The organism is Blastocatellia bacterium (assembly GCA_025054955.1).
Taxonomy (GTDB): Bacteria; Acidobacteriota; Blastocatellia; order HR10; family J050; genus JANWZE01.
In genome coordinates this window covers 1-57,671 of record JANWZE010000035.1, presented here as the reverse complement: position 1 = coordinate 57,671, position 57,671 = coordinate 1, and the positions used below count along the sequence as shown (strand labels likewise).

The following is a 57,671-nucleotide window of genomic DNA, read 5'->3' as shown; positions in this document are numbered from 1 at the left end:
TTTGTTAATTAACACAACACATCCTTGCGTGTCGGTGGTGATGACGCCGTCGCCAATCGAACGCAAGGTGATAGAAAGACGTTGTTTTTCAGCTTCGAGCGCTTCTTCGGTTCGCTTGCGCTCGATCGCTTCAGCTAGTATATGGGCTATGTTCTGTAAGAAGTTGGTGTCATCTTTGGTGAATGTTCGCCGGTTCGTTGTATGCGCGAAGAGCACGCCAAATGGTTGATGATGGCCGGGGATGACCACGCTCATGCCACTGACGACACCAAGCTCATGAAGTCGAGTCTGCTGAGTAAAGCGCGGGTCTGTGGCGAGGTTTTCGACAATGACGGGCCGATTCGTCCGTAGCGCATAGCCGGCCTGCGAGCGGTCCACAGGGATCATCGTTTGGGTAATCATCTGAGCGAGTGGGCCTGCGCTGGCGCGAATCCGCAGCGTCTCTTTGTTCTCCATGAGTTCGAGCACGCCGCTATATTCGACATCCAGTGTTTTGGCGATGAGCGTTGTCGCCTCGTTCATTAACGTCGAGAGGTCAACGCCGGCTAACGCTTGTTGTCCCAGTTCGGCAATCGCTCGTGATTGGCGCTCCGATTCTTGCAGCCGATTGGCCTGCCGTTGTGTTTCCTCGAGCAAGTTAGCAACGTCGTGATAAAGGCTCGCGTTTTCAATCGCCACACCGATGACATCGCCCATAGAAAGCAGAAATTGGCTGCTTTCTGGGTCAACGTGTCGAGGACCATGGCTGACCAGCACCATCACCCCCAACGTGCTTCCTTTGGATCGTAGCGGGATCGTCACAAAGAACCAGAAGCCTCTCTCGCGCAGGTGAGTTGCCAGCAGGTCATGACTCTGGCGAGGAATTTCACCAATGAGCGTTTCGCCGGTGATGACAGATGGGCCAATGAATTGCTCCTTGGGATTCAACGATTGGATAAACGAACCTGCTTCGTCTGAAAAACCAAATCGCGCTTTGAGCGTGAGCGCATCCGATGTTTTATCGGTGAGCAAAATCAGGCCTGCTTCAAAGCCCATCAGACGTGGAACCAGCTCAACAGCTCGATTCAACGTCTGCTGAAAATCCAGTGATTGACTCACCGACGAGGCAATCGCATACAACACCGATACTTGTTTACTGCGTTCCACGATTCGGCCGGTTCGCTGAAGAATGCGTTCGTGTGTGACTGCAGGGACGGTTTTAATGGCATCAGGAACCGCAGGATTGGCTCCACCAGCACTAGGCGAGGAGCTGACGGTTGTCTGTTGCGTTGAGCCATTCATAGTAATCCTATCAAATCCCTGATTCCCGCTGATTGGATCGCGCCTCGTTGAGGATGGCTCTTTCCGGTGCAAGCACTATTCTCGCATAGTGCGCCGTTGGCTACAATCAGTGAAATTACGTAAGCTGCTCGGCGGTTTTACCTAGAGCTCGTGTGAAGATGGACTACAACAAAAGTAAGAGTATCCGCTGTGTCGTTCGGCATGGCCGCAAGCAAGAACGGATGAGAGATTGATCAAAGCTGCCATCAGCGATGTGATACCAATTGTGGAAAGACCCATGTTCTTTGTAGGGGTGTGGCTGTGTGGATGCCCGCTGAAGTTTGGCGTTTTTAACGATCGAGCTCCGAGCAGCGGCAGCCGCCTACTAGAGGGTAGCCAGACGTTGCACGTCGGCTACCCTTTCATGCGCCGCTTGCGCGGCTCAGCAGGAACGAGCGTAGCATGAGTAATCCCAAATACCCACACAAGACCGTAGACTGCCGCTTGGAACGTTCTGCTGCTGCTCTCCATATCGCTTCATCACATAGGGCCTTTCGCCGGACTATTGGTGTGAAGGGGGACATGATTGCATTGGTAACTACTCAGCATTGATTCTCAACGAAGTTGGCCGGCACGACCGCGCAACCTATCGGCACGAAACATCCGACTGCTCGTTTATCACGACCGGACAACCTATCCTCATGAAGCCTCCGAGCACGTACCCGGCGCGACCGGACAACCTATCATTATGAAGCCTCCGAGCGCTCATCCATCCCGCTGACGAGCGCTCGGAGGCCGCGCCCCCTACCGTTGTTATAAGCAGATCGTGATTGGGTATTTCGCAGGTTCTATCGGCGAGTTTGACGCTCACCTTAATGTTGTACAGTTGACGAACAGTATCCAGCCATTATTGAAGAGCGCGCAGGCAGTTAATTCGCCCTGCTCGCAGCTCCGTGTCAACAACGGGATCGGCCGTGCGACTCATCACGTCTATTGAGCGCCCTTCTGCCAGAATCAGAGCGGCCTGGCCACTGACCAACGCTGTGGCCAACGAGGTTCCACTCCACCGGGCCCAGCGATTGCCGGGATACGCGCCATGAATGTTGACGCCCGGTGCCGCTACGTCAACGCCGGCTCCGTAATTTGAAAATGGGGCTCGTCGGTCTGTTGAGTCGGTTGCTGCTACACCGATGACGCCGGCGTAGATCGCCGGATAGCGCGCTGCTCGCTCGGCTGCGTTGCCGGCTGAAGCGATCAGTACAACACCGCGTTGGCGAGCATACTCAATGGCCTCGCTGAGCGTAGAGGAATCCACCGGGATGCTGAAGCCGGCGTTGATCACATCAACCCAGTAATAGTCCACAGCGTCGTAGATCGCGCTGGCAATGTCGGCTGCCGTTCCTAAGCCGTCCGCGTTGAACGCTCGGTAGGCGACGAGCGTCGCATCGGGAGCGATCAGATGGATGACGCTGGCGATAGCCGTTCCATGGCCATAGCTGCTGCCGTGACCACTTTCCGAAGGATCATCATCGTCACTCACAAAGTCCCATCCCGGTTGGATCACTTGCCTGATGGCCGGATGTGATTCATCAGCTCCTGTGTCAATCACGGCGACCCAGGTACCCGCTCCTGTTGAGTAATGGTGCGCCTGCTCACCCTTGACTTGGGTGATGGCATACTGCCTCAGATGCTCCGACGGCAGTCGGTCACTCACACGTGGCACGTGACGTTGATCAACCGAAGGGTCGGGCAATTGATCTGTGTTTTGATCCAGCTTGGCCAGATAATTCGGTTCGGCCCAGATGACATCGCGGTCTCGTTTGACATGAGCAACAAGGTCTTCGACCGATGTGACATCAGCGGCGGCGATCTCGAACAGATGCAGATTCGCCTTGATGTGTCGCTTGAGCGTCAGGCCATATCGTTGGGCGAACGGTTTGGCCTGCGCTTCTGCTGACAACTTGACGAGGAGTTGGTTGTTGACATAGAGCATCACTCGCTCGCGTTGCGCATGCGCGGTTGTATTCAAGTTGTCAGCTTCAGGCAATGGGGCTGAAGTCAAGGTCAAAGTGACAAGCATTACCACCGTCAGCATCGTGAGGGCTTGCATCTTGATGATGGCTTGTTTGACCATCGGGAAGGCCTGTGCTTTTCTGGTTGTTGTTTTCATGCCAAACCTCCTTGATTGACTTCTGTCGGGTGTTCATTGAACTGACGCAAGGCAATCAATGCGTCCGCTCCCCATGCCGCTGTCTGGCAGCGGGACGGCGGTGGTGAAAATGTAGTTTGTCGAACGACCCCGCGAGATGAGTAAGGCTGCTTGCCCACTAACCATCGGCGCGGCAAACGACGTTCCGCTCCACCACGCCCACTGATTGCCAGGATACGCGCCGTAAATGCCGACGCCCGGCGCCGAGGCTCGAACATGCACTCCATAACTGGAAAAGCTCGCTCGCCGATCGTACTCGTCGGTCGCTGCCACACCGATGACACCCAGATAAAAGGCCGGATAGCGCACTGCCGATGTGCCAGTGTTGCCCGCCGTCGAAACCAGCACTACGCCATGATTGGCAGCGTAGGCAACAGCCTCTCGAATATTCGATGAGTTGGTGGTCATGCTGAAGCTCATGTTGATCACTTGAGCGCCGTAATCAACGGCGTTGTAGATCGCGTTGGCAATGTCCGCTGTTTTCCCTTTTCCGTCAGCCTTGAATGCACGTTGTGGCATGATGACCGCTCCCGGCGCAATCAATTTGATGATGCTGGCCACGTGCGTGCCATGACCATAAGCTGGACCTGTGCCTGCCTCTGACGGGTCTGCGTCGTTATTGACGAAATCCCATCCTGGATAGATAGCGCCAATGGCCGGATGGGAAGCGTCCACGCCCGTGTCAATCACGGCCACAATAACGCCTGCGCCGCTGGCATATTGACGAGCGTGCTGGGCGCGGATGAGCGAAAGCGCGTTTTGCCCAAAATAGCTTGGCGGCGATTGACCATCCACAAATGGTGTATTGCGCTGATCAACGCTCGCTCCACTGCGCTGGTCAGAATCCGTATCGCCCTCATCCTGGTCAATGCTGGCCAGAAAATGAGGCTCGGCCCAGATAGTATTCCGGTCTCGAGTTACCTGATCAACCACATCTTGCACGGATCGTGAGTCGTTGGCGGGCATCTCGAATAAGTAGATGTTGGCTTTGATTCGTTGTTTCGCGATGAGCCGATGCTGTTGAGCGAACAGTTTGGCGTTGGCCTGAGGCGTTAGTTTCACTACAACCTCGTTATTGGTGTGCGGCGCTCTCAGGCCACGTTGCGCATGGATGGTAGGCGGCCAGGAACTGCCGCCACCGATGAACGCCAATGTGACTACAATCGCAATCAAAAGTGTTGACAGTGTTTTTATGATTGATTGGTGTTTCATGGCTATGACCCCTCTAAATCTTCCTGTCCGACCTGCGGGCATTGGTGTAGTATCGGCAAGCAGCCGACGAGGCGCAACGAGACAAAAATGTGGGAGGTTCCCGTTACGCCTCGTCGGTGTGCGCGCGGATGTGTTGTGAGATAGCTATGCCGAATGCTGTTCAATGCCATGGCGCTATTTTCTCCTTGGCCTGCTTATTTTGCGACGGCACGCAAGCCGTTGCTCCGACCAAGATGAACGGAGCCCAATAATACGGGTGCTCAAACGCTTCTTTGACTGTTAACTGAGCCTGACGGAGAGCAGCGCGCTTGGAGATACCCTGCCGCAGGCCGGTGTAGAGCTGACACATTAATTCAGTGGTTGAGCGATCATGCACAACCCACAGGCTGACGATCAACGATGGCGCGCCGGCATATAAGAATCCGCGTATCAAACCAAACAGTTCGTCGCCGGGGAAAACCTCATTCATCCCGGTTTCGCAAGCGCTGAGCGTGACCAAGTCGGCATTCAAGTTCAAATTGAAAATATCATACAGATTGAGCCATCGGTTGCTCAGTTTGAGCGTCGAGAACATCGGATTATCCCGACGGAACGTCCCGTGAGACGCCAAATGCAGCCAACGGGCCGTTGGCGCGTGCTGTTGCAGGCGTTCAAATGTCGCGTCACGATCCATGAACAGCCGCGCTTTCGGCCAGAGCGATTTGACTGCTTGTACTTCATCACGAATCAGCGGCGCGGCTTCGTCAGAAATGCCAAGGATTAACATGTCATCGCCAGCCGACTGGGTTCGCGCTTTCTCCGTGCACAACGTGAATACATTGGCGCTGGGACAATAGGAGATTTCGTAACGATCAATGAGGAACTGTTGACCATCATGTAGAGCGTGAAAAGGGATATAGTGCAAGAAGCCGTGCGGCGCAATGATCAGCTTCTTGCCGTCAATCAGCGGCTCAATCGGCGCGATAAGGTGGGCATAGAGTTTTTCCAGGCATTGACGTTGCATGGTCGCCGCTTGCGCCAATTGTGCTGGCGACAGGCGATCCGCCATCGTGCATTGTTCATTGTAGAACCTGACCCACTGCAGAAGAGGCGCCGTTGTTGTTAGATTCGTCACGTCATTGACCAAGCGAGCATCATTGCGGTCAAGCACAAAAGCCATGAGCCGGTCGTTCAGCATGAAGTATTCGATCAATACCTCATCGTCGGCCAAGTGGTGACGCACCCGGTCCATATCTATGTGCGTCGTGGTATGTAACGAAGCGTACTCAGCGTCTTGCAGACGCAACTGGCGGGCGAGTCTGGCGAGTTGTTGCTCACGTTCTTGCACTTCCTTTTGCAGCTCTGTTCCCATCCATGCTGGGCGCTGACCATGATTTTGATATTGATTGATGCGACTGTAATAAAAATCGAGCTCTTCGCGGATGCGATTCCACTCGCGGTAGAGGGCTTCAACCGATGCGTCATGTACCTTGCCGCGGATGTCTCGCTCGACGGCGAGCAGTTCGACCAGCGAGCGTGATTTGGCTGCTTGGATGTTCGTGAATGCTTCCTCTAGCTTATTGTGCTGATCTGTTGCCAAGCAGAGTTCGATCAGGTCTTCGTAGACGCGGAGCTTATCCTTGAGGAATGAACATTTGTATTCGTCCACGCGAATGCTGCTGCGCATGGCTTCCAGATAATCAATCGCCTGCCGGTAATAGTCGTATGCTTTTTGATGTTGACCGCGCCGGTGCAGCACGTTACCCAGCAGATGAAAGCATTGATATTTGACCCATGGCGCTTCCATCTGGCCGAGCGCGTTCAGCGCCGCGCCGCAGAGCGCTTCCGCTGCTTGAAGGTCTGCTTGCAGGAATTTCAGCCGCGCCATTTGCAGGTCTGCATAGGCGACCTTCGTGGTGAGGTTATGTGCAACGAATAACGCTTTGGCCTCCGCGCATAATTGCTGCGCCTGTGTCCAATCGTGTTTGTGCGCGACAACATCGCTCAGGTAGATATTGGTCAGCGCGACATAAATGTCGTTGTGCTCGACGACAAACGCATCCCGCGCCTGCCGCAGCGCCGTTTGGGCAGCGTCGAAGTTATTCAGATGCAGGTAGGCCATGCCCACGTACATGCGAGCTTTGGCAAATTCGTAATTCATTCCGAGCTGGTGAAATTGCTCAGCCGCACGTTGCGCAAATTCGATAGCGTCTTCATAGGCGTTCAGTTGCAGATAGACTTCCGCCTGATCCAGGTCGCACAGAATCGGCAACGTGACATCACCAAGCTCCAAGGCTTTGGCCTTGCTCTTGGCAAACAGTGTTAGGCTTTGTTTGAAATTCCCGCGCAGAAAATGGAGCCAGGCAATGCTGTACTCAACCTGATTCACCATCAATGGCATCCGGAGCTTCTCGTATTGCCGATGAGCCCGCTCATAGAGGTCGAGCGCTTTATTAAAGTCGTTTAACTGAGTGTACTGATTGGCTTGGTTCATCCAAACTTGCGCCAAGTCAAACGCATTGTCCAGTCGGGCGAATGTTTTCTCGGCACGCTCATAATGTTCCAATGCCTGGTGATACTGATCGAGGCGATGATAGATGTTCCCAACATTCATCTCGAGTTGAGCCAGCAGGTTGTTTTCGCTGTGCCGCGCAAATATAGACCGCGCCTGCGCCGCCAATTGCAATGCTTCATCGTAGCGGCTCAGATAGATCAAAGCATCAACTTTGGCGCGACCGACGCGCGCTGCTGCCACTTCATCACCGAGCTGGGCGTAGATCGCCTCAGCCTGTTCGTAAGATGCAACGGCCTCGGCGTAGCGCCCGGAAAAGTGTTTGGACATACCCATCGAGTGATGAGCGAGGGCGTGACAAATTGGATCATCCGTCATCATGGCTGCCTGACAGGTCAGTTGAGCCAGTTGAGTCGCGCGGTTGATGTCGGCGCGGATAGCATGCGCCACTTTGTCCTTGAATCGTCGGATCAGATCAGCAGTAATCTGCTCACGATGCCGCTCAAGCACATCGGCGACCGGGTGGCTGCCGGCCAATGCGATCAACTGCTCTGTCAATGACTCGCTACCGAACCCGTGCTCCATGGGAATCTTCCTGGTCAATCCGAACAGCCTCAGTGAGGCTTCACCGTTGCATGTAGGCCGATGATCTCTAGTACTTCTTCTGCTAATCTCATTCGCAGATTGTAGATGCCTTCGGCGATGCCGTTGAGGATGAAGGCACCGAACTCATTTGATTTGGCTGTGCACACAACATCCGACTCAGCCAGTAATGCGACATCCACATCGCGGATCGGTTGACTCTCAACGTCATGAGGCATTGGCTGACCCATGATGTCCACCAATTGCGGGCCTGCTGCCGTCAGTAACAGGGTCACGTTGTAATTGCCCGCCTGATAGAGCAACTGGCGCGACATTGTGCCAATGCTGCGGAACCCAGCCACTTGGCCGTGCGTGGCGCTGTCGAGGCGGAGTAGAGCGGGCAGGCGCTTTATGTCCGCCGGTGTTGACGGCATCTGCTTCCAGCGGAACAAACCCATTGCTTGCTCCGCTAACCATGTTGGCATAGGTAACAAAAGGCAGCGGTCGCGCTGGCTGAGAACCTCCTTGATGCGCTGCAACCGTTGCCGGCATGCCACGCACCCGTGAGCAATGTGTGAATCAATTTGTCGTTGAATGTCTGCTACCAACAAGGGATCGCTTGTGTGGAATAATGAGTCGAGTTGTTTACAGTTCATGGAGCTGCTCCTTAATGATATTTTCTTTTTTAGCCATTAGCATGGCAGGGTCTTCGTTTCCGAGCGATGATGCTTGAGTAACGCTGATGTCATCCAACCAATTGAGTAATTCGAACAATGCCCGTCGCGCTGGTTCCTGCATCGAAGCCAATGCTTGCTGCATCGAGCGTTGCTCTTCCAACTGCTCAATTTCTTGGTAGAGAGCCGACGTCTCATCCATTGCTAGTATCTCGTCCGCCTGGTCCGGTTCGGCATATTGTCGGCAGTACCATAGGGTGATTGTTGTGAACCACGTGCTCAAATTTGGCTCATGAACCAGTTCTTGCAAGTTGTCCAGTGCAGAAAGGAACACGGCCTGAAACACGTAAGCCATCTCATCCGCCATGAGGTTGAAGCGTGTGATGATGGAGTAAACGAAGCTGCCATATCGGTTGAGCAATGATTGCCAGGCTTGTTCATCGCGTTGCAGACAGCGTTCGATCAGCTCGGCATCCGTGTGGTGTTGATAGCTGTCTCCAGGAAAAAAGACCGGCACAGCGAATTCGGCAACGGTACCGCTCAGGTGAGTGGGCATAGTGATCGGCTCCTTAGAGTGTCTACTGAGAACGCGCGCATTGAAGGGCGTTAATCCGGTGCAGCTTGATTCTCTCATAAGAGCCTGTCGGTGAGAATCAGTAAGATTACGTAAACCAGTCGCGGATTTTACCCATGAAGCAAACTCAGTTCGGAAGTAAGCATCCACCGTGTCAGTAGTGACATTACACTGATGCGGCCAACTCTGTTTTGCCTGCGCTCTTGGATGGATGATGTGAAATGCTTGATTTGATCGGCGAGTGCCTTGTCCGAAACGAGCGATACGCACGGCTGAGTTCATGGTCCGCGCCATGTCGAGAACCACCTTCTTAGTTTTCGGACCTGCCGTGCGGTTTCCCGCAATGTTTTCTTGAGCAAGCGATGTGCCGGTCGGTCATCAAGCGCGTTGCTGCAGCCACGGAGGCCGGCTAACCACTGAGCAGATAAACTGTTAGATTGGTGATCAACCTCATCATCTGTTCATCGGTCGTGCAGCCTCACGTTGTTTCAATTTGAGAAGAATTTTCCTGATGTTGGCACAGGTGTTTCAAATCTGATACGCACATGGCGCATTGAGCACAAGGGTCGTTCAAAGTACCACGCAGCGCGCGGGCACAAATGCCACATGCCGATACGAGCGGTCTTGAGCAAGTGATCAGATGTGACATTCGTGGCGTGGTGCAGTCGTTGGAGTCAACTTCAACCGCCGGCCACCGCCGGTACAATCATGATTTCAGCTTTCTCCGGGACGATGGAGTTGAGTCCGTCCAGAAAGCGAATGTCTTCACCATCAATGTAGATATTGATGAATTGTTTCAGTTGGCCTGAACCGTCTAACAGTCTGTCTCGAAAACCCGGATACTGCTGATCGAGATTTTCGAGAACGGCTGCGACGGTTGGACCGGCAACATCAATGGACTCCAAATCAGCAGTGAACTTCCTGAGCGGTTGAAGGATGCGCACTCTTGGCATAAACGGTAGACCTCCTTTCGGGACGAAATGTTTCTTCAAATTGAATGAGCTTCGCGTCAATTGAGCGTGGCTCGTTGATCTGGCAAACCTCGGCCGTTTTTAGGCCATTGCCGGTGACGGCAATGACGGTCAAATCATCTGGGCCAATGAGGCCCTGCGCGACCAGCTTCCTGGTGACAGCGACGGTCACACCGCCGGCCGTTTCGGCGAACACGCCTTCTGTCTCGGACAACAACGCGATGCCCTGGCGAATTTCTTCATCGGTGGCCTCTTCAGACCAGCCGCCAGATTCGCGGATCGCTTGCGCCGCCAGAAGCCCATCCGCCGGATTGCCGATGGCTAGCGATTTGGCAATGGTGTGAGGTTTCACCGGTTGAATCCGAGATTGGTGATTTTTCACCGCCGCTGTAATCGGATTGCAGCCGCTTGCCTGTGCGCCATACAGGCGAGTCGCACAGGGGGGAATCAGGCCAATGCGTTCCAGTTCTTTCAAGCCCTTGTGAATTTTCGTTAGCAAGGCGCCACCTGCCATTGGCACAACAATAGCATCAGGCGCGCGCCATCCGAGTTGCTCGGCGATTTCGAATCCGAACGTTTTCGAGCCTTCCGCATAATAAGGACGCAGGTTAACGTTGACCAGCGCCCAGTGGTAACGGTCAGCGATTTCGCTGCACAGGCGATTGACATCATCATAATTGCCGCGAATACCAACCACCTGAGCGCCGTAAATCGTCGTGCCGATGATCTTGGCTCGTTCAAGATCAGCGGGAATGAAGATGTAGGCCCTGAGACCAGCTCGCGCTGCATGAGCTGCGACCGAATTAGCTAAATTACCTGTGGAGGCGCAGCCGACCGTGTCAAAACCAAATTCCAATGCTTTGGAAAGCGACACGGCCACCACGCGGTCTTTGAACGACAACGATGGACGAGACACGCTGTCGTCTTTAATGAATAATCGCCGAAGGCCGAGCGCTGCGCCTAATCGGTGCGCCCGCAGAAGTGGCGTGAAACCCGCTTCAAGGCCGACACGCGGTGGGCCGTCAAGTGGCAATAATTCACGATAGCGCCACATGCTCGGACCTCGCGCGGCAATCACCTCGCGTGACAGCACTCGCTTGATCGCGTCATAATCGTACACAACTTCCAATGGTCCAAAGCAATCATCGCAAATGGAGAGCGGCTCAGCCGGATAGCTCCGACCGCAACTCCGGCATGTCAATCCTGTGACTGTACTCATAGCATTCCTCCTTGGCCCGATGCTCTGCCCGAAGCACCTTCCGTGTGACGCCGCTGAGTGTGACTGCTCGTCATTTCATCCTCCATCTTGCGCCTCGGAAGCTCGCTCCGTGAAAAGCAAAAGCCCCGTGCTGCCTAAACAACACGGGGCTTGGAATGCAAAGACGGCTACAGCGCCGGGCTATTTAGACAGTTTTTAACGTGGAGCAAGTCGCCTTAAATCGCCACGTGTCAAGTTTTCAAAGAGCCTTGCATGATAGGCTGATTCGATGCGTTCGTCAACCTCACAATCAGATAAAGACAGAAATTAGCCCATCATCAGCCACACCATCGAACCGGATGACTTTTTCCGAGCATGCTCCGTCTCTAATGCCTGAGGCCATGGTGCAGAGGCCAGCTCAACGCTTATCCGGCTATTGCTGGTGCGGGCCTCTCGGCAAGCGGCGAATGGGAAACCTGAGGAACTTGCTTCAATTCCGTCGTCGGCATGAGCGCGGTCACTTTACGGAAGTGCGCGAGCGATTGCTCCCATGTTGCCAGGATCATCGTGGCGCGTTGACTATGGGTCAACGCCACGTGACGCTCGATCAACCAGCGCAGGTGACGCTCATCCTCCACCGTGAGTCGTTGGATGTGGCCGAGCTCACGATTCAACGAGAACAAGAGCCGATCAGCTTCGTCAAATACGTAAGCGACGCCGCCGGTCATGCCAGCAGCGAAATTTTTGCCGACAGGTCCCAGAATCACCACCGTGCCGCCAGTCATATATTCACAGCCATGATCGCCAACGCCTTCAACGACGGCTACAGCGCCGCTATTGCGGACGGCGAATCGTTCTCCCGCTGCACCGGCGACAAACAATTCGCCACCGGTGGCGCCATACAGAACAGTGTTGCCGATGATTGTGTGCGCCACTTGAGTAAATGGAGCATTGGCCGGCGGTCGGATGATAATCTGTCCGCCGGCCATTGATTTGCCCACGTAATCATTGGCCTCGCCGGTCAGCATCAACCGCATGCCACGAATACAAAAGGCGCCAAAGCTCTGACCTGCTGTGCCAGTGAAGCGAACTTCAATCGCGCCGTCGGGCAATCCCCGGTCGCCCCATTGGCGGGCAATCTGGCCAGCCAGCCGCGCACCAACCGTGCGGTCGGTATTCTGGATAGCATATTCAAGTCGCACGGGCTGATTCGCGCTCATAGCCAGTTGCGCGTCCTCGGCTAACCGGTCGTCCAGTGACGGTGTCTGAGGCCGTGGATGTGAGCCGTTATCGCCACGCCTGTGTTCAACAGGAAAGAGCAGGCGACTCAAATCGAGTCGTCCTCCAATGGTTTCAGGGCTCATAGGAATTTGCTCAAGCAAATCGGTTCGTCCCACAATCTCTTGAAGTCGCCGGATGCCAAGCTGCGCCAGCAGTCGCCGAACTTCCTCTGCCACCGCCAGCATAAACCGGACGGCCATTTCCGGTGTGCCAGGAAACTTCGCTCGCAGGTCTTCGCGCTGTGTGGCGACGCCAACGGGACAGGTGTTCAAATGGCACTGACGAGCCATGACGCATCCGAGCGCCACGAGCATAGCTGTGCCAAATGCATATTCATCGGCCCCCAGCATCGCTGCGATGACGACATCACGCCCTGATTGCATGCCGCCATCAACGCGCAGCCGCACACGGTCGCGTAAGCCGTTCAAGCTGAGGACTTGATGCGCTTCAGCCAGTCCGAGCTCCCAAGGCACGCCGGCGTTTTTAATTGATCCGAGCGGTGAGGCGCCTGTCCCGCCATCGTGTCCGCTGATGTGAATCGTGTCGGCGTGAGCTTTAGCTACACCGGCGGCAATCGTACCAACGCCGGCTTCCGCTACCAACTTCACAGCGATTCGCGCGTGCGGGTTGATCCGTCGTAAGTCGAAGATCAATTGCGCCAGGTCCTCGATGCTGTAAATGTCGTGATGCGGCGGCGGCGAAATTAACGTGATGCCGGGCACGCAATGACGGACGTCGGCAATTTCTGGTGACACCTTATGGCCAGGCAATTGCCCGCCTTCACCCGGTTTGGAGCCTTGCGCCATTTTGATCTCCAGTTCACTGGCCGAGACCAAATAGGCCGGCGTAACGCCAAATCGGGCTGACGCCACTTGTTTAATGGCGCTGTTGGCCGAGTCGCCATTGGGCAGCGGATGAAAGCGGCTGGAGGCTTCGCCGCCTTCACCGCTGTTGCTGCGCGCTCCGAGGCGGTTCATGGCAATGGCAATCGTTTCGTGCGCTTCCCGACTGAGCGCGCCTAGTGACATGCCGGGCGCGCAAAAATGAGTCACGATCTGCTCAACCGGCTCCACCTCATCGAGCGGAATCGGCTCAGTCGGCTTGAATCTCAAAAGGTCGCGCAACGCCATAGGAGGCCGGCCGTACACGAGATCGAAATAGGCGCGAAAATCTTCTGCGCGCCCACTGCGCGCTGCCTTGTGCAACGCACGGACGACGTCGGGATTGAAGCCGTGATATTCGCCGCTACGCCGATAGCGGTAGTAACCGTGATCCTCCAATTTGGTCGCGTCCTCATAGGCAAGGCGATGCCGTTGCTGTATCTCTTCGGCAATCTCCGAGAGCCGCGCGCCGCCAACCGGCGAGGGCGTGTGAGTGAAGTACGCATTGATGACGCTTTGGTCTAGTCCCACTGCTTCGAAGATTTGAGCGCCGCAATAACTATTGAGTGTAGAGATGCCCATTTTGGACATCACCTTGAGCAAGTCGCTTTCGATGGCGCGAACGTATTTTTCAATGGCGGCGCTGGCCGGCCACTGATTATGGCGTGCCATGTATCGCACGACCTCATAAGTCAGATAAGGAAACACAGCAGTGGCTCCATATCCGATCAGGCAGGCAAAATCGTGTGTTTGACGTGGCTCGCCTGATTCAGCGATGAGGCACGTTTTCAGTCGTAGGCAACGACGAATCAAGTGATGATGCACGGCGCTGACGGCCAGCAACATCGGGATGGGCGCCCGCTCAGGTCCGATGTTCCGGTCGCTGATGATGAGCAAGGCCCAGCCGTCGCGCACACTCTCTTCTGCTTGCTGGCATAGCCGATCAACAGCTTGCTCTAGCCCGGCTGCGCCCTCGCTGACGGCGAATGTGGCATCAAGCGTTTTGTGGGAGAATCCCGAATGTTGTTTGATCCAGGTAAACTGGTTCTCCAGCAAAATAGGACTTTGCAATCGAATCAAGTGAGCATGACGCGGTCCCTCGGTTAACACGTTGCCCCACGGACCGACGAGCATCTCCAGCGCCATGACAAGCCGCTCGCGGATAGGATCAATCGGCGGGTTTGTCACCTGAGCGAAGCGTTGCTTGAAATAGGAATAGAGCAGGCGTGGCTTGGTGGCTAACGGCGTCAACGGCGTATCATCGCCCATGGACCCCGTCGGTGATTGTCCCTCGCGGGCCATCGGCGCCAGGATATATTTGTGGTCTTCGGTCGAGTAGCCGAAAATGCGCTGGTGTCGAAGCAATGCCGCATCGTCTAATGGCTGGCCGCTAGCAGATGTGTGCGATGGGGGAGGACAGTGAACAAGGCTTTGCTCCAACCACCACTGATAATTGTGATGCGTCGCCACTATGTGCTTGATTTGATCATTGTTCAGCACGCCATGACCACCAATCAGATCAACGGCGATCATCTGACCGGGGCCGAGGCGTCCTTTTTCAATGATGTGCTCTGGGTCTATCCGAACAACGCCGGCTTCAGAAGCAACCACCACCAGTCCATCGTCTGTGATCAGGTAACGCAATGGACGCAAGCCATTCCGATCAAGTGCTGCGCCGACCACCACGCCATCGCTGAACACCAACGCGGCCGGTCCATCCCACGGCTCCATCATCCCTTCGTGAAATTGATAGAACGCGCGCAGCGCCTGATCCATCTGCGGAATATGCTCATGCGCTTCGGGAATCATCATCATGATTGTGTGCATGAGGCTGCGCCCCGAACGAACCAATAACTCGACAGCGTTATCCAGGCTGGCTGAGTCGCTGCCATCCGGCCAGATGATCGGTTTCAAATAGCGCGCATCATGACGCCACAGACTGGTGTCGAGGTCGGCTTCGCGCGTTTGCATCCAGTAGCGATTTCCTTGAATCGTGTTGATCTCGCCATTATGGGCTAACATGCGAAACGGATGAGCCAGAAACCAATTGGGAAATGTGTTGGTGCTATAGCGTTGATGAAAGATGGCGAACGCCGATTGAAACAGTGGGTCGTTCAGATCAGGATAGAATTTTGCCAAATCGCTCGCGCTCAGCAGACCTTTGTAGACAATGGTTCGGTGTGAGAGTGAGCAGATATAACAGCCCTGGAGCGCCGCTTCTTGCCATTCCTTCTCGATCTGTTTGCGGGTTACAAATAAGCGTCGTTCCAACTCCGTGCCGGACAGCGGGGTTGGCGAGAAGGCAATCACCTGAACAATATCGGGCTGGGTTTGCCGTGCTTTTGTTCCCAGCAGTCCATCGTTGATGGGCACACTTCTCCAACGCAACAAACGAAATCCGCGATGCGCCAGCACCGTTTCAATGATTCGCTTCGCTTGCGCTGAGGCGGTCGGTTCCATCGGCAGGAAGATCATGCCGACAATCAGCGGAGTTGAGTCGGGAACAGAGTGAGGCACATCAGCTATTGCGTGCCGGAAGAATCGTTGAGGCACCTGCGTCATTAGACCGGCGCCGTCACCGGTGGCTGCGTCCGCATCGGCCGCGCCTCGGTGTTCAAGATTGACCAACGCTTGCACGGCCGTTTGAATGATGAGCTGGCTGGGTTGCCCGCTTCGATGCGCTATGAAACCGACACCGCAGGCGTCGTGTTCAAACCGTGGATCGTAGAGCGAGCGTTGGTATGAATCATCTGCTTGTTGTCGCTGAACCATCGTTTGTGATCTCCGGAGAACGGATTTGGTCAAAATAAAACGGCCATCACCTCTGCAACTAGGGTGATGGCCGCTCGTGCCTATTGATCTGAACGGCTCAGGCCATCACCCATCGCGTACAGCGGTGGTGATAGCCTTTACCTTGGTAATCGCTGTGGTCGGGTTGCTCCCCAGAAGGGAAGCGCCGCATGCCGCCGGGCCGACCGCTGGCAACAATTCGCCTAGCAAACTATGGTCTCGTTGCGTTGTTGCCTTCAATCTCATAGAGAAGCCCACGCTAATCCATCATGCCGGCAATGCCACGAGCGCTCGTTCGTTGACGACTGATGGATTCGGGTTGGAGCGTTATAAATACACTAAAGTCGCGGAGGTCGTCAACCAGCATCTTTATTTGCGTTCGCAGAAATTGTCGGAAATCTTCATCGGTTTGAAAACGACCACGAAAATCAAGAAGAAAATTCATGATCTCGCCATACTGTCGCTCCATCAACAACCTCCTGGTTTCAGGCATCAGTCATCAGACGTCAGACCTCAGTCAGCAAACCGGCTGCTGCGGGAGCTTAGGGCTGCTGTCTGACGTCTGATGTCGAATCTCTAAATGTCGTAGTAGAGCGTGAACTCGATTGGACTCGGCCGCATGCGCACGACGTTGATTTCACGCTCCTTCTTATAGGCAATCCAGCGATCGAGCAGTTCTTCGGTGAATACATCGCCAGCCAGCAAGAATTCATGATCGCGTTCCAGCTCGGCAATCGCCTCTTCGAGTGAGCCGGGCAAGCTCGGCACATCTTTGAGCTCTTCAGGACTCAAGTCATAAATATCTTTGTCCAATGGCGGGCCAGGATCAATCTGGTTGCGAATGCCATCAAGGCCAGCCATGAGCATTGCAGCAAATGCCAGATAGGGATTGCAGCTTGGGTCTGGCGGCCGGAACTCGAGCCGCTTGGCTTTGGGACTGGATGAATACATAGGAATTCGCACAGCAGCCGAGCGGTTGCGTCGCGAATAGGCCAAGTTGACAGGCGCCTCAAAGCCCGGCACGAGGCGACGATAACTATTGGTCGTCGGCGCGGCAAACGCAACAATGGCCGGCGCATGCTTAAGTAGGCCGCCGATGTAGTGCAACGCCAGCTTGGAAAGACCTGCATATTGATCGCCAGCAAACAGCGCTTCGCCGTTCTTCCATAAGCTTTGGTGACAGTGCATCCCGTTGCCATTATCCCCATACATCGGCTTCGGCATGAATGTAGCTGTTCGACCAAATTGACGAGCCAAATTCTTCACCGTGTATTTGAACAGCAACACATTGTCAGCCGTCTTGACCAGAGTGGCATATCGAAAATCAACTTCGCACTGCCCAGCCGTGGCCACTTCGTGATGATGGCACTCTACCTGAATGCCAACCCGTTTGAGATATTCAGCCACTTCGCTGCGAAAATCCTGTAACGTGTCCAGCGGTGGCACAGGCACATACCCTTCCTTGTGACGGATTTGGTGGCCGCCGTTGCCTTTTTCGCGATTGCTCCAGATGGCTTCTGCGCTCTCAATCTTATAGCAAGCCGCGTCCACATCGGCGTAATAGGAAATTTTGTCGAAGACGAAAAATTCGGCTTCGGGACCAAAATAGACAGTGTCGGCAATGCCCGTTTGTCGCAAGTAGGCCTCGGCGCGACGAGCGACTCCTCGCGGATCAAGCGGGTAGTCTTGTTTGGTCAGCGGGTCAATGACATCCGCAATCAGGCAAACCGTCTTGCGCTGAATGAACGGATCAATCCAGTAGCGGCTCGGATCAAGCCGCAGCAACATGTCACTTTCGTGAATCGAAGCCCAACCACGCAAACTGGACCCGTCAAACCCAACGCCGTTTTCAAAGGCCTCTTCACCGATTTCCTCTCTGGGAATCGTCATGTGATGCCACTGACCGGGCAAATCAGTAAATCGGACGTCAACGTATTCAACCTGTTCATCCTCCATGAACTTCAGTACATCTGCCACACTCATGAAAATTCGCCTCCAAAATTGTTATCGTTGTTTGTACACCGATTCTCGGTGTCATGAGCTGGTTTACAGCAAGTCTTATGCCTCAACGTCAATGTTGACTCAAAGCTGTCAACGAACATAAAACGAGGCAATTACGAGATTTTTGATTGAAAAGGTGGATGACAAAATTGTATGAAGACTCACTAAATCCTCCACGATTGTAGGAATTTTCTTCTGCGCTCCGACATAGATGCACGTGTTTTCGCCAGCAGTGTACAACCCAGACACGGTCGAGTTCTTGCATTAGGTTTTGAATCGCGAACAGTCAATTTTGTAATTCTTGATCTTGTAGTTGATGATGCGCTCGGTCGTATCAAGCAATCGGGCGGCTTTAGCGCGATTTCCGCGAGTCGTTTTGAGCGCGTCTATGATAAGGTCCTTTTCATAACTGGCCACGGCAGCGGACAACGAGAGACGAGGAACAGTTCCTGAGACTTCGGCTGTTTGCAGCGTAGGGGGCAGATGATGCGCATGGATGACGCCGCCTTCACACAACAGCACAGCTCGCTCAATGCAATTCTCCAGCTCGCGCACATTCCCAGGCCAATGATAGCTCATCAGCATATCAATGGCCGGCGTCGAGATGCGCTTGACGCTTTTGCCATGTTCGGTCGCATATTTTTCCACAAAATGATCGGCTAGCAACAAAATATCTGGGCGTCGCTCGCGCAACGGTGGCACGTAGATGGTGAATACATTGAGGCGGTAGTATAAATCCTCGCGAAATCGGCCCTGCTGCATAGCCGCTTCGAGGTCTTGGTTGGTGGCCGCAATCAAACGGACATTGACTTTGATTGGTTGGATGCCACCGAGTCGCTCAAATTCTCGCTCTTGCAATACGCGCAGCAATTTGATCTGCGTTGGCAGCGTTAGCTCACCTACCTCGTCCAGAAACAACGTGCCGCCATGAGCCAGCTCAAACCGTCCTTTCTTTTGTGTGCGTGCATCAGTGAAAGCGCCCGGCTCATACCCGAATAATTCCGATTCAATGAGGCTTTCAGGGAGCGCCCCACAACTGACCTTGATAAACGGTTTGTTAGCTCGTGGAGAGTTGTAATGAATCGCGTGAGCGATCAATTCTTTGCCTGTTCCCGACTCGCCGCGGATGAGCACGGTGGTGTTGGTCGGCGCCACCTGAGCGACCTGTTCATAAACCTGTCGCATCTGGTGGCTATTGCCGATGATGTTGCGGAAATCGTAACGTTCGCGCAATTCCTGACGCAGATGCAAGTTTTCCGCTAACAACCGCTGGCGTTCGGCCTCGATCAGTCTGTTGACCTTCAATGCTTGAGCAATCATGGAAGCAACGACGCTGAAGAACTTGCTGACTTGACCAAGATTGCGGTCCGGGTCATAAGGCAAACTGACGCCCAGCGCGCCAACGGTTTGCTGGCTCACGTTGATTGGCACACAGATGAACGAAAGTTCTGTCTTGCCCGATTTTTTCCATGTGCCAGTGCGATTGAGAAACAGCGGCTCCTTGCTCACACGAGGCACGATGATCGGTTTGCCGCTCTGGACAACACGTCCCGTAATCCCCTCGCCGAGCCGATACTTGGTTTGCTGCGACACTTTCCAACTGATCCCCGCCGCTGCCTCAATAGCCATCTCCCCCGTGTTCTCGTCAAGTAACGTGATGGCACTGCTCACAGTGTCGTGATGCTCCTCCAGAATTTCCAGCACTCGCACCAACGAAGATTTCAGGTTCAGCGTCGAGCCTAATGTCTGACTGAGCTCTAACAGCGTTGACAATTGTTGTACGTCACTTGTAGCCATCTGACAATCTCGAATCAACGTGACGGAGAATCGTACAAAAATGATTCTTTCTTGTCAATTTACTACAAAATTGTCACTCTGAGCTTAAAGACGCCATATTTTTGTAGCCTATCACGCTGAGAGTGCCCGCCTGGTGGTGGGGTTATCCCTGCCCTCTGCTTCTGGGATAAAGCTCATTCGCGAGCTGTTCTAGGTAATGCCGCGCATGGTCTCTTCGATTAAGAAGTCCACCACGGCCTTCAAATCACCTGTCTCGCGGTAGACCCGGAGTTGTTGGTCGGCGCTAGTGCCGCGTTCCAGAATTTCATAAATATGATTGATCTCCTCGCGGCAGTTTAACTCATCAACCACATCATCAACGAATTCGATCAGCTCACAGATGAGTTGGCGGACGGGGACTTCTTCCTGTTTGCCGAAGTCAATCAAACGGCCATCGAGTCCATAGCGGATAGCCCGCCACTTATTTTCCTGGATCAGGGCGCGGCGATAGAGTCGCCAACCCATGTTGAGTTTAATGAGCTTATAGAGCTTGACGGTGATGGCCTGGAACAAGGCTGCGATCGAGAGGCTATCTTCGGGGTTTGTTGGCAAGTCACAGATGCGATACTCCAGCGTTGGGTAGACTGGATGAATGCGCAGGTCCCACCAGATTCGCTTGGCATTGTCAATGCAATTGGTCTTGATCAGCAGATTGACGAAATTTTCGTACTCTGAATAGGACGGGAAATAGTCAGGAATGTCAGTGCGGGGAAATTTTTTGAACAACTCGCAACGGTAGGATTTCAACCCGGTATTGCGCCCCGTCCAAAACGGCGAGCTCGTTGACAATGCCAGGACGTGAGGCAGAAAGTAGCGTGCTGCGTTGAGGATGTGAATAGCCATCTCGCGGTTTTCAATGCACACATGCACATGCATGCCGAAGATGAGCAGCGATTGCGCCAGCACCTGCATATCCTCGACGATCTTGTAATAGCGTTCGTGGTCATAAATTTTCTGCTCGGTCCACAAGGCAAAGGGATGGGTTGAGGCGGCGACGATTTTCAGTCCCTGACGCGCGGCCAATTCGGCCATCGTTTTCCTCAAGCGAAACAGGTCGGCGCGCGCTTCTTTGATATTAGCGCAGATGCCCGTGCCGATTTCCACCATGGACTGATGCATCTCCGGTTTGACTTGCTCGCCTAGGATGCGCTTGCCTTCCTCCAGGATGGAGTAGACATGCGAGCGCAAGTCCCGTGTGACCGGGTCAACAATCTGATATTCTTCTTCAATGCCAATGGTGAAATCCTGATCGAATTTTCCCAGTGATGGCAAGCTATACGGACTTTGTGAACTCATAAGCCTTCCTCCATGCTACCAGAGGAGAATCAAGCCGTTTAGTCATAGGTGAGTGAATCATTGCTCAGTAAAATGGCCAACCAATCAATTCTCCAAAATAAATGTCGGCACCATGCCGCCACCGGCGGTTACGTTGCACAACTCACTACTGGATAAACGGGTGAACGCACTGCCGACATGACCGTCGAACAATAACGGGTCCAGATCAACCAACTGCTCAACAAAATCAACCGTAGTCCCATCTATGATCCACGGGAAGACCTCTCGAGCCGTAGTCACGCGCTCTTGCAGCAAGTAGGGATGCGTGAGCGCAGACTCGATAGCCGCATCCCAGGCTGCTTCATCGCATTCCCAGCCGATGAAAATTCCTTTGCCGCCATATTCATCATTCGGTTTGAGCACCAGTTGGTCGCGTCGTTGCCGGGCAAAGGCGATAAGATCAATTTCCTGCCCATAATAGGTTGTTTTGCGAGGCTCAAACCGTCGCGTCCAGGGGACATGCTGGCGTATCAGCGTTCGCTCAGCTTCCGTGAAGAGGTGAGCGAACTGCTCGTCAGTCAGCACGCCGAATAGCAGTTTCTTGTGAATCAGTTTGCCGCGGAACGAATTCACCATGCACACCGCGCCGGCTTGGCACGCTTCGAGCAAGCCCTGCGCCTGCTCCATGACTTCAATCAGTTCATTGACCAGCAACCGTTTGTAGATCAAATCAACGCGAAAATCTCCAGCATAGAGTTTCCCCTGGCGAAACTCCAACTCTTGCGGATGAGCAATGATGGCGTTCAGTCCGCGCGACTCGAAGAATTCCTGAAACAGCTCGAACTCGCGTCTCGTTGGCAGTCCAGGCAGATCAACGATGGCGATATTAGGCCGGTGATCGCTACCGCTGAATTCCTGATAAGCTGCCAACAACACATTCAATAGTTTCTCTCGTCCGCTGAGCGGCGTGACGCGATAGTGTTTGGCAAATTCCTTCATCACATCCAGCTTTAAGAAAATCTCGGTGGCCACATCCGAATAGGCGATACCGGCAGGCGTTTCGGCGTTCAGCTCGACAAACGAGTAGCGTTCCTGCGTCAAGAACGAATCCAGCCGCGCCGTGCGCGAGACGCCTTGATAGCCCGGCTCAAAGCTGATCAATCGGCGCTCTGTTTCAGTCACGCCCAAGTAATCGAGCAACTCTGGTTCACGCAATGCGTGGTCGGCTACTTTCAGAATCGCCGGCCACAATCCTTCGCACACACTGCGAATAAATTCAAACTGCTGGCGCGTGACAAAATGAGGACGCAAAAACGGGCTGAGCATGCGTCCACCAAAGACAAATTCCACTTCGTTGAGCCGTTGCCAGAGCTGCTCTCTGGTGCGCTCGATGCCGTTGTTCTGCTCCAGCAGCGTGTGATAGGTTGTGACGGCTTCCTTGAGCATGTTCCTTTATGCAGAAAGTTTGATGGGCGCTGATGTTTCTGTCTAGCGCCTCTACATTGAACCGCCCACGGCCACCGATGCGTTCAAAAACTCGTGCCACCGATGATCCCGAATGGTGGGCTGCCCGTGATACGCATACTCGATCACTAGCTCGGTGACCGCGTCCAGGAACCAGTAGAAGTGTTTCTCACCGACAGAAAAAATATCCGCGTCGGGGGCCGGGTTGGTAAAATCAATGGCATAGGGGATGCCGTCGCGAATGGCAAATTCCTGCGTGTTGATGTCGTAGCCAAGCGCCTGATTGATCTTGAGGCAATCACGCACAATGCGCTCATGAAGCTCGTCGTCCAGATACCCGTCAAGCGGCTGGTATTGGCCTTGCAGATATGGCTTGGTTGGATCGTACTTCATTACCAGCACTTTTTTGCGCCCGATGGTATAACATCGGACGAATTTCTCAAATTGAATGAACTCTTGCAGCATCATGCACAGCTCGCCCGTCTGATTGTAATGCCATAACAACTCTTCCAATGAGTCAATGCGATAGACGTTTTTCCATCCGCCGCCGTCATAGGGCTTCATGATGGCCGGCAATCCGACATACTGCAGAATTCCTTGCCAGTCTAATGGAAATTGAAGATTGCGCAACGATTCGCTGACGACACCTTGTTTATACGCCTTTTGCGGCAACAAAACCGTTTTGGGCACCGCCACGCCCAATCGTTGAATCAGTGCCGTGCCGAAGTACTTGTCATCAGCCGACCACCAAAACGGATTATTGATGACGATGACGCCATTGAGCACGGCCTGCTTCAAGAAAGCGCGATAGTATGGAATCTCATGCGAGATGCGATCAATAATGATGCGATACTCGCAGGGATCAATCGTCTTGACGCCACCTAGTTTGATGTATTCAGCCGTGAGCCCAACATTCATCGAAGCAATCTTTTCAATGAAGGCTTGAGGAAACGACTGCTCGCGGCCTACCAAAAGTCCTATTTTCATAGACGCCTCACTCCTCGCGTACCCACATTCTTATAGACCCTACCAGTAGTAGCTAACCAGCTTGGCGCAACATGATATAACAGGGCTGGCCATAAGGCAAACTAAAAAATTGAGTGGGGACCAGAGACGAAGCACTCCGCAAGTGATACCAATTGCGGAAACGCAGCCCGTGGCCACTTATTCATCGTGAATGAGAGTTTTTCAGAATGCGATGACATAAGAATGAAGCCAAGGCCCGGTGGACAAGCATGAACGAAGGCTCGTCGCCCATCGAAGCTTTTTCTATAGAAAACAAACCCTAGCCGCCCCGCGCGGTGGCGGCTAGGGTGCTATGTAGTTGCCCCATTGAAATCGGGAGTCAGTCTCCCGTCACCAAACAAGCTACTTAGGAGGTGAGACCTTAATTGAATTCTTGATGAATTGCATCCGGTCGCGTATGGCCTGCAGGTTAACAACCTCACTGATGTGCATGCCAACGACCTCGTCAGCGTGATTCAAGACGGTCACAATGTAGTGGTGCTTCTTTGAAAACGGTCTGATGCCGTTTCCGCTATAAGCCAACATGTAACGTCCAGCTTGCAATTGAACATTGGCGATGCTCTCGAAGCCTTGTTGTACCACCGACGAGCGGGCAACCGGAATCCATTGCCGGGAGTTGGCACCTTGCCGCAGCAGGAACAGATGCCCCCCCTTGTCTTGTGCGCGGCCAACGACGGCGTTAAACGAATAACGACCTGATTCGAGCACATCAATCAGTTGGTATTCTGCCGCAGCGCCAGAAATGGGAGTCACGGGTCTAAAGCCGGCTAGGAACTTGATCGTACTTTTGATTGGTTCAATTGCCTCAGGAGGCTGTCCGACCGTACCCAAGGTGCCAACGCGAAGCGTGTAAGATTCATCTGTGGCACTATCCCACGCCTGAACAAGCTCATTGGTGAGGATGTTTTGGTCAGGTGTCACCGTCAGCAGGAAGACGCTGTTGGTGTAAAACTGATCCACATTGATGATGTAGCGTCCGCGTGGCAATGAGACGTTTGTGACACTTTCTGTCGAATTGACAAGATTCAAATCGCAAAACGGCGGGGGCGCGCCAAATGCCCATGGCAGCAAGCAAAGGCCGTTACCCTCCGCATCGAACGATCCGTCAATAAACTGCCCTCTCGCATTAAGCAGCAAGAGGTCAAGGTCACTTGGAAAGACAATACTAAAGGGAAACAAGTGGTACGGCAGCCCGAGGGCTAATGCAGCGGCATCGGCTGAGAGATGGTGATAGCCGTCACCTGAAAATCCTAAGTTGAGCGACACATTCTGGTCCCGCGTGAGCCGGAGCGAGTAAAGGTCTTGGCTGTCAGTAAACGCACTCACAGTGGCAATGATCTGGGTTTGTCGCGGCGTTCCCACTACATCACCCGTGATGGGGCTAATGATAGGGGGAATATCCTCTAAAAAGGCCACGATTCCAAAGAGTAGTTCACCTTGGGCGCGTCCTCTGATGACGCCAGGCGGCCCAGGGACAATTTGAAACGCCGTCCTGTCGTTATCCGCGCCGGTCAGACTGACTTCCATTTCCGTGATCACATTACCGATTAAGCCTTGAGCTTGATTTGGTTGGGGCAAACTCATGGTTGCCAAGACAAGGGCAATCACCATGATGCAAAGGATTCTACCGGTTTTCGCAAAACTCTCTCTCCTCATATTGATCCTCCTTGCTTTGATACTGATACAATTGATCTACGCTCTCAATGGGGTACACGTGGGGGACCGAATGAAACTCGGTTAACCTACGCCTTGCCGTCCGGCTTGAATTAAGCGATGGTCCCACCTGAGGAACCCCCTCCTGAAGTTGTTAAAACTCATCAGACTTAACGAAGGTAATCGGAGTAACCTGCCTACCGTCACTCGCATTCAATACCTTCGCCTGACCCACTTAAAAACTCCTTCAAGACAACCACCACCACACCAACAAAACAACTTTTCTCGCCCTACTTCTAGCGATTAATCCACAACTGCAACTTGCTGGGGTTGGTATACAACAACTAGATGGTAAAGTCAAGGTTTTTTTCCGGTTGGCCGGAGCGGCTTAGGATGCGGGGCTGGCTTATTGCTTCAAGTCGCCCCACAGATATTGAATCAGACTGAGCGCCACAATGGCGGCCGTCTCCGCGCGCAAAATGCGCGGGCCGAGCCAGACAGGGAAAGCGCCGGCATGCAGAGCCACTTCAAGCTCCTGACTATCCCATCCGCCTTCGGGGCCGACCATGAGGCAATTGGGAGGCTTTGAGGCAGTCCATCGCTCCCGCAGCGCTTGCAGCGACTCCCCACTGCGTTCACAAAGTAGCAGCGTCTGTGGAGGAAGCTCAGCGATAAATTCGCGCCATTGCATCGGTGCGGTGACTTCCATTAGCCGCGTGCGACCGCATTGCTTGGTTGCTTCAAGGACGATCCGCTGCCATCGGGCCAGTCGCGCGGCAGAAACCCGTTGCGCGCCACTGCTCACCGTGTGAGCAGTCACCAGGGGAATGAGACGCCGGAGACCGAGTTCCGTCGCTTTTTGAACGATCAGATCGAATTTCTCGCCTTTGATAAGGCCTTGCGCCAGGGTCAGGTTCAATTCAGATTCGGTGTTCGGGCGGGTTTCTTGCAGGATCAGCAGCTCGGTTTGATCGTGGTCGAGACGTTGGATACTGCAAGTGTATTCCTTTCCTGAACCATCGAACACGGCTACTATTGCGCCGGGTCGGAGTCGAAGCACACGTTGAAGGTGATATGACTCTTCAGCCATAAGAACAATGCGGTTCTCCGTGATGGCAGACGGTGGCGCGAAAAAACGGTGTCGGCTCATACTCCATCATCCATGAATGCCGAGTTGATCCAGCATGGCGCTGTCCTCGCGCCAGTGCCGCCGCACTTTCACATACAATTGCAGGAACACTTTCCTGCCCAGCAGAAACTCAAGCTCCTGCCGCGCCAATGTGCCAATGCGTTTTAGCTGCTGTCCGCCGCGCCCGATGATGATTGCTTTCTGTGAATCTCGTTCCACCAAAATAGTGCAGTGAATGCGTGTCAGCGTTGGTTCTTCGCTGAACTGCTCAGTGTAGACAGCCGTTTCGTAAGGAATTTCGTCATGGACCACCTGCAACAGTTTCTCACGCACGATTTCTGCGGCCAGCGTGCGTTCGGGTTGATCGGTAATATCCGTCTCGGCATAGTAGAGCGGACCTGGCGGCAACAGCTCGAACAGCCGGCTGATCAGTAACTCAACATTTTCCGACGTGAGGGCTGAACCGGGAATGAAGTCTGCAAACGAAACCTCGTTTCGGTAGCGCTCAATCAGTGGCAGGAGGCTGGCTCGATCCTTCAGCTTGTCTATTTTATTGAGCCACAACACAGCCGGTTTTTGAATGGTCTTGATCCAATCCAAGACGAACTGATCTCCCTTGCCGAAGGGCACTGTAGCGTCAACCAGCAATAAGAGCACATCGGCATCACTGCTGACCGTCTGCACGGCGCGCATCATGCGTTGGTTCATTTGGTGAACGGGCTTATGGATGCCGGGGGTGTCCACGAAAATGATCTGCCCTTCAGGCCGGGTGAGAATGCCGCGGATTGCCATGCGCGTCGTTTGCGGCTTATCTGATACGGCAGCGACTTTCAGGCCGATCAGTTGATTGAGCAAAGTTGATTTACCGGCGTTGGGCCGACCAAGTAACGCGACGAATCCGGATTTGGTTTGCTGCTGGCTCACAGCTCTTCGACGTCTGTTCGCTCAAGCCGAGGGGGTCGGCTTGATGCGAACCTTTTGCACGCGGCGCCCGTCGGCAGCCACCACCTCGAACAGGAGGTTTTTGAAATGGAGTTGCTCGCCAACGTCTGGCAACCGGTCCAATTCGCGGATAATCAGGCCAGCGACAGTGGTGAAATCATCGGCTTCAATTTCCGTTCCCACCAATTGTTCAACTCGTCGAATCTCGACGCTGCCGCTGACCAGAAAGCTCCCATCCGGCAGGGCGTGAACTTCATCGGCGACCTCGTCCAGTTCTTCCTCTTGAATCTCGCCGACGATTTCTTCCAACAGGTCTTCAATGGTGATCAACCCGGCCAGTCCTCCGAATTCATCAATCACCAGCGCGATGTGGGTATGAGAATGGCGCATCTCTTCCAATAAATCGCCGGCCAGTTTTGTCTCTGGCACGAAATAAGCTGGGCGAGCAATGTGCGCAACAGGCTCCTCGGCCTGTCCAGCTCGCCAACACTTGAGCAGGTCGCGCAAGTAGACAATGCCTTCGATGTTATCCAGGTGATCACGGTAGATGGGAATGCGCGAGAAGCGGGTCTCAATAATCGTGTTGAGTGCGGCCATAATCGAGGTGTCGTGACGCACGGCCACGATCTCCGAGCGGGGCGTCATCAGCTCGGTGACTCGGCGGTCGCCCAGTTCCACAATAGACTGGATCAGCTCGGCTTCGCCTTCTTCCAAAATGCCTTCTTCTTCGCCCACATCAATGAATGCTTGAATTTCCTCTTCATCTGTATCCTCCTCCTCGGCCTGTGCCAGTTGATCGAATGCGCTCTGCAATTTTTGCCGCTGCCGTTGAATGACCCAGTGCAGTGGAGCAGCCAATAGGTGGAGTCCTCGATAAACAATGGACAAAGGCGGCAGCAGCAGTAACAACACGCGCGACGGATTGATCTGCGCCACCAGTTGCGGCACCAGTTGACGGAAGAGACCAATAACCAAGCACATGGTCACAAATGCCCACAGCAGCGGGTGCTTGTTTGTTGCCGGCAACTGACCAAAGAGTGTGCTGACCAGAATCGTTATTGACACAATCAGCACTTGCCCGCCCAGCCCGAGCGTCAGTAGGAAGAGCTGGTAGTCTTCGACGACAATTTTGAGCAACCGATGGCGGAGGCTTTGTTCATGTTCAGCCAGCAAGACGCGCAGTTGGACTTCACTGAGTTCATTGACGGCGCTCTGAATGGTCGAGAGAAAGACCAACAGAAGCGTCAGGATCAAGATCAAGCTGATATGAAAGGTTACGGACATCATTGACGGTCAGGCCTTGCCAAGCAGCTTTCGACGTAGCCGCCGCTCCAGTTGTCTCATTTGACCTTGATCGGTTTCATGGTCGTAGCCGCACAAATGCAACACGCCGTGAATGACAAGCTGTTGTATCTCTCGCTCGAACGAGATGCCGTAGCGGGCAGCATACCGCGCTGCCGTTTCAGTGGAAATGATGACGTCGCCCAGGTCCCGTCGCGGGTGATTCTCGTGGGGGAAGTCAGGTTCGTTAGGGAAGGCAAGCACGTCAGTAGGCTGATCCAGCGACCGATATGTCCGGTTCAACCGTCGCATGCAACGGTCGCTCACCAGCGTGATCGTGAGCCGACTGGTAGCTTGACCGACAGCCGCTAAGACCTGCCGCGCCAGTTGTGCCAGCGCATGGCATTGCACGGGACGAAATCGTTGACGGTTCAACACCAGGATTGAAGGGTCGTCATCTGATTCCGTTTTCGATTCGGCAGGAGAGTGATTCTTCATCGGGGTTCCGTTAATGCAATATGCTATGACGTCATCGGCTGATTTCGGTCATATTCTTCGTAGGCTTTGATAATGAGTCGCACCAGCCGGTGGCGAACGACATCTCGCTCGGTGAAGTAAATGAAGGCCAATCCCTCAACATGCTGAATGACTTGTTGGGCTTCGACCAAACCGGATCGTTTCCCTGGTGGCAGATCAATCTGGGTGATGTCTCCCGTGATGACGGCTTTGGAATCAACGCCCAATCGCGTCAAAAACATTTTCATCTGTTCGCTGGTCGTGTTTTGCGCTTCGTCCAGAATGATAAATGAATTGGAGAGTGTGCGCCCCCGCATAAAGGCCAGCGGGGCAATCTCGATGATCCGCCGCTCCATCAACTGCGTGACCCGCTCAAACTCCATGATGTCGTAGAGGGCGTCATATAGGGGCCGCAAGTACGGGTCAATCTTCTCTTGCATGTCGCCGGGAAGGAAGCCGAGCCGCTCGCCGGCCTCCACTGCCGGTCGCGTCAGGATGATGCGGCTGACCCGCTTGGTCGTCAATGCTTCCACGGCCATCGCAACGGCCAGGTAAGTTTTCCCTGTGCCTCCCGGCCCAATCCCGAACACGATGTCGTTTTCACGGATCGCTTGAATGTACTTCAACTGTGTGGGTGTGCGCGCGACAATCCGCTTTTTACCTGCCGGCGTGAAGCTGCCTTCGAGGAAATGGTCGCGTAGGCTGTATGTGCGATCCTCGGCGATTTGCTGAAAGACATGCTTCACTTCTTTTTCCGTGGGTTGATGGCCATCGCGCAACAGCGCGGCGTAGTCGTCGAAGATGCGCTCGACAACATGTACATCTTGCTCTTCACCTTCAACGGTCAGCACGTTGCCGCGAGCGTCCACCCGGACATTGAGCATGGATTCAAGATATTTCAGATTTTGGTCGTGAGGGCCAAACAGCGTTTCTAATCCTTTATGGGGCACAACAATCTTCTTCAAAACTGTCGCACTACCTCCGCGATGTAAATCGGTCATGGTCACCAGTGCCACTGATGTCGGTCAATATGTGGATGTTCATCGAAAAACACCTTACAAAAGAAGAAATGAGGCTGTCAAGCAACAGTGTACTTTTCCGGTTTGCTTGCCCGTTGGCTGGCTCAGTGAGCCGGCGGTTGAAAATCGGCAATTGACAAGCAGTGGACTGTTGCGCGTTGAAAATAGCGTCGCGTTCGCTCAATGTCTTTCATGATTTGTTGCTTCAATGCTGTCACATCGGGGAATCGAATCTCATCGCGCAGCCGATGCAAGAATCGCAGGCGCAGGCGCTGCCCAAGGAGGTCTTGCTGCGTATCCAGCAGGTGACATTCAACACTGATGTGTGGGTCGCCGCCAAACGTTGGGCGTGTGCCGATGTTGGTTACGCTGGGGCGCCACTGCTGGCCTGCGTATGCCCATGTCACATACACGCCTTGAGCGGGAATGACGCCGTTTTCCAACTGTAGATTAGCGGTGGAAACCAGCAACTCTCCGCCGATGCCTCGTCCTCGGATTACCGTGCCGATGACTTCATAAGGACGCCCCAACATGCGACGGGGGAGATTCAGGTATCCCGCTTTGAGCAATCGCCGAATTGTCGTTGAGCGAACGCGATGGCCGCGATACATCACTTCAGGGACGATGGCTGCTCGCCGTCCCAGCTCCGCGCTGACACGCTCGACTAATTCAAAACGTCCCTCGCGATTGTGTCCAAACGCGACGCCTTGCCCCACGTATACTTCCAGAGCGCCGAGGCGTCCAAAAATGAGGTTGCGCAGAAACTGTTCGGCAGGCGTCGCGGCAAACTCCGGTGAAAACCGGATCACCACCGTTTGTTCGATGCCCAGTTGCTCGAATCCTTCCAGGCGTTGGCCGAAGGTTTGCAGCAGCGGCGGCGCGTGCTCAGGCCTCAACACGGCGCGCGGATGAGGATCGAACGTGACGACTGTCGGCACAGCCGATACCAGCCGAGCCCGTTGCACGACCGTCCGGATGATTTGTTGATGGCCGATGTGAAGTCCATCAAAGACGCCCCATGTTAAGACAGTGGGTTGCGCAATATCGGGGCTAGTCAGCTCGTAAGCAATCTTCATGGTGCGTCAACATTGAATTGCCACTCACGCGCTCTGTTTGGCCGACGACGCGCGAACGTAGGCAAGTTGCAACTGGGCTAAGGCGTTGTCCAAGAACTCCCGTTCGGAAGCTGTCAAGTTGCCTCTGGTTTTTTGCTGCAACGCTTTGAGCACATCAATCATGTGCCTGGCTCCATCTAGGTCAGAAGTCATCTGGCCGGTGATCGGGTGTGGTGCAAGCCCCAGATAACCAGCCGCGCCGCTGATGAGATTGGCCAGAAAATCCAAGAACACCGGATTCTCCTGCTCGCTTGGCGCGGGCTGCGCGGCTGCGTTGGAATCGGATGCGACTGTCTGGGTTGTCGAGGCCGGTATCTGGTCGGATTCCTCCTGACTGGCTTCTTGCCGCCGTGTGCCATCCGCGTAGAAGTGTCGCCGGTCCGTAACTTTTATGGTCTCGGTTCGTTCTTCGCTCATTCTGAGAATCGTCCTCGCTCAATAGGCTTGGGAGCAAGATGCTAACATCATGACCACGTAGGAGCAAGAGCCTTGTATATCAGCCTTCCCATAGCAAGCGAGGCAGCGCGAGCGACGGCCCTCGAAATATGCGGGCAAGAGCCTTGTACATCAGTCTTCCGATGACAAAAGCTTGCCGATGGCAACGGCTTTGTGTACGCACCATCAGCTTCGCAAGAGCCGTGGCAAGAATCGAGGTGTTCGCCGGGCGTACTCCAGCCACGCCTCTCCAAATGTCTGTTCCATCAGTTTCTCCTCATGTCCAATCAACAGGTGACCGGCCACGAACATCAGCACAATAGCCGCAAGCGCCAACCATGTCCCCGTTAACAGAAAGACCAACAGATGAGGACCCCAAAACATGACGCTGTAGAGCGGGTGTCGGACGTACCGATAAGGCCCTCTGGTAACCAGTTCACGGCCTCGCTGCCGCAGGCTCAGTGTGCCAAATGACCAAAGAATGATGCTTATCCCGATCACCGTCACAAAGCCAGCCAGCGCCGAGCGGAGGGTAACGGCTCCTTGCCAGTGCGCTCCACCGATGACCTTCTGCGCCTGCAGAGTTCCCAGCATGAGCGCGAGCGTCAGCACCAACAGTAACGGCCCTGATCCAAAAATGCGTTGATAGGAAGTCATGCACATAAGATAGCTTTTTGCCTTGGCTGGGTAAATTCCTCCTGCTAAAGCAGCAAAAATCTGCCGAGCACTTGGAACATGACGTGGTCTTTGGTAAACTGCCCGATTTAATCGTATGGCGTATTTGCGGAAACTGGATGTGGCCGCCGAGTCAGCGCGGAAGCTGGCTCGCATGCGGGCCGGGACGCACTTAGGCAACTTGTTGCAAAAGTTACGTCCGGCTGATATTGCGTCTATTTTTGGTGGCCTGACAGAGCAAGAGCGATCATTCGCCTTTAACGTCCTACTCGGTCAGAATGAGGAACTGGTGACAGAAACGCTGGGCGAGATGGCGCCCGAAGTTGCCGCTCGTTTGCTGGCTCAACTGGACCCGCCAACGATCGCCAAGTTATTGCAGCGACTGCCGACCGACGATGCCACGCTGTTGGCTTCCCAACTGCCGCCAGACCTGTTCGAGTCAGTCATGAACTTGATGCACGTGGATCAGTCGGCAGACGTCTTAGATCAACTCCAGTTTGCCGAAGACACAGCCGGTCGTATCATGACGCCCGATGTGTTCGCGTTGCATGAGGACGTGACCATCAGCGAAGCCATCGCTACACTCCAACGAAAAAGTGATGAATTGGAGATGGTCTTCTATGTCTATGTGGTGGATGACCGACACCATCTGGTCGGCGTGGTCAGTCTGCGAGAGCTGTTGCTGAACCCGCCCAGCATGCCGTTGAAAAAGATCATGTCCACCGATGTCATCAGTCTGCCGACCAGCGCCGATCAGGAGGAAGTCGCGCGCATTGTCAGTCAGTATAACTTCGTGGCGGTCCCAATTACCGACGAGGAGAATCGGTTGGTTGGGATGGTCACCGTTGATGATGTCGTGGATGTCATTCGTGAAGAAGCCACAGAGGATTTGTATAGTCTGGCCGGTGTAGACACGGAGGAGCGAGTTGGGACGCCGGCGCTGCGCTCGATTCGACTCCGGCTCCCATGGCTGTATGTGAATTTGATTACCGCGGTCGTTGCCTCGACGGTGGTCTATGCGTTCCAGGGGACCATCAGTCAAGTGGTGGCGCTCGCAGTGCTCATGCCGATTGTTGCAGGCATGGGGGGTAATGCGGCGATTCAGACGTTGACGGTGACCGTGCGTGGTTTAGCCTTAGGTGAGCTCTCATGGGGCAATACCAAGCGCGTGATCCTCAAAGAAGTCCTCGTTGGCATTGGCAACGGTATTGGCAACGGGCTGGTGGTGGGTCTGTTGGCATGGCTTTGGTTTGGGCGGCCGATGCTGGGCGTGGTGATTGCTCTTGCCATGATCAGTAACATGTTTGTGGCCGGATTGATGGGCACTCTGATCCCGCTGGTGCTGAAACGGCTTCGCGCTGATCCAGCCGTGGCGTCCGGCATCTTTGTCACGACATTTACCGATGTGTGTGGTTTTTTTTCCTTTTTAGGATTGGCGACTTTGTTCCTAAGATGGATACAATGAACATCCGAATATCAAACGGCAGAGTCAACACTCAAACAGGCGGCTGGCCAGCCGTGGCGCTCGGCTGTAGGGCTCAGTTCAAGCGAGCCTGTTAGCTGTGAAGATCGAGCTGTTGACACTGACGTGAGGAGAGTCATGTATGGTTCTGAATTATACCGTTCCTGGTCACGCGCTGACGCGGACACCGACCATTCAACAACGCGCTGAGGAAGTCGCTCGACGACCGACGCATACAACTGATATTGATTTGGGCCTTCCGATCCCTGACCGTTATGATGTTGATATGCTCAGTGTCATGGTGCAGAACCCCTATAGGCTGCATGCCTTCTGGTCTATCAGTCAGCGGGCCTGGAGGTCGCTGGAGAAAATTTTTCCTCCTGCCGAGGTGAAACGATTTCGCACGGTAATCAAGTTGCGCAATCCGCGTGTGGGTTGGGAAGGTCTTTATGAAACGAATCTGGCCACGCGTTGGTGGTTTGATGTCTATCCGGATGCTCCATACCAAGTTGAAGTCGGTTTTTATGCGCCGCGATATGGATATATTCGCTGGTTGCGTTCACCACAGGTGCGCACGCCACGGATTGGCCCTGGCTTGGATTCGAGCGTGACGGAAGCTGACGTCGCTGCGCCGCCGACCTCAGTCTCTGCTTCCACCCTGATTGAGACGGATCAATCAACGGTGCCGTGGTGGGTCAATCAGTTGCCCGCCTGGATTCGGGATATGGTCATGAAGCTGTTACAAGGTCAGGTGCTGAGCGAAGACGAAATCTCCCAATTGCCCGATTGGTTGCAGCATCAGTTACGAGCTATTGGCGTCGGCGTCGGCCTCGAAGCGATGCGTCAGGCGTTTCTGGAGTACGTGCCGGAACTGGTGTACGAGACCGCGCCGGATGCCTACTGGCAGATTCTCGATTTGCAACGCGAAGACATGCGTCTGGTACAAGTGGGTTCGGAAATAATGGCTCAACCGCCAGCCGGTCACCGTTGGTTCCCCTCGATGATGCGTCCGCCTGTGCGGCCGGTGGGCGTACCAGCAAGCCCACTGTGATGACCGATGACGCGTGCCAACGTGTCCCAGTTCGATAGTGGATCGTAGCACGTTGCCTTGCACAGAGTGCTTCCAGATTATGGAACAAGGACTGCTCGCGCTGATCTTCCATGCTCACCTACCGTTTGTGCGTCATCCGGAGTATCCGGAGTTCTTGGAAGAAGACTGGCTCTTTGAGGCCATCAGCGAGACCTATATCCCCCTTCTGTTTCTCTTTCGCACGCTCGCCGAGGAAGGGATCGGATTCCGTGTGACAATGGGATTGACGCCGCCGCTGTGTGAAATGCTCGTTGATCCACTGCTGCAGCAGCGATATGTTAAGCATCTGCATCGGCTCATCGAATTATCAGAGAAAGAAGTTGAACGCACCAAGAATCATCCAGCGCAGCACGAAACAGCCCGCATGTATCTGGATCATTTCCGCGCGGCGCAGACCATTTATGAAGATCAGTGCCAACGCAACTTAGTCAACGGCTTTCGCGAGCTTCAGGATGCCGGCTACTTAGAAATTATCACCTGCGCTGCGACGCACGGCTTCTTGCCGTTGATGAGCACGACCGAAGCGCGACGAGCGCAAATTCAAGTGGCGCGGCGCAACTACATAAAACACTTCGGGCGCGACCCGCAAGGTATCTGGCTGCCCGAATGCGCGTACGAGCCAGGCCTCGAACAATTGCTTGCTGAGGCGGGCATCCGTTATTTCATCGTGGACTCACACGGCATCATGTACGGTCAGCCTCGTCCGCTTCGCGGCATTTACGCGCCTGTGAAAACACCTGCCGACGTCTATGCATTTGCCCGCGATGTCGAAACAAGCGAGCAGGTCTGGAGCTCGGAAATCGGCTATCCGGGCGACCCGGTCTATCGCGAGTTTTACCGTGACCTCGGATACGATGCTGAGTATGAATATATCAAGCCTTATCTGCACAGCGACGGTGTACGCCGAAATATCGGTCTGAAGTATCATCGTGTCACCGGTAAAGTCGGGCTAGACCAAAAGGATTTCTATGTTCCTTCAATAGCGACTGAGCGAGCAGCCGAGCATGCTCGCCACTTCCTCACGAGCCGACAGCGACAAGCGGAGTACCTCTATCCGCTGCTCGGACGTAAACCACTGATCGTCTCGCCATACGATGCTGAGCTGTTTGGTCATTGGTGGTTCGAGGGACCGCAGTTCCTCAATTTCCTGATTCGAATGACATACTACGACACAGACCGCATCCGACTGGCTACGCCACTAGACTATCTCAGTGAATACAATGATATTCAACAGCAGACGCCCGCTTCCTCGTCCTGGGGCGCCGAAGGGTACTACCGGATGTGGCTCAATGGCAGCACTGAGTGGATATACCCGCATCTGCACTACGCCGAACGACGCATGATCGAGCTGGCCAATCAAAATCCGACTGCCCAGGGGCTCCGGCTCAGGGCGCTCAATCAGGCAGCGCGTGAGCTATTGCTGGCTCAGTCCAGTGACTGGCCATTTATCATTTCCACCGGAACGGCTGTCTCGTATGCTATCAAGCGGGTCAAAGATCATATCCACCGGTTTCACCGATTGGACGAAGCGATTCAATCAGGACAGATTGATGAACAGTGGTTGGAAGATGTAGAAAGCAAGGACACAATCTTTCAAGAGATTGATTACCGCGTCTACCGGAGCATATAAAAAGCCTGCCCCTGTTCAGGCTAAAAACAGTTTATACGCCGGATTGTGCGTCTCCTCGCAATAGGCGTATCCAAGCGTGTTGAGGAATTGTTGGAATGCCGGCTGATCTTGCGGCGGCACCTGTATGCCAACGAGCACGCGACCATAATCGGCGCCGTGATTGCGATAGTGGAACAAGCTGATGTTCCAGTTGTGTGTCATGCTGTTGAGGAAATTCATCAACGCGCCGGGACGTTCGGGAAACTCGAAGCGATAAAGCACCTCATTGTCAACCTGCGGCGCATGCCCACCGACAAGGTGGCGAATGTGCAACTTCGCCAGTTCGTTGTTCGTGAAATCGAGCGCCTCTAGGCCATGAGCGCGCAGCATGCTGATGATGGCTTGCACTTCTTCCCGACGCTGGATCTCCAGTCCAACAAACACATGAGCCCAGGTGGGGTCAGCATAACGGTAGTTAAACTCGGTTATATTGCGCGGGCCGAGCAATGAACAAAACGCTTTGAAACTGCCCGGTCGTTCAGGAATGGTAACGGCGAGGATGGCTTCTCGTTCTTCCCCAAGCTCAGCTCGCTCTGAGACGTGCCTCAGGCGATCAAAATTCATATTCGCTCCCGAGGCAATGGCGACAGTTGATTGCCCCTCCAGGTTCTGCCGTGCGGCATAAGCTTTGACGCCAGCCACGCTCAACGCACCGGATGGCTCCAGGATTGAGCGCGTGTCCTCAAAGACATCTTTAATCGCAGCACAGATGGCATCCGTATCAACCAGCACAATCTCGTCAACAAACTGCTGGCATAGCCGGAACGTTTCTTGCCCGACAGCTTTGACGGCCACGCCATCGGCGAACAATCCGACATGTGATAAGCGGACGCGTTGCTTCTGACGCAATGATTGGTACATGGCATCAGCATCGAGCGGTTCCACGCCGATGATCTTAATGTCAGGGCGCAGCCGTTTGACATAGGCTGCGATCCCAGCAATCAATCCACCGCCACCGACCGGCACGAAGATCGCGTGCAACGGTTTGTTGTATTGCCGCAGAATCTCCATCGCCACGGTTCCCTGACCGGCGATGACGTCCGGATCATCATAGGGGTGAACAAAGGTCCGTCCTTCCTCGGTTGTCAACTGCCTTGCGTATGCGTAGGCCTCGTCGTATGAGTCGCCATGCAAGATCACGTGAGCGCCAAGCTTCCTGACGGCATTGACCTTGATCTGCGGCGTCGTCACAGGCATCACGATCACTGCCTGGCAATTGAGCGCTTGCGCCGCCAAAGCAACCCCTTGAGCATGATTGCCGGCAGAGGCTGCTACCACGCCACGCTGTCGCACCTGTGGATCAAGCCGCACCATCTTATTGTAGGCTCCCCGTAGCTTGAAGGAGAAAACTGGCTGCATGTCTTCGCGTTTCAGAAAAACGTGATGACCGAGTCGCTGCGACAACAAGGGAAGTCGCTCCAGCGGCGTCTCAATAGCAACATCATAAACCTGCGCGGTCAGAATACGTTCCAGGTAGTCATTGACGGTATTGTGCATAGTTTGCTCTTTCCTAGAACATCGGTATCAGTCATAGAGGAATATTGCCATGCTTTTTCGGAGGATTTGTGTCCCGTTTCGTGCTCAGCAGCTCGAGCGCGCGAATGAGTTTTGGTCGCGTCAGTTTTGGTTCGATGACTTCATCAATGTAGCCACGCTCAGCCGCTACATAAGGTGAAGCAAATTTCTCCTCATATTCTTGAATGAGGCGCTTGCGCACTGCCTCAGGGTCTGCCGCTGTCTGGAGCTCTCGGCGGTACAAAATATTGACTGCGCCTTCAGGGCCCATCACTGCGATCTCCGCCGTCGGCCACGCGTAATTGATGTCCGTGCGGATGTGCTTCGATCCCATAACACAATAAGCGCCTCCGTAGGCTTTGCGGGTAATGACCGTGATTTTTGGAACGGTGGCCTCAGAGAAAGCATACAGTAGTTTAGCCCCGTGTCGAATGATGCCGCCGTGCTCTTGTTGGACTCCGGGTAAGAAGCCCGGAACATCCTCAAATGTAATAATCGGGATATTGAAGCAGTCACAGAACCGGACGAAACGCGCGCCTTTAATAGAGGCATCAATATCTAAGACGCCTGCCAGATAGGCCGGCTGGTTGGCCACAATACCCACCGGCCGACCGTCAAGCCGAGCAAATCCAACGACAATGTTCGGCGCAAAATACTGGTGCACCTCGAAGAAATATCCTTCATCAACAACCGCATGAATGACCTCCCGAATGTCATAGGGAAGATTGGAAGCGGACGGGATAATGGTGTTGAGCTTTTCTTCAACGCGATCAGGAGGGTCTGAGCAGGCTTGTCGTGGCGGGTCCTCCATATTGTTAGAAGGCATGAATGATAAGAGCTCGCGGATGATGTGGAATGTCTCTGCTTCATCCTCGGCTAGGAAGTGAGCCACACCACTTTTGGCATTGTGCGTAGCCGCTCCACCCAAATCCTCTTTGGTCACTTCTTCGTGCGTCACGGCCTTGATCACATCGGGGCCGGTGATAAACATGTAACTGGTCTGTTTCGTCATCACGATGAAATCGGTGATAGCTGGGCTGTAGACAGCCCCGCCGGCGCATGGGCCCATAATGGCTGAAATCTGTGGGACCACGCCGGAGGCCAAGACGTTGCGCAAAAAGATGTCGGCGTAGCCGGCCAACGAGGCAACACCTTCCTGAATGCGCGCGCCGCCACTATCGTTCAGCCCGATAATGGGGACACCGATTTTCATCGCCAGGTCCATAATCTTACAAACCTTCTGCGCGTTCGTCTCAGATAAAGACCCACCAAACACTGTGAAGTCCTGAGCAAAGACGACGACCGGGCGACCATCAATTTTGCCGTACCCGGCAACAAACCCGTCGCCTAGAATCCGCTGCTCTTGCATCCCGAAATCAAGGCAGCGGTGGGTTTTGAATTTGTCAAATTCCTCGAATGTCCCTTCATCCAGTAACTGGTGAATGCGCTCGCGGGCTGTCATCTTCTGAGCCGCATGTTGCTTGGCAATGCGCTCGGCTCCACCGCCACTTTCGGCCAGCGCATTTTGCCGTTGAAGCAGCTTCAATTTCTCATGAATGTCCATAGCTTGTTTATTGCCCTCAGGTAGAAGTTTGTTTTTGCCCGCTAACTCTAACAAAGTTGATTAGGCCGATCAAGCATTGGGACAATATCATTAGCTGTCAGTCGGCCACGAACCAGAGAAGTCGGCCTGCCACCGCTCGTCAGCAAAAGCCGAGTCATGAAGGCTTGATGCAAGCATGCCTGAAGCGCAGGTATAGGTTCTTCCATAGGTTGAAAACCGCTGCGTGAGGCATCATGACCTCGGGGTACCGCGAAGCCATCCTGGTTGTGATACATGAAATTGCTATCGTGGTGTAAGACTGCTTGGGGTAGGGGAGAAATTCACCCAAGTCTTTTCCCATCATTCTTCAAGGGCGCATAGGCGGAACTTAAAATCTCTTGACAAGGTAGTAGCCTGTATGTATACTACGGCTCGGCTTTATCAAATTAGACTAAGGAGGGTGTTATGAACAAGGTTCTAGCGTTAGCCAGTATCCTTTGCACGCCAGTGGCAGTTGGTGTTGCCGTACCCAAGGTTCTTGGTATTTTGCTCGCTCTGCTCCAATTGGGCAGCAATATTGGGTTCGGAGCTCTGGTGGCGCTATTTAGCAGCCTGATTTTCTTTCCGGGCGGGTTCTTCCTGCCGTCAGATTTTGTGTTCATCCTGTAGTTGACTAGTCGCTTTCAGCAATCTGAGAGCGGCCTGGAAGCGACTCGTTTTACCTATGTGTTACTCCTTGGCAACTAGGAGCACAGAGGAATGCGTTGTCGGTTTTGCTTCGACACATGGAAGCAATTTATCTGACCATCTTGCCAACTTTAGTAAGTCGGTCTTGGCGTTTGAATCCAATTCTCTAGACTAAGGAGGGTTTTTATGAAAAAACTACTAGCTTTGGCTGGTGTTGTTGGCTCACCTCTATTACTGGCACTCCCAAGCGTTCTCCCCAAGGTAGCGGTATTGTTGCTGCTCTTTTTCCCGGCAGGATTCAACACAATTTTGTTGTTGACGCTTCCGCTATTGGTCATTGGGATTTTGGGCTTTGCTGGGCAGACGGTCTCCGAGAGTCTGCTTTTTATCCTGTAAACGATCAGCAAAATTCAAAGTCGCTTTCGGATGGGGGCCTGTTCTGAGTCCTGCGGTCTGAAAGCGACTTTACATTTTGAGACGGCTAGCGGATGACCTTTCATCGGCAACCGCTCATATAAGCTGTTTTCTGCATATTTACAGGGCTGGCTTGTATTTCCCACTTCAATACGTGCGACGAGATAGAGGAAGCCTCTTTTCGGGGCTATCAGCTTGCTTTGCCACAGAGCGACAAGGAACAGTAAGATAGTAGTGTGAGTTTTAACTGGAAACAGTTTGGAGTTTGCCTTGCGCTCTGCTTGCTGATTTTCCTTGCGGGTTTCATGCTCGCGGCTTCGATTAAGCTGCCTGATTTTCTGCTGGCCCAGATTGATGCCCGGTCGTTTGATCTCTCCATCCTTGAACGCGTGCGGTCAGCCGCCACCTTCAAATTGATTCTCACGACGAATTCAAAAGTCTTCCTGTTTTTGTTTATGGGTATCCTAACCTGCGGCATCGTTTCTATGATCCACTCGTTTCTGATTGGCAGCAGCCTAGGACTTGTCTTCGGTCAATTGACCGCAGCACCAGGCATAACATTAGCCTTTTTGTTGGCTACTGTTTTGCCACATGGGATTTTTGAAATTTCATCGTTTATGGTTATAGCAGCGTTGGGATTTTATTTCCCCTTCCGGGTGTATCGCCAGCTTCAAGGTGACACAGTGGATTGGACTACAGAAGTGAAAAACTACGCACGTATCGCGTTGGCGGCTTATGTGGTCTTAGTGATTGCTGCTGCTATTGAAACATTTTTGACGCCCGTGATTGCGGCTCGATATTTTCATCCGTGAAGTTCTATGAGTGCACCACAACCCTCTGCACAACCGGTCACAGAAGAAGGCAAGTCCTCTTTGTTGAAATACCACCTGACGCTCGTGGCCTTCTTTATCTTGAGTTGGACAGCACAATATGCCGGCTTGAATAAGTATCTCTCCTTCGTGCCGGAACAAATACGCGGTCTGTTGCAGGCGCTCTTTAGCGTGCTTTTTTTGGTCAATAGTGGGTTTTATCTGAGCCTGGTGCCGCTGGCCATGGTCTTCATCTTTTGCTGGTTATATTTGATGGACACACGCGTTGATCTACGCAAGCTCTATCAAATCGTTGTTCTTTCGATCCTCCCCCTTGCTGTGCTTATGTTGGGATTGTTGGTCTACACAGTCGTGTTTATGAAAGTAGATCCCAGCGTTTCGCAGAAGCTGACGGAGGTCTTCAATACCATGCTCAGCAATATAAACCAGCCCACGATTGATCCTGCAACGCAAGCAAAGATGGATGAATTGTTAAGAGCAAAACAGCAAGAGACGGCCAGCTTGACGCCGTTTTGGATCGCAGCGGCAATCTGCTCCTGCCTGATTTGTGGCCGGTTGTTATATCGGCGGCTTCAATTGGCTGCCTGGAAGGCATTCGTGATCCCTGTGACGTTTGCTGTGTCCATTATGCTTGTGCGCATGGTTATGAATACAGGTGGGGGGAGTGTCATGGACCGGGTCAAACAGATTGTAGAACCCTAGAGTTTCCGCTTGAGTCAATCCGTTTGAAAATGCGTGTTTGAGCATCGGGGACGGCGCGGCCGGGTGCATGCGTTTAGCCATGCGCTGCCCCAGAGCGAATGGTCACGGCTGGGCAAAAGCTCGGCTCATGGCAGGCTCATTCAGATGGGTTCTGTTCAGACGATGTTTGGATGATCAAGCTCTCGTTGTCAAGCTTGCTCAATTTGAGCCCATTCAGATGGGGTCTGTTCGGACCACATTTGCATAAACGGATGCCACTCTTCATGCAAGAGTGCTTCTACTTGCTCAGTGGATGATAGGTTCAGCGCCCGCTTGACCGTCTGTTGTAGAGTTGCGGCATCAACGCATCGAATGATGTCTTTAATGAACGGTATGAATTTGGGCGCCATACTCAAGGAGCGTACCCCCAGTCCTATCAAGACAAGGGCATGAAGTGGGTCCGAAGCCATTTCACCACACACTTCAACAGGAATGTTCGCATGGGTGGCTGCATCAACTGTCTGCTTAATGGCGCGTAGTAAGGCGGGGTGTAGTGCCTTATAAAGATAGGCCACCTGCGTATTGTCGCGATCAACGGCTAACAGGTATTGGATCAGGTCGTTCGTGCCAAGGCTGAAGAAGTCGGATTCGGCCGCCAACACATCGGCAATCATCACCGCTGCTGGCACCTCGATCATCACCCCGATAGGGACATTGTCCTGATGAGCGACGCCCTCAGCGGTCAATTCCTGAGCAGCCTGCTGGAGGATTTGTCGGGCTTGCCTCAGTTCGGTGATCGTGGATACCAACGGAAGAACAACGCGCACAGACCCGTAACACGCGGCTCGCAGAATAGCCCTTAACTGCGTGCGGAACACGTCACGCGCTTGCAAGGAAAATCGAATCGCGCGTAGACCGAGTGCTGGATTGATCTCCAATTCACGCCCAGACTGAGCCACACCAGTTTCAGCCCAGTCGAATGTGCGAATGCCTACTCCGTCAGTTCCGCAGGCTTGAGCTAATTGCCGATAGACGTTGAACTGCTCCTCTTCTGAAGGCAGCTCGTCAGCGGCCCGCGAAAGGAATAGGTATTGTGTCCGAAAGAGTCCGATGCCTTGGGCGCTATAGTGAGCGAGCATGTTGCATTCAGAGGGTAATTCGATGTTGGCTCGCAGGGTGATTCTGATGCCATCACACGTTTGCGCGGGCAACTGTGCGCGGGCTTGCATGAAGCTCCAGAGTCGCTCTCGTTCGGTTTGTCGGTGCTGATACTGGCGCACAGTCTCGTCTGTGGGGTGTAGAATCAACAGACCGCTCTGCCCATCAATGATGGCTGCCGCTCCGGCTTCAATCTCCTCGTACTGGTCAATCCCGACGACCGCAGGGATGCCCAGGCTTCGAGCAATGATGGCTGCGTGCGAAGTGCGTCCACCGGCTTGGGCCACCAGTCCGACAACCGATTCGACATCGAGTTCGGCCATGATGCTGGGCAAGATGTGTTGCGCCACCAGAATGGTTTGTTGGGGCAGCCCTTGCGGGGGATGATCGCCTCGCAGCATCGCTGTCAGCCGATCCATCACATCTCGAACATCACTGCCTCGCTCACAGAGGTACTCGTCTTTGATTTCAGCGTAGGAAGCCAGGATGCGATCGGTGACCGTCTTAACAGCCCATTCGGCGTTGACAAGCTCATAGCGGATGAGTGTTCTGATCTCTTCGACCAGTTGGCGATCCTCCAGCATGAGCAAGTGAGCATCCAGAATGTAGGCATGCGCTGATCCCAGTGTTTGTTCCAGCTTCGATTTGATCTGAAGCAGTTGCTGTCGCGTTTTATCAATGGCCTCGGTGAGTCGTTTGACTTCGTGTTCCACTTGTGATGGGTTCAAACGGAAGCGGAACACGCGCTCTCCGCGCGCGCTCATGCGAACGATCCAGCCGATGCCAATGCCGGGCGATACGCCCAATCCGCGCCATTGCTTCATCATCTGGTTGCTTGTTCTGTCATGCGTCGGTGTCATCGAATTGACGTTCAATGAAGTTTGCCAGTTCCTTCAAAGCTTCCGCTTCATCCTCGCCCGATGTTGTCAGGATGAGCTGCGTGCCTTGCGTCGCCGCCAACAAGAGAATGCCGAAGATGCTCTTGGCGTCTCCGGCGCGTCCGTTATCCAGTCGCTGCAATCGCACGTCACTCTTGAACTGATTGCTCACGCGGACGATCTTGGCAGCCACGCGCGCGTGCAGTCCGAGACGATTCCGAACGGTGATCGTTTGTTGTCGCATCGGGATATGCCGTTGCCAGGAGGCAGTTCATCGGCCTGAGCAAGCGATGGATCATGCTTTCGGAGTGAGAATTTCGCTGGCCAGGTAAATGTCCTGTTTTCCCTGATCCCGCACCTGCTGAGCTAAGGTCATCAGGTCTTCGTCCCCGCGTTGGCTAGCCAATCGAATGACCATCGGCAGGTTGACGCCGGTCACGATCTCGATTGGTTCAATCCCCATAAAGCTAGCCGCGATATTGGTCGGCGTTCCGCCCAGCACGTCGGTTAGCACCAGGACGCCACTGCCTGAATTAACCTGATCAATCGCCGCTTTGATCGCTTGGCGAGCCGTTTCCACATCATCATGCCAGCCGATGGAAACGGCAGTGATCTGTTGCACTTCGCCAACGATTGTCTCGGCTGCGTGAACCAATTCTCTGGCTAATTGTCCATGTGTTACTAAAACTCCACCGATCAATGTCTGTCACCTCCACACCGATTTGACCGCGGCGCGCCGGTTGCCAGCGCCCCTGTCAACTCGTGATGGCTCTGGGAATCAATACATGTCGAATTTTTTCCAGTCGCGATGTTGAACTTTCACCTTGTATCCTTTTCGTCGCAAAAATCGGCGCAGCGCTTCGGCCACCATCACCGAGCGGTGCCGCCCGCCGGTACATCCGATGCCAATGGTGAGATAACTGCGTCCTTCACGTCGGTAATGAGGCAGCAAGAACTCCAGCAGCTCTTGCAATCGGCGCAGCGTCTCCTGAGTCTCAGGCGACTGATTCATGTATGCCGCCACCTGCGGATGCTTGCCGGTCAGAGGGCGCAGTTCGGGCACGAAATGAGGATTGGGTAAGAATCGCACATCGAATAACAAATCCATGTTTGGTGGCAGCCCGTGCTTATAGCCAAAACTCACGATCAGAATATGCATCTCTAGGCGGCGTCCGTTGCCACTGAATTGTTCAATCAGGTATTGACGCAAGGCATGCACATTCCGATCGGAGGTATCCACGACCATATCGGCGAGCGCGCGTAAAGGCGCCAGCAGAGCGCGCTCAGCGGCAATGGATTGTGCCAGATGCTTCTTCTGTTGGCTTAACGGATGAGGCCGGCGTGTTTCTGAAAAGCGACGACGAATCGTTTCATCATTGGCCTCAAAGAACAGGACGGTCAGATGAATGTTGCGTTTTTTTAGCGTTTCATAGATATGGGGAAATTCAGGCAGGAACTCTTTCTCCCGAATATCAACCACAATGACGGCGCGGCTCAATGTTTCATCGGAGCGGTCACACAACTGAACGAATGTCGGAATGAGTTGGATCGGCAAGTTGTCAACGCAGAAGTAGCCGAGGTCTTCAAAGGCTTTGACGGCTGAGGTTTTTCCCGAACCGCTCAGCCCGGTAATAATCACAATGTGCGGAGAGGCCATGATTAGGACAAGAAATCAAGGCGCTAGGACTCGATTAACCCATAGTGTCCGTCTTTGCGTTTGTACAGCACCGACACGGCGTCTCGCTCGGCATCGCGGAAGACCAAAAAATGATCGCCCGTCTCAGACAGGTGGAGGGCGGCTTCTTCAACGGTCAGTGGTTTGAATGAATTGAGCCGTGCCCGAATGATTCGTGGCTCCGGCGCGGTTGTCTCTTCCAGGGCTGGGATCATCCGAGGCGCTTTGCGGGCTGTGCGTCGGCGGGCAGCGAATTTCTCTTTTTGTTTGAGGGCTTGGCGGTTGATCTTATCAATCGCTTGACTGACGGACGTATCCAAGTCAGTGGTTTCAGCCACGCCCGTCAGCCGGTGGTCGCGCCACGTCAGGATGATCTCCGTCCGGTGAGTATGTTTTTCGGCGGTGATGATCACATGAGCGCTGGCCGAGTCATCATGAAACAATTTATCAAGTTTCGATAAGTGCTTGTTGATACGTTTTTCAATGCGCGGGGTGATTTCAACATTCCGTCCGGTCAACTCTAGTAACATAGCCACCTCCTAGGGAGCCCGTCGGTCTCGTGAACTCTCGATGCCCATCAGCTTGCGGTATTTCGTCACAGTTCGGCGTGAGAGCCGAATGCCATTGCGGCCGAGAATGTTCACAATATCATCGTCAGTCAGCGGATTGCGCGGGTCCTCGCGCTCGATCAGTTCTTTGATGCGCAGCTTAATGACGCGTGTCGAGATTTCTCGGCCGTCATCTCGCGTCAACCCTTCGGTGAAGAACCGACGCAGCTCCATCACTCCTTGCGGGGTCTCGACGTATTTGTTATTGACCACTCGACTGATCGTGGACAGCGACAAATTCAACTCCTCAGCAATATCTTTGAGCAGCATCGGCTTGAGGTACTCCGGCCCGAAATCGAGAAAGTCTCGTTGCCGCCGGACGATCGCCTCACATACGCGGTAGATCGCTCGTTTCCGATGCTCGATATTTTTCAACAATTCCAATGCGCCGCGAAATCGCTCGCGCACAAAGTCGCGGACTTCCTTTGAGACGTCATTGCCTTCCAACATGCGCCGATAGGTCGGATTGATGCGCAGTCGTGGCACTTCATCATCATTGAAGATGAGGCGGTACTCGTCGCCAATCTTGACGATGCTCACTTCTGGCGTAATGTATTGTGGTGGCGTCGCCGCGTAATTCCGGCCCGGCCGTGGATCGAGCTGATGGATTTTGTCCATCTCGGCCTCGACGACATCCAGTGGCAATCCCAACTTCTTGGCCAGCTCAGGTAATCGGCGCGGTTGTAATTCTTCCAGGTGCTCAGCCACCAACGTTGCAGCCAGATCGTTTTCCCATCCGTGCTCTCTCAATTGGATCAAGAGGCATTCGCGCAGATCACGCGCGCCGACCCCCGGCGGGTCCAGATGTTGGACGACCTTCAGCGCAGCCTCAACCTGCTCCACCGGCCACGGGCCCATGGCAGCAATTTCCTCGAGGGTTGCCTCCAAGTATCCGTCCTCATTCAGATTCCCGACGATCGCTTCAGCGATACTCAGCATCTCGTCTGACAAACCGATCAGTCGCAACTGCCAGGTGAGATGATCATACAGGCTTGTTTTGCCCGGTGTGAGTTTTTCGATCAGAGAGGGTTCGTCCTCTGCGACTTCGCTCTGTGTGGTTCGCGGGCCCGGATCAAGATAATCTTGGAAGAACGATCCATAATCAATTTGATCGAACGGGTCACCGTTGGCCGTTGGTTCCGGGGTCACCGGCTCCACCTTCTCCAGCTCGGTTTCTCGCGGATGGATGGAGAATTCTTCTTGATCTGTCTTGGCCAGCAACTGTTGGCCGTCGGTCACCGGTTCGGTCACTTCTTCCAGGACCGGATTCTCTTGCAGCTCTTGATTTATCGCATCGAGCAACTCCACCTTGGTCATCGCCAGCATATCAATCCGCTGCTTGAGCTGAGGCGTAAGGATCAGCCGTTGAGACAGCGTAGTGTGGAGTTTGACCGAAGGCATACGCTACAACCTGAATCCTTCTCCTAGATAGACTCGTCGAACCATTGGATCATCCGTCAATTCTTGGGGCGTGCCTGAACGGAAAATTTTCCCCTCGTTGATGATGTAGGCGCGGTCGGTAATTGCCAAGGTTTCGCGCACATTGTGATCGGTGATCAACACGCCGATGCCGCGCGCCTTCAGATCACGAATAATAGTTTGCAGGTCCAGCACAGCCAGCGGATCAATTCCGGCGAATGGTTCATCAAGCAACATAAACTGCGGCTCAATCACCAACGCGCGGGCGATTTCCGTGCGTCGGCGTTCGCCGCCAGACAGGGCATACCCCATCGTTTTTCTCACATGGCGAATGCCCAGATCATCTAACAACGCTTCCAGTCGTTGGTAGCGTTCCTGTTTGCTTAGATTCAACGTTTCCAGGATCGTCAGAAGATTATCCTCGACGGTCATCTTGCGGAAGATGGACGGCTCTTGAGGTAAATAGGTCACTCCCTGGCGCGCTCGCATGTAAATGGGGAGCTTGGTAATGCACTTTCCTTTAAGGAAGATGTCACCCTCATCGGGATCAACCAAGCCGAGGATCATGTAGAACGTTGTTGTTTTGCCTGCGCCGTTAGGACCCAGCAGGCCGACAACCTCACCCGGTCGCACATGTAGCGAGACATTGTTGACGACGCAGCGTTTCTTATAGGATTTTTTCAAGCCGACAGCTCGCAGTGTTTCAGTGACAATGGCCGGATCAACCCAATCAGGCATTGAGGAGACGACTTCGCCGTGCCACACGTCGGGTATTTCTTTCTCTACAATGAGCTGCGACATCACGCCTCTACGCCTCAGTATTACTGGATTTTCCGCATTGATTTAACCCGTTGTGATCCTTCATGATCTCCGAGCACTACTTTATCATCGCCCATTAGATAAGTCAATCGAGAGCCCCTCTGCGCGGCTTCGTAGCGGTCGTCTTCAATGCGCGCTGGTCGGCCAATGATGACCACGCGCTCGTCGGCTGCCGTATAGACAGCCTGATCGCCGAATGCTTGCCGCTGTGGTTCGGTCACCACGACGTGCCCGTCAGCGACAACGCGTTCGATCTCGTTCAGCTCAGGCTTGAGGAACACACTGAGCTGATCGGCCATCATGCGCCGGTCAGCGTGCTGCAACTGCACCTGACTCTCATAGCGCACCAACCGATTGCTATCTTGATAAGTCATCCGCCCGGCACTGACGAACACTGGAACGAACGATCTAGCTTGGCCTGTTTGGTGACCCGCGGGAGCGCGATAAAAGCCCGATTTCACCTGACCGACCGCCACCATCATGCGTTCTCGACCGTACAATTCAAGGCGCTGGGCTGTCACATAGGCTTCCTCTTGCCACGCACGCGCCTTGCCAGTGTACACAGCAAAGTGATTCTCGTGATTGACCTCGACGCGATCCGCTGCAATGAACACGGGCGATTGTTGCTGTTGAAATGGAGTTGCTCGCTCGGTGGCCTCTTGGTTGTAGTAGGTCGTTGTCACGCGACCCTGTGCGACACTCGTGCCCGCTTGCACGTCAATCTGGATGTGCTCGGCGCGTGTGCGCGCGCGGCTATCCCAGATCACCGGCTCGCCACCACGCAGACTGATGATGTGAGTAGCTGCATCGTACGTGGCTGTATCGGCTTTCGCTTGCCGGTCACCTTCAACGAAATGGAAATCACCTGATTGCGTCAAGCTGGTCAGGTCTTGCGTCGCGCGATCAATCTGTCCGACTAGTTGTTTGCTCTTGGTTGTGCGCTTGGCTCGCGCCGACGTGGGTTTCAACGGCTCGAATTCCACCTGTACATCTTGGGCATTAAGCGTCTCGGCCAGATTACCATCCTGGTAAAACGCGATCTCCATTCGTCCGGCGCGAATCGTTTTGCGTTCAGCGGCGCGGCTCGCGGCCAGTGGCTCTAACACCAGTTCGACTTGGCCGGAAGCCGTGGCACGGTCTAGCTCTCGACCGCCTGGTTGATACAACAGCTCGATTCGATCCGCCACGAGCCGCTTCTGTTCCGAGCTGGACAGACTCAGTCGAGCTCTTTCTTGACGTGGTTCACTCGGAGCGCCTTTGACTGGCGTCACCTGCACGTCCACTCGTCCCCGATCACCGACGACTCGCGCCACATGCACGGCTCCGCCGGAGGATGGCACAAATGTCGCCTCAATGTGAAAGGCGCGCACCTGCCGCACCTCTCGAGCATCGGTGACCGTGGCCACCGCTCCACCTGTTGCCGTCGCCTGGTGCAATCGTTGCTGAGCGTCGAATAGAAACTTCATGCTACTGGCTCGCACCTCACTGATACGCGACTCGGATTGAAATGTCATGACGCAACGTCCCTGCGCCTCGACGTGTTGCAACTGCCGTTCGTGATTAAACACGGCTACCATCCGGTCAGCGCGCAGTGATTGTGTGGACTGTGTCAAACTCACATTACCGAGCAGGTGCACGCTGGCATCCGCCTTTGTGGCATACGCCGAGTCGCTCTGTAGGCGAATGATTTGGTTGGTCGAGCCGGTGGATGAGTCAATCTCGACGCGGACGTGCTGTTTGAAGATGATCTGCTCCTGTCCGGGCTGTGTCCGCACTTCGATGCCGACCACCTGGCCGCGCCAATGAGGATAACGGAATTGCACTGGTTGATCGCTCAGAATCAAGCCGGTTTTCTGTTCATACGTCAGCCGTTCAGTCTCCAATGACAACATGTCCCATGCTGTCACCGAGACGCGGTTCTGAAAGATGACGAGCGTTTGTGTTGGATCGTAAATACAGAAGCCAGCTCGCAGCGACCCACGTGGCTTCCCTGTCTCATCATAGAGTTCAGCCACCACATCTGTTAATTCATGGTGGCCGTCGTCATATACTTCGTCGCGCGCGGCTTTGAGAAACAAGGTCGTCTCTGCGCCCCGCTCTCGTCGGTGTTCGACATTTTCGGCAACGGAGACCAGCCGTTTACTCAGCTTGGGGAATGCATCGCCGGCGCGAGGGTTCGTGGTTGAGCGGTTTCGATAGGAAATGAAGATGGCGACCACCGTGCTGAGGAAGATAACGGCAGCAACCACCCTGACCAGTTGAGGCCATCTGTGAGCGCGATGAAGGTTCATCTTTAGTGACTCCTCACTTTGAGGTCTTTGGCCACAAGGTGTAGGCCGACCGAACCCTGATAGTAATGGGCGTCCACGGTGAAGGCGACTGAGACCAGTTCTCGGCCCGTCAACTCTACGTCCGCTTCGACGCCGTTCCACCAGATGACCTCAATGTCTCGCCCATGTTGCATGAGGCGGAACTTCAGGTGCTTGTCTTTGACGATGCGTGGCTCGCCAGCTATATGCGCGTGGCGCACGGCCAAGATCGGCTTCGGATTGCCATGCCCGAAGGGTTCTAATTGCGAGATGTCCTGCCAGAGATTCAATGTCACCTCAGGGATGGTCAATATGTGTTCGATGTCCAGTTCAGGGATCAGATCGTCTTGGGTCAGCACCGAGGCAGCATAGCGGTTCAGCCGTGACGCCAACGCACCGACCTGATCTTCGCGGATCGTTAAGCCGGCGGCATGTGAATGACCGCCATACTGCACAAACAGGTCAGCGCATTGATCCAGGCCGTTGAGCAAGTGAAAAGCGCGAATGCTTCGACCGGAACCATGACCAAGGCCATTATCCAACGAGATGACAATCGTCGGACGATAGAATTTCTCTACAATTTTCGCCGCCGCAATGCCGGTGACGCCGCGATGCCACCCGTGCCCGGCCAAAACGATCACCGAACCGGCGACCAGACTTGGATCGGCCTGAATCATCTGGTGCGCTTCATTCAACACCTGCCGTTCCGCTTGTTGCCGAGCCGCGTTTTGTTGATTCAGCTCGCGGGCTCTCATCTGCGCCTCCTCTGCTGTCCCGGCCCAAAACAACTCAACCACCGGATTCGCCTTCCCCATGCGCCCCATCGCGTTGATACGTGGGCCGACGCGAAACGCGATGTCATCGTATCCTATCGGTCGGTCAAGTTGAATACCCGATACATCCAGCAGCGCCTTCAGGCCATCGTTTTGAGGCCGACGCAGTCCCTCCAATCCGACTTTGGCAATGATACGATTCTCACCCGTCAGCGGGACCATGTCGGCAATCGTGCCGATGGCTGCGACCTTGATGAACGATTCCAGCGCCGATTCACGCCCCGCTTCTTTCAGCAGCGCATGCACCAGCTTGAGGGCAACGCCGACGCCGGCAAGCTCTTTGTCCGGGTAGCCGCAATCGGGCCGCCGTGGATTCAAAACGGCCACGCCGCGGGGCAAGCGGGTTTCCGGCAGATGATGGTCGGTAATAATGACGTCCACGCCGAGTTGGCGGGCGCGCTCGACCACATCATAGGCTCGAATCCCACAATCAGCGCTGATGATCAGTTTTGCGCCAGCCGCGTATGCTTGCTCAATCGCTTCATCTTTCATGCCGTAGCCATCCACCAATCGCTGTGGCACGTGATACGAGACGTTGGCGCCGAGCCATTCCAGAACTTTTCGCAAGATGATGATGCTGGTTGTGCCGTCCACGTCGTAATCGCCGTAGACGATGATCTTCTCGCGTTGGTGAATGGCGCGCATGATTCGGGTGACAGCTTTTCGCATATCGGTCATCAGATAGGGGTCGTGCAGATGTTCAATGCGCGGATGAAGGAACCGATATGCAGCTTCAGGATCGCTCAGCCGGCGGTGACATAGCAGATGCGATAGTATCGGCGACACGCCCAGCTCTTGTCTTAACCGATGCGTGGCTGCCTGATCTGCTTCCCGCACTCGCCACCGCTTGTGTTGCATGAATACTTGCTCCGAATCATCGTCAATTTGACGCCTTTAATGGAAGAAAAAATGTACCTACAACGAGCGTGTCGCGTCAACTTAATGAGGCTGTGGAGAAGGTATCAGCGTACTGGCCGCCAGAGCGAACCGGCGAAGCATCCTGGCTCGACGAGCACACTGGCAACCTGTATAACGAATTTTCATGGACGAGTGCGCGGTCAGTTCATCTCGGTGTGTCGCTTGATTGAAGGCAATGACGTCGGTTTGCTGTCGAGCTTTCAGGCGCGGTTTAACGGGTTGAGATTGAATCGGCCCTGGAATTGAGCCTGCACCGATTCAGCATACCGCCCGCCCTGCGCCAGTAATTGCTCGTGTGAACCCGATTCAATGATCCGACCGTTATCCATGACATGAATGACATCAGCTTGCATCGCCGTTGTGAACCGATGGGTGATCACAATCGCCGTGTGACCGGCAGCCAACTGGCGAAACCGCGCTAACCAATCCGCTTCTGCCCATGAGTCCATGGCGCTGGTCGGTTCGTCCAGGATAATGATCGGCGCTTGGCGGATGAATGCGCGGGCCAGCGCCACACGCTGCCATTCACCGACGCTCAGCTCAGCACCGCCAAACCACTTGCCCAACACCGTCTGGTATCCGTCCGGCAACCGGCGGATTGGAGCATCGGCGCCGGCGGCGGCGGCTGCCGCTTCAATCTGTGACATGTTCGGCGCTGCGGCTAGATCGCCGATGGCGATATTCTCTGCTGCCGTCGTGTGGTAGTGAACTGGCTCCTGAAACAGAACCGTGATCAGCCGGCGCAGCTCGATAAGCGGCCATTGACGTATATCTGTTCCGTCAATCGTCACGCGACCGGCTTCCGGATCATAAAACCGGCAGAGCAGTTTAATCAGCGTGCTTTTGCCGGCTCCGTTCGCGCCGACGATAGCGGCAATCTGGCCCGCGTCAACACTGAGGTTGAAATCCGCCAATGCTGGTTGTTGACTGCCCGGATAGCGAAACGTGACCTGCTCAAAGCGAATGCCTTCTCGCAATGCGGCTGGCGTGGCAGCCGGCGCAATCGGGTCGGTCACCTGTGATTGCAGGCCGAGAAACTCAAACAGGTTTTCGAGAAATAGGATATTGCTATAGGTATCACCCGCCTGCCCCAGCAGTGTTCGCATGACACGCTGGCCTTGGTTGAACGCTTGATAAAAGAGCGCCACGTTGCCGAGCGTGACCAATCCGCGCGCTGCTTGCCAGACCATCCAACCCATCGCGCCACAGATGGCTACAATGGCCATGCCGCCGGCAGCGAATCGAGCCATGGCTTCCCGGCGAGCTAGTTGCGCCGATTCGCCTCGCAGCCGTTGACGCAAGCTCTGAAAGGCCGTTTTGAAGTGGTCGCCGAGCGCAAACAGACGCAGTTCGGCTGCCGTTTCTTGTGATGTAAGCATGTAGTCGTAATAGCGGGTCCGACGCTGGTCTGTCGTGTTTCGCACGCGCCATTGGTGTCGGTGCATGGCTGATTGTAGCACTACGTGGAAGGCCGGTAGGGTGCTCACAATCAACAGCAGGGGAACCCACCACCCAAACCGCATCAACACACCGGCCATCGCAATCAACGTGATGCCGTTTTGCGCCAGGCTTCCTACATTCTCCAGCAACGCCACTGGTCGGCTGATGGCATCAATGCGAGCGCGGTACAGCCGATCGTAATAGTCCGGCGTCTCGTAAAAGGCCATGTCCAGCGAGACCGCTTTGTCGTGGATTAGCCCGCTGACATGATCGCTGACCAGCTCGGATTGGGTCGCGCGAATCCACGCCATGACGCTTTCCAGCCCCTCAATCAACAACAAGACCAAGGCCATCACAATGACCCATCGCAGCGCCGGCTCAAGCGCCTGCCACTGACCGCCGGCGTTCATGGCAGCAACCATGCTGTCAACGACGTTCTGAGTCAGATGGACGAGGGCAACCGGCAGCAGCCCTTGCGCGATCAACAACACAGCCCAGGCAATCGTCCACGGCCGCGCCGCCGACCACACCAAGGCAAGCGCCTGTGGTATGTACGGCAGTTGAGTCATCGCCCCGCTCAGCTTGACAGTGAGTATTTTGAGGCTCTCGTTCATAACGCCATGCGCAAGCCCGCTCAGGGGCATGTGACCTCGCAAGCGCCCATGTCAAACGCTTGCGCTCATGATACATTCCAGCGAGGCTCCTGCTGAGTGACGGATCGTTCACCTTCTTGTGTGGGACGTGTAACCCAGCGCCCTCTCACTCGCTGTTTCTTCTCACGTCTGGTGATTGTCAAAGCGGCGGCCAGTTTAGCAAAAAAGCTCATTGATGTAAAGAAACCTGGACAGCGGCCACGCTGTCCATTGCCGAACAATTCGACCATCTGGAATAATTGCGCGCGATGAAACGCTCACGCGCGAGCCTAGCCCCGCCGTCAGAACAATGCGTCGAACAATTAGAAACTTGGCGCACTCAATTCGGCGCCGAGGCCGAAGCTGCAAAGATCACCCTGCTGGACGCCTTGCCCGGCGCGTTTCCGCAGGAGGCATCGTTGTTGTTGCGATTGCATGAGGCGCTCTGTTTCATCAAGGCTTATCCTGATAGTCCGGCAGTGCTCCATCGAGTCAACCGGCTGCTGTATGAATTTGCCGACCGCCCTGAAGTTGCACGCGCGCGACGCAAGCTGGACGAGACAGGGATCATCACCACCACGACCGTCTATCCGTTTTCCTACCCGATGGCCTGCTGGCTAGCGCAATCCTATCCGGCTCACGTTGACATCGCATGGGATTGTTATGCTGACCCAGCGCCACTGGATAGGATATTGGTTCTGCTGACAACGCTGGCCGAGCATCCGGGCATTGATGATGAGCATGTGTCTTCGGCCGAGTGGCTGGCCAATGCTGCCGGGGGAGGCAATGCGTTTGTCTCTCTTATCAATCGGTTCAACACTATGAGCTGCGATGAAATGACTCGGCAGTCGCTCTATGATTCGCTCGCGCTGCCGTTGCGCTTGACGCTCGGTAAGGATTTTCCAAGTCGAACCACAGCGGCGATCAACGTTAAGAAGCCCTACTATCATCGTGAACCTTTGCGTCGCGGCGCGATTGACCTTCGGCGCGAGCTGCAGCGCCTGCCTGCACGTCGTCGGTTGAGCCGAAACGAAACGAGCCGGTTGATCAACCTGGCGAGGGCCTGCATGGCTGTTCGCCATCGGGAACTGGAAGCGTTCGATTACGCCAGTCCCGACGATGGCCTTCTGTACGAGTGCGGACGAGGATTGCGCATCGTCATGATCGGCCTGCAACCGGCGCGCCGATTATTTCTTGAAAGCGTTTATGCAGGCTTGTTGCTGAAGAACGGCGTTCCGATCGGCTATACGCTGGCCAGCGGCCTGTTTGAATCATCTGAGGTGGCATACAACGTGTTCGAGACGTTTCGCGGCGGCGAATCAAGCTGGATATTTGGCCGCGTCTTAGCAGTGGTCTACGATCTGTTTCGACCGACCGATTTTACCGTCATGCGCTACCAAATTGGCTATGAAAATGACGAAGCGCTCAGTTCGGGCGCCTGCTGGTTTTACTACAACCTCGGCTTCGAGCCACGAGGCCGGGCTGTCGTAAATCTGCTACGCGCGGAGCGAGAGAAGCTCCGCCGTGATCCTCGCTATCGTTCGCCGCGGCGCGTCCTGCGCCGACTCAGTCGGGAGAATATCTACTTCCATCTCGGCGAGCCACGCGACGAGCTGATCGGGCTGTTCCCGTATGAGAATATCGGGCATCAAGTAACACACCACATTGCTCGCGCCTATGGTGGCGATCCGATCCGGGCTGTGCAGACAGCAACGGCCAATGTCGCACAACGGCTCGGCGTCACTGACCTGAGCGCCTGGCCATCGGCTGAGCGCGAGGCGTTTCGCCGCTGGAGCGTCATGATCGAGTTGTTTCCCGATTTGGATCAATGGAGTTCAGCACAAAAGCGACAGTTGATTCGCATTCTGCGAGCAAAAGGGGGAAGGCATGAGGCTCGTTTTGTCAGGCTCTCGAATCGGCATCAGCGACTGCGAACCAGCATTTATCAGTTAGCTCGTGCGTGGACGTGGGATGATGCAGAGTAACCAGCAGGTTCATTCAGGGGCCGAGCTGCTGGCTCCTTTGAAAATAACATTTGAGCGATTCCTCGGAAACACCACTGATGAACACAGATGGGCAGTACCAATTGTAGGTTGAAGAATTCGGTCCTATCCGCTCAGACGCATTCTACGCGGGGGCCCACAGCGAGGCCCCCATACAGGCCTGCCCGCTTTCCTGGCAAAAACGCTGGCCCACAGCCACGCGGGGGCCCACAGCGAGGCCCCCATACAGGCCTGCCCGCTTTCCGGGCAAAAACGCGGGCCCACAGCCACCCTGTACGGGCGGCTCGCCGTGGCCGCCCGACTCCTCTGCTAATAACCATTTTCATGGTTCGTGGCGAGCACGGAGCTCATGGCCGATTCCTTGGAAAATAACCATTTTCATGGTTCGTGGCGAGCACGGAGCTCATGGGCGATTCCTCTGAAAATAACATTTGAGCGATTCCTCGGAAACACCACTGATGAACACAGATGGACAGTACCAATTGCGGGTTGAAGAATTCGGTCCTATCCGCTCACACGCATTCTACGCGGGGGCCCACAGCGAGGCCCCCATACAGGCCTGCCCGCTTTCCTGGCAAAAACGCGAGCTCACAGCCAC

The 57,671-nt window shown here is 54.4% G+C and carries 44 protein-coding genes (1 of these 44 running past the window's edge); 8 read left to right on the top strand and 36 right to left on the bottom strand.

Features of this window, described 5'->3' with window-relative positions:
- From NZ823_04755 to NZ823_04640, 24 genes are all read right to left on the bottom strand, one after another.
- Positions 1–1,281 carry the 5' end (the start) of a GAF domain-containing protein gene (locus tag NZ823_04755; GenBank protein ID MCS6804439.1) on the bottom strand. The gene continues 1,425 nt to the left of window position 1, outside the view, so the window shows 1,281 of its 2,706 coding nt (coding positions 1–1,281); it begins with the start codon at positions 1,279–1,281; its stop codon lies beyond the left edge, outside the window.
- Positions 1,282–2,167: 886 nt separating this feature from the next.
- Entirely contained in the window at positions 2,168–3,430 is a 1,263-nt protein-coding gene (locus NZ823_04750) for a S8 family serine peptidase (GenBank protein MCS6804438.1), read from the bottom strand.
- Positions 3,431–3,463: 33 nt separating this feature from the next.
- On the bottom strand, positions 3,464–4,681 hold the full coding sequence (locus tag NZ823_04745; protein ID MCS6804437.1) for a S8 family serine peptidase: 1,218 nt from the start codon (positions 4,679–4,681) through the stop codon (positions 3,464–3,466).
- Positions 4,682–4,841: 160 nt separating this feature from the next.
- A complete protein-coding gene (locus NZ823_04740) occupies positions 4,842–7,757 on the bottom strand; it encodes a CHAT domain-containing protein (protein ID MCS6804436.1) in 2,916 nt (971 codons plus the stop codon).
- Positions 7,758–7,786: 29 nt separating this feature from the next.
- The gene (locus tag NZ823_04735) at positions 7,787–8,410 is read right to left on the bottom strand and encodes a hypothetical protein (GenBank protein ID MCS6804435.1); all 624 of its coding nucleotides are present in this window, start codon (positions 8,408–8,410) and stop codon (positions 7,787–7,789) included.
- Positions 8,400–8,984 carry a hypothetical protein gene (locus NZ823_04730; protein MCS6804434.1) on the bottom strand — a complete coding sequence of 195 codons (585 nt, stop codon included), beginning with the start codon at positions 8,982–8,984 and terminating at the stop codon, positions 8,400–8,402. The genes NZ823_04735 and NZ823_04730 overlap by 11 nt, the downstream gene beginning before the upstream one ends.
- Before the next feature lie 698 nt (positions 8,985–9,682).
- On the bottom strand, positions 9,683–9,955 hold the full coding sequence (locus NZ823_04725) for a MoaD/ThiS family protein (protein ID MCS6804433.1): 273 nt from the start codon (positions 9,953–9,955) through the stop codon (positions 9,683–9,685).
- Positions 9,909–11,192 carry a threonine synthase gene (locus NZ823_04720; protein ID MCS6804432.1) on the bottom strand — a complete coding sequence of 428 codons (1,284 nt, stop codon included), beginning with the start codon at positions 11,190–11,192 and terminating at the stop codon, positions 9,909–9,911. The genes NZ823_04725 and NZ823_04720 overlap by 47 nt, the downstream gene beginning before the upstream one ends.
- 404 nt (positions 11,193–11,596) lie before the next feature.
- Complete coding sequence (gltB, locus tag NZ823_04715; protein MCS6804431.1) at positions 11,597–16,105, bottom strand: glutamate synthase large subunit; 4,509 nt, start codon at positions 16,103–16,105, stop codon at positions 11,597–11,599.
- 277 nt (positions 16,106–16,382) lie between these two features.
- A complete protein-coding gene (locus NZ823_04710; protein ID MCS6804430.1) occupies positions 16,383–16,592 on the bottom strand; it encodes a hypothetical protein in 210 nt (69 codons plus the stop codon).
- A gap of 107 nt (positions 16,593–16,699) precedes the next feature.
- On the bottom strand, positions 16,700–18,106 hold the full coding sequence (glnA, locus tag NZ823_04705; GenBank protein ID MCS6804429.1) for a type I glutamate--ammonia ligase: 1,407 nt from the start codon (positions 18,104–18,106) through the stop codon (positions 16,700–16,702).
- A gap of 282 nt (positions 18,107–18,388) precedes the next feature.
- The gene (locus NZ823_04700) at positions 18,389–19,921 is read right to left on the bottom strand and encodes a sigma 54-interacting transcriptional regulator (protein MCS6804428.1); all 1,533 of its coding nucleotides are present in this window, start codon (positions 19,919–19,921) and stop codon (positions 18,389–18,391) included.
- Between the two features lie 189 nt (positions 19,922–20,110).
- Positions 20,111–21,256: a carboxylate-amine ligase gene (locus tag NZ823_04695; GenBank protein MCS6804427.1), complete on the bottom strand. Its 1,146-nt coding sequence runs from the start codon at positions 21,254–21,256 to the stop codon at positions 20,111–20,113.
- Positions 21,257–21,340: 84 nt separating this feature from the next.
- Positions 21,341–22,681 (bottom strand): circularly permuted type 2 ATP-grasp protein, encoded by a 1,341-nt coding sequence (locus tag NZ823_04690; GenBank protein MCS6804426.1) that lies wholly within the window; start codon positions 22,679–22,681, stop codon positions 21,341–21,343.
- Positions 22,682–22,732: 51 nt separating this feature from the next.
- A complete protein-coding gene (locus tag NZ823_04685; GenBank protein MCS6804425.1) occupies positions 22,733–23,686 on the bottom strand; it encodes a hypothetical protein in 954 nt (317 codons plus the stop codon).
- Between the two features lie 381 nt (positions 23,687–24,067).
- Positions 24,068–25,381, bottom strand: a complete 1,314-nt coding sequence (locus tag NZ823_04680) for a hypothetical protein (GenBank protein MCS6804424.1) — start codon at positions 25,379–25,381, stop codon at positions 24,068–24,070.
- Positions 25,382–25,784: 403 nt separating this feature from the next.
- Complete coding sequence (locus NZ823_04675) at positions 25,785–26,528, bottom strand: 16S rRNA (uracil(1498)-N(3))-methyltransferase (GenBank protein ID MCS6804423.1); 744 nt, start codon at positions 26,526–26,528, stop codon at positions 25,785–25,787.
- Positions 26,529–26,534: 6 nt separating this feature from the next.
- Complete coding sequence (era, locus tag NZ823_04670) at positions 26,535–27,431, bottom strand: GTPase Era (GenBank protein ID MCS6804422.1); 897 nt, start codon at positions 27,429–27,431, stop codon at positions 26,535–26,537.
- 21 nt (positions 27,432–27,452) lie between these two features.
- Positions 27,453–28,736 carry a hemolysin family protein gene (locus NZ823_04665; protein ID MCS6804421.1) on the bottom strand — a complete coding sequence of 428 codons (1,284 nt, stop codon included), beginning with the start codon at positions 28,734–28,736 and terminating at the stop codon, positions 27,453–27,455.
- 6 nt (positions 28,737–28,742) lie between these two features.
- On the bottom strand, positions 28,743–29,228 hold the full coding sequence (gene ybeY / locus NZ823_04660) for an rRNA maturation RNase YbeY (protein MCS6804420.1): 486 nt from the start codon (positions 29,226–29,228) through the stop codon (positions 28,743–28,745).
- 23 nt (positions 29,229–29,251) lie between these two features.
- Positions 29,252–30,211: a PhoH family protein gene (locus tag NZ823_04655; GenBank protein MCS6804419.1), complete on the bottom strand. Its 960-nt coding sequence runs from the start codon at positions 30,209–30,211 to the stop codon at positions 29,252–29,254.
- A gap of 158 nt (positions 30,212–30,369) precedes the next feature.
- Positions 30,370–31,341 carry a bifunctional riboflavin kinase/FAD synthetase gene (locus tag NZ823_04650; protein MCS6804418.1) on the bottom strand — a complete coding sequence of 324 codons (972 nt, stop codon included), beginning with the start codon at positions 31,339–31,341 and terminating at the stop codon, positions 30,370–30,372.
- 24 nt (positions 31,342–31,365) lie between these two features.
- Positions 31,366–31,797, bottom strand: a complete 432-nt coding sequence (locus NZ823_04645) for a DUF1844 domain-containing protein (protein ID MCS6804417.1) — start codon at positions 31,795–31,797, stop codon at positions 31,366–31,368.
- A 204-nt stretch (positions 31,798–32,001) separates the two neighbouring features.
- Positions 32,002–32,478: an isoprenylcysteine carboxylmethyltransferase family protein gene (locus tag NZ823_04640; protein ID MCS6804416.1), complete on the bottom strand. Its 477-nt coding sequence runs from the start codon at positions 32,476–32,478 to the stop codon at positions 32,002–32,004.
- A gap of 109 nt (positions 32,479–32,587) precedes the next feature.
- Here NZ823_04640 and mgtE point away from each other — a divergent pair, with 109 nt between their 5' ends.
- The 3 genes from mgtE to NZ823_04625 all read left to right on the top strand — a co-directional run bounded on the left by mgtE (position 32,588) and on the right by NZ823_04625 (position 36,672).
- Positions 32,588–33,955 carry a magnesium transporter gene (gene mgtE, locus NZ823_04635; GenBank protein MCS6804415.1) on the top strand — a complete coding sequence of 456 codons (1,368 nt, stop codon included), beginning with the start codon at positions 32,588–32,590 and terminating at the stop codon, positions 33,953–33,955.
- 139 nt (positions 33,956–34,094) lie between these two features.
- Positions 34,095–35,003 (top strand): DUF4912 domain-containing protein, encoded by a 909-nt coding sequence (locus NZ823_04630; GenBank protein ID MCS6804414.1) that lies wholly within the window; start codon positions 34,095–34,097, stop codon positions 35,001–35,003.
- Between the two features lie 79 nt (positions 35,004–35,082).
- Positions 35,083–36,672, top strand: a complete 1,590-nt coding sequence (locus NZ823_04625; protein ID MCS6804413.1) for a DUF1957 domain-containing protein — start codon at positions 35,083–35,085, stop codon at positions 36,670–36,672.
- 15 nt (positions 36,673–36,687) lie between these two features.
- Here NZ823_04625 and ilvA read toward each other — a convergent pair whose 3' ends face one another.
- A complete protein-coding gene (ilvA, locus tag NZ823_04620) occupies positions 36,688–38,208 on the bottom strand; it encodes a threonine ammonia-lyase, biosynthetic (protein ID MCS6804412.1) in 1,521 nt (506 codons plus the stop codon).
- Positions 38,209–38,239: 31 nt separating this feature from the next.
- Entirely contained in the window at positions 38,240–39,790 is a 1,551-nt protein-coding gene (locus NZ823_04615) for an acyl-CoA carboxylase subunit beta (GenBank protein MCS6804411.1), read from the bottom strand.
- A gap of 444 nt (positions 39,791–40,234) precedes the next feature.
- Here NZ823_04615 and NZ823_04610 point away from each other — a divergent pair, with 444 nt between their 5' ends.
- The 4 genes from NZ823_04610 to NZ823_04595 all read left to right on the top strand — a co-directional run bounded on the left by NZ823_04610 (position 40,235) and on the right by NZ823_04595 (position 42,402).
- On the top strand, positions 40,235–40,438 hold the full coding sequence (locus NZ823_04610; GenBank protein ID MCS6804410.1) for a hypothetical protein: 204 nt from the start codon (positions 40,235–40,237) through the stop codon (positions 40,436–40,438).
- 204 nt (positions 40,439–40,642) lie between these two features.
- Positions 40,643–40,852, top strand: a complete 210-nt coding sequence (locus tag NZ823_04605) for a hypothetical protein (protein MCS6804409.1) — start codon at positions 40,643–40,645, stop codon at positions 40,850–40,852.
- 254 nt (positions 40,853–41,106) lie between these two features.
- Entirely contained in the window at positions 41,107–41,682 is a 576-nt protein-coding gene (locus tag NZ823_04600; GenBank protein MCS6804408.1) for a stage II sporulation protein M, read from the top strand.
- 6 nt (positions 41,683–41,688) lie between these two features.
- Entirely contained in the window at positions 41,689–42,402 is a 714-nt protein-coding gene (locus NZ823_04595; protein ID MCS6804407.1) for a hypothetical protein, read from the top strand.
- A gap of 188 nt (positions 42,403–42,590) precedes the next feature.
- On the opposite strand, the gene ptsP is transcribed toward NZ823_04595, so the two are convergent.
- The 10 genes from ptsP to NZ823_04545 all read right to left on the bottom strand — a co-directional run bounded on the left by ptsP (position 42,591) and on the right by NZ823_04545 (position 55,052).
- Positions 42,591–44,366, bottom strand: a complete 1,776-nt coding sequence (gene ptsP / locus NZ823_04590; GenBank protein MCS6804406.1) for a phosphoenolpyruvate--protein phosphotransferase — start codon at positions 44,364–44,366, stop codon at positions 42,591–42,593.
- Between the two features lie 16 nt (positions 44,367–44,382).
- Positions 44,383–44,661, bottom strand: a complete 279-nt coding sequence (locus NZ823_04585) for an HPr family phosphocarrier protein (protein ID MCS6804405.1) — start codon at positions 44,659–44,661, stop codon at positions 44,383–44,385.
- A 51-nt stretch (positions 44,662–44,712) separates the two neighbouring features.
- Positions 44,713–45,117: a PTS sugar transporter subunit IIA gene (locus NZ823_04580; protein MCS6804404.1), complete on the bottom strand. Its 405-nt coding sequence runs from the start codon at positions 45,115–45,117 to the stop codon at positions 44,713–44,715.
- A gap of 78 nt (positions 45,118–45,195) precedes the next feature.
- Complete coding sequence (gene rapZ, locus NZ823_04575) at positions 45,196–46,074, bottom strand: RNase adapter RapZ (GenBank protein MCS6804403.1); 879 nt, start codon at positions 46,072–46,074, stop codon at positions 45,196–45,198.
- A 23-nt stretch (positions 46,075–46,097) separates the two neighbouring features.
- Positions 46,098–46,622 carry a ribosome-associated translation inhibitor RaiA gene (gene raiA, locus NZ823_04570; GenBank protein ID MCS6804402.1) on the bottom strand — a complete coding sequence of 175 codons (525 nt, stop codon included), beginning with the start codon at positions 46,620–46,622 and terminating at the stop codon, positions 46,098–46,100.
- Positions 46,623–46,631: 9 nt separating this feature from the next.
- Complete coding sequence (gene rpoN / locus NZ823_04565) at positions 46,632–48,101, bottom strand: RNA polymerase factor sigma-54 (GenBank protein MCS6804401.1); 1,470 nt, start codon at positions 48,099–48,101, stop codon at positions 46,632–46,634.
- A 3-nt stretch (positions 48,102–48,104) separates the two neighbouring features.
- Complete coding sequence (gene lptB / locus NZ823_04560; protein ID MCS6804400.1) at positions 48,105–48,857, bottom strand: LPS export ABC transporter ATP-binding protein; 753 nt, start codon at positions 48,855–48,857, stop codon at positions 48,105–48,107.
- Between the two features lie 83 nt (positions 48,858–48,940).
- Positions 48,941–51,229, bottom strand: a complete 2,289-nt coding sequence (gene lptC, locus NZ823_04555) for an LPS export ABC transporter periplasmic protein LptC (GenBank protein ID MCS6804399.1) — start codon at positions 51,227–51,229, stop codon at positions 48,941–48,943.
- Positions 51,230–51,231: 2 nt separating this feature from the next.
- The gene (gene recJ, locus NZ823_04550) at positions 51,232–52,938 is read right to left on the bottom strand and encodes a single-stranded-DNA-specific exonuclease RecJ (GenBank protein ID MCS6804398.1); all 1,707 of its coding nucleotides are present in this window, start codon (positions 52,936–52,938) and stop codon (positions 51,232–51,234) included.
- 260 nt (positions 52,939–53,198) lie between these two features.
- Positions 53,199–55,052: an ABC transporter ATP-binding protein/permease gene (locus tag NZ823_04545; GenBank protein MCS6804397.1), complete on the bottom strand. Its 1,854-nt coding sequence runs from the start codon at positions 55,050–55,052 to the stop codon at positions 53,199–53,201.
- A gap of 287 nt (positions 55,053–55,339) precedes the next feature.
- Between NZ823_04545 and NZ823_04540 the strand changes: the two genes are divergently transcribed.
- Entirely contained in the window at positions 55,340–57,055 is a 1,716-nt protein-coding gene (locus NZ823_04540; protein ID MCS6804396.1) for a hypothetical protein, read from the top strand.
- Positions 57,056–57,671: the final 616 nt, after the last annotated feature.

Excerpts from the sequence above, each read along its gene's own strand:
- lptB (MCS6804400.1), bottom strand. The coding sequence starts at position 48,857 with ATGCCTGATTGGGTTGATCCGGCCATTGTCACTGAAACACTGCGAGCT.
- NZ823_04725 (MCS6804433.1), bottom strand. The coding sequence starts at position 9,955 with ATGCCAAGAGTGCGCATCCTTCAACCGCTCAGGAAGTTCACTGCTGAT.
- NZ823_04615 (MCS6804411.1), bottom strand. The coding sequence starts at position 39,790 with ATGGACATTCATGAGAAATTGAAGCTGCTTCAACGGCAAAATGCGCTG.
- NZ823_04720 (MCS6804432.1), bottom strand. The coding sequence starts at position 11,192 with ATGAGTACAGTCACAGGATTGACATGCCGGAGTTGCGGTCGGAGCTAT.
- NZ823_04710 (MCS6804430.1), bottom strand. The coding sequence starts at position 16,592 with ATGGAGCGACAGTATGGCGAGATCATGAATTTTCTTCTTGATTTTCGT.
- gltB (MCS6804431.1), bottom strand. The coding sequence starts at position 16,105 with ATGGTTCAGCGACAACAAGCAGATGATTCATACCAACGCTCGCTCTAC.
- NZ823_04595 (MCS6804407.1), top strand. The coding sequence starts at position 41,689 with ATGAGTGCACCACAACCCTCTGCACAACCGGTCACAGAAGAAGGCAAG.
- raiA (MCS6804402.1), bottom strand. The coding sequence starts at position 46,622 with ATGTTACTAGAGTTGACCGGACGGAATGTTGAAATCACCCCGCGCATT.
- ilvA (MCS6804412.1), bottom strand. The coding sequence starts at position 38,208 with ATGCACAATACCGTCAATGACTACCTGGAACGTATTCTGACCGCGCAG.
- NZ823_04740 (MCS6804436.1), bottom strand. The coding sequence starts at position 7,757 with ATGGAGCACGGGTTCGGTAGCGAGTCATTGACAGAGCAGTTGATCGCA.
- NZ823_04650 (MCS6804418.1), bottom strand. The coding sequence starts at position 31,341 with ATGAAGATTGCTTACGAGCTGACTAGCCCCGATATTGCGCAACCCACT.
- lptC (MCS6804399.1), bottom strand. The coding sequence starts at position 51,229 with ATGAACCTTCATCGCGCTCACAGATGGCCTCAACTGGTCAGGGTGGTT.
- NZ823_04540 (MCS6804396.1), top strand. The coding sequence starts at position 55,340 with ATGAAACGCTCACGCGCGAGCCTAGCCCCGCCGTCAGAACAATGCGTC.
- NZ823_04750 (MCS6804438.1), bottom strand. The coding sequence starts at position 3,430 with ATGAAAACAACAACCAGAAAAGCACAGGCCTTCCCGATGGTCAAACAA.
- ybeY (MCS6804420.1), bottom strand. The coding sequence starts at position 29,228 with ATGAAGAATCACTCTCCTGCCGAATCGAAAACGGAATCAGATGACGAC.
- NZ823_04665 (MCS6804421.1), bottom strand. The coding sequence starts at position 28,736 with ATGATGTCCGTAACCTTTCATATCAGCTTGATCTTGATCCTGACGCTT.
- NZ823_04735 (MCS6804435.1), bottom strand. The coding sequence starts at position 8,410 with ATGAACTGTAAACAACTCGACTCATTATTCCACACAAGCGATCCCTTG.
- recJ (MCS6804398.1), bottom strand. The coding sequence starts at position 52,938 with ATGCAACACAAGCGGTGGCGAGTGCGGGAAGCAGATCAGGCAGCCACG.
- ptsP (MCS6804406.1), bottom strand. The coding sequence starts at position 44,366 with ATGATGAAGCAATGGCGCGGATTGGGCGTATCGCCCGGCATTGGCATC.
- NZ823_04545 (MCS6804397.1), bottom strand. The coding sequence starts at position 55,052 with ATGAACGAGAGCCTCAAAATACTCACTGTCAAGCTGAGCGGGGCGATG.
- NZ823_04730 (MCS6804434.1), bottom strand. The coding sequence starts at position 8,984 with ATGCCCACTCACCTGAGCGGTACCGTTGCCGAATTCGCTGTGCCGGTC.
- rapZ (MCS6804403.1), bottom strand. The coding sequence starts at position 46,074 with ATGGCCTCTCCGCACATTGTGATTATTACCGGGCTGAGCGGTTCGGGA.
- NZ823_04645 (MCS6804417.1), bottom strand. The coding sequence starts at position 31,797 with ATGAGCGAAGAACGAACCGAGACCATAAAAGTTACGGACCGGCGACAC.
- NZ823_04585 (MCS6804405.1), bottom strand. The coding sequence starts at position 44,661 with ATGCGACAACAAACGATCACCGTTCGGAATCGTCTCGGACTGCACGCG.
- NZ823_04700 (MCS6804428.1), bottom strand. The coding sequence starts at position 19,921 with ATGGCTACAAGTGACGTACAACAATTGTCAACGCTGTTAGAGCTCAGT.
- NZ823_04745 (MCS6804437.1), bottom strand. The coding sequence starts at position 4,681 with ATGAAACACCAATCAATCATAAAAACACTGTCAACACTTTTGATTGCG.
- rpoN (MCS6804401.1), bottom strand. The coding sequence starts at position 48,101 with ATGCCTTCGGTCAAACTCCACACTACGCTGTCTCAACGGCTGATCCTT.
- NZ823_04695 (MCS6804427.1), bottom strand. The coding sequence starts at position 21,256 with ATGAGTTCACAAAGTCCGTATAGCTTGCCATCACTGGGAAAATTCGAT.
- NZ823_04690 (MCS6804426.1), bottom strand. The coding sequence starts at position 22,681 with ATGCTCAAGGAAGCCGTCACAACCTATCACACGCTGCTGGAGCAGAAC.
- NZ823_04680 (MCS6804424.1), bottom strand. The coding sequence starts at position 25,381 with ATGAGGAGAGAGAGTTTTGCGAAAACCGGTAGAATCCTTTGCATCATG.
- NZ823_04610 (MCS6804410.1), top strand. The coding sequence starts at position 40,235 with ATGAACAAGGTTCTAGCGTTAGCCAGTATCCTTTGCACGCCAGTGGCA.
- mgtE (MCS6804415.1), top strand. The coding sequence starts at position 32,588 with ATGGCGTATTTGCGGAAACTGGATGTGGCCGCCGAGTCAGCGCGGAAG.
- NZ823_04675 (MCS6804423.1), bottom strand. The coding sequence starts at position 26,528 with ATGAGCCGACACCGTTTTTTCGCGCCACCGTCTGCCATCACGGAGAAC.
- NZ823_04685 (MCS6804425.1), bottom strand. The coding sequence starts at position 23,686 with ATGAAAATAGGACTTTTGGTAGGCCGCGAGCAGTCGTTTCCTCAAGCC.
- NZ823_04640 (MCS6804416.1), bottom strand. The coding sequence starts at position 32,478 with ATGTGCATGACTTCCTATCAACGCATTTTTGGATCAGGGCCGTTACTG.
- NZ823_04625 (MCS6804413.1), top strand. The coding sequence starts at position 35,083 with ATGGAACAAGGACTGCTCGCGCTGATCTTCCATGCTCACCTACCGTTT.
- NZ823_04605 (MCS6804409.1), top strand. The coding sequence starts at position 40,643 with ATGAAAAAACTACTAGCTTTGGCTGGTGTTGTTGGCTCACCTCTATTA.
- glnA (MCS6804429.1), bottom strand. The coding sequence starts at position 18,106 with ATGAGTGTGGCAGATGTACTGAAGTTCATGGAGGATGAACAGGTTGAA.
- NZ823_04630 (MCS6804414.1), top strand. The coding sequence starts at position 34,095 with ATGGTTCTGAATTATACCGTTCCTGGTCACGCGCTGACGCGGACACCG.